Source organism: Pseudomonas sp. IT-P2, assembly GCF_949767575.1.
Taxonomy (GTDB): Bacteria; Pseudomonadota; Gammaproteobacteria; order Pseudomonadales; family Pseudomonadaceae; genus Aquipseudomonas; species Aquipseudomonas pharyngis.
The window spans coordinates 566,113-622,535 of sequence record NZ_CATKQA010000022.1; the positions used below are offsets into that span (position 1 = coordinate 566,113).

Below are 56,423 nucleotides of genomic sequence, written 5' to 3' on the forward strand. Positions count from 1 at the left end.
CAACGTCGATCAAGTGCAATACATCAACGCCCACGGCACTTCGACCCCGGCCGGCGACCTCGCTGAAGCCAACGCGATCAAGTCGGTGTTCGGTGATCACGCCTACAAGCTGGCTGTCAGCTCCACCAAGTCCATGACCGGTCACCTGCTGGGTGCGGCGGGCGCGGTCGAGGCGATCTTCAGCGTGCTGGCGATCAACAGCCAGGTGGCGCCGCCAACCATCAACCTTGATGAGCCGGACGAAGGCTGCGACCTCGATTTCGTGCCGCATACCGCGCGCAACATGGACATCGATGTCGTGCTGTCCAACTCGTTCGGATTTGGCGGCACCAACGGCACGTTGGCGTTCCGTCGGTTCGCCGGCTGATGGACTGCTGGGTCGACGGTCTGCCGGCTGACGCTCTGTCGCTGAAAGATCGCGGCCTGGCTTACGGCGACGGTCTGTTCGAGACCATCGCCGTGCGAGGCGGCCAGCCGTTGCTGCTGGATCGGCATCTGACGCGTCTGGCCGACGGCTGTACACGTCTGGCCATTGCGACGGACGTCGAGCTGATTCGCCATGAGCTGCAATCCTATGCTGCCGCGATGGGCGAGGGCGTGCTCAAGCTCATCCTCACCCGTGGCGACGGATTGCGCGGTTATGCGCCGGATCCTTCGGCGCAGGGCCGACGTATTCTGCAAGGCAATCCTCCCGCCGCTTATCCAGCGGCCCACGCCGAGCAGGGCGTTCGCCTGTTTCCGTGCAGCACGCGTTTGTCCAAACAACCGTTGCTCGCCGGGCTCAAACACCTCAATCGACTGGAACAGGTCATTGCCCGCGCCGAATGGCGGGACAGTGAGCACGCCGAAGGTTTGATGCTCGACCAGGCCGGTCGGGTGATCGAAGGCGTGTTCAGCAATCTGTTCCTGGTACGTGACGGTGTGCTGATTACGGCGGACCTGAAACGCTGCGGTGTGGCCGGGGTGATGCGCGCAGAAATATTGTTTCAGGCCGAGTCCCTGGGCATTCCCGTGCAAATCACCGACATCCCCCTCGAACAGCTGCAATGGGCTGATGAAGTCTTTGTCTGCAACAGCGTGTATGGCGTCTGGCCGGTACGCGCCTGTGCTGCTCTGAGCTGGCCGGTTGGCCCGCTCACCCGTAAACTGCAAACCATTGCCCGCGCGCTACTGGATGCCTGATTCGTGAGACGTAAACTTTTGCTGCTGCTGGAAACCGGACTGGTTCTGGCAGGGCTGCTGTTGGGCGCCAGCGCCTGGAAGATTCATTCGGCACTGGAACAGCCCCTGAACATTACGCAGGAAGAACTGCTGGATGTGCCCAAGGGATCCACCCCGACCCGCACTTTTCTTGGACTCGAAGCCGATGGCGTCATCAAGGACGCGTTCTGGCTGCGGGTCTATTGGCGGTTCAATCTCGCTGGCACGCCGATTCATACGGGCGAGTACCGTATGCAACCGGGCATGACCGTCAACGGCCTGATCGACCTGTGGAAGCGTGGCGATGTGGTTCAGTACAGCCTGACGCTGGTCGAAGGCTGGAATTTCCATCAAGTGCGCGCCGCGCTGGCCAAGGATGAAAAGATCGAACAGACTCTCAATGGTCTGAGTGATAGCGAGGTCATGGCCAAAATCGGTCACAAGGGTCTGTTCCCTGAAGGCCGCTTCTTCCCCGACACCTACCGCTTCGTGCGCGGTGTGACTGATACCGAACTGCTGAAAAAGGCCTTCGACCGCCTCGACGAAGTGCTGGCCAAGGAGTGGGAAAAGCGCTCCGCCGAGGTGCCTTACACCGAGCCCTATCAGGCGCTGATCATGGCGTCGCTGGTGGAAAAGGAAACGGGCGTGCCTCAGGAACGTGGCCAGATTGCTGGCGTCTTCGTACGTCGCATGGCGCTGGGCATGCAGTTGCAGACCGATCCGACGGTGATCTACGGCCTGGGCGACCGCTACAACGGCAAGCTGACCCGTGCTCATCTCAAGGAAGCCACGCCGTATAACACCTACATGATTCCCGGCCTGCCGCCGACGCCGATCGCCATGGTCGGACGTGAAGCCATTCACGCGGCTCTCAATCCGGTGGATGGCACCAGCCTCTACTTCGTTGCCCGTGGCGATGGCAGCCACGTGTTCTCCGATGATCTGGACGCGCACAACAACGCGGTGCGCGAGTACCAGCTCAAGCGGCGCGCGGATTACCGCTCGAGCCCGGCGCCTGCAACAGCGCCCGAGGCCGCTCCGGAAGCCGAGGAGGCGATACCTGCCGCCTCACCCGATACTGCACCGGAATCGTTGCCGCAGCCGCCCGCTCAAGCGCCTGCACCGACGCCGGAACCGGAAGCCTCCGCTCCCCAAAACACGCAATGACTTTGATTAAGGACTGCCTGTGACTGGCTTGTTTATTACCCTGGAAGGCCCGGAAGGCGCCGGCAAAAGCACCAACCGCGAATACCTCGCCGAGCGCCTGCGCGCCGCCGGTATCGAAGTGGTGCTGACCCGCGAGCCCGGCGGTACGCCGCTGGCCGAGCGCATTCGTGAGGTGTTGCTGGCCCCGGTCGACGAAGTGATGAACCCGGACACCGAGCTGTTGCTGGTGTTCGCCGCCCGTGCCCAGCATCTGGCTGAAGTCATTCGCCCGGCGCTGGCCCGTGGTGCGGTGGTGCTGTGTGACCGTTTCACCGATTCGACTTACGCCTATCAGGGCGGTGGTCGCGGCTTGTCGCTGGAGCGCATCGCGGCGCTGGAGACTTTCGTGCAGGGCGACCTGCGTCCCGACCTGACGCTGATTTTCGATCTGCCGGTGGAAATCGGCCTCGCTCGCGCCAGCGCTCGGGGTCGTCTGGATCGTTTCGAGCTGGAAGGCCGTGAGTTTTTCGAGGCCGTGCGCAGTGCATTCCTCAAGCGCGCGGAAGCCGATCCGGCGCGCTACGTGCGGATCGATGCCGGTCAGCCGTTGGCCAAGGTTCAACAATCGCTGGATACCCTGATTCCGAACTTGCTGGAGCTGAGCCGTGGCTGAGGCCTATCCGTGGCAGGACAGCCTCTGGCAGCAACTGGCCGGGCGCACTCAGCACGCTCACGCGTATCTGCTGCACGGGCCGGCCGGGATCGGCAAGCGCGCGCTGGCCGAACGACTGATGGCCAGTCTGCTGTGCCAGCGTCCGACGCCTGAAGCCTGCGGTGAGTGCAAATCCTGCCTGCTGCTCAAGGCCGGCAGCCACCCGGACAATTACATTCTCGAACCGGAAGAAGCGGACAAGGCGATCAAGGTCGATCAGGTGCGCGATCTGGTCAGTTTCGTGGTGCAGACCGCGCAACTGGGCGGGCGCAAGGTGGTGCTGATCGAGCCGGTGGAGTCGATGAACATCAACGCCGCCAACGCCTTGCTCAAGAGCCTTGAAGAGCCGTCCGGCGATACCGTGCTGTTATTGGTCAGCCACCAGCCGAGCCGGTTGTTGCCGACCATCAAAAGCCGCTGCGTGCAGCAGGCCTGCCCGCTGCCGAGCGAATCCATGAGTCTGCAGTGGCTGGCTCAGGCACTGCCGGAATGCTCCGAAGACGAACGTGTCGAACTGTTGACCCTGGCCGCCGGTTCGCCGTTGGCCGCCGTCACGTTGCAGGGGCAGGGCGTGCGTGAACAGCGCGCGCAGGTGGTGGAAGGCGTGAAGAAGCTGCTCAAGCAGCAACAATCGCCGACGCAACTGGCCGAGGAGTGGAAAAACATTCCGATGCTGCGTCTGTTCGACTGGTTCTGCGACTGGTCGAGCCTGATCCTGCGCTATCAGTTGACCCAGGATGAATCGGGTCTCGGCCTGACCGACATGCGCAAGGTCGTGCAGTATCTGGCGCAGAAAAGTGCCCAGGCTAAAGTGCTGGATATTCAGGACTGGATTCTCGCCCAGCGCCAGAAAGTCCTGAGCAAGGCCAACCTCAATGCGGCGTTGCTGCTGGAAGCGTTGTTGGTGCAATGGGCGAGCTTGCCTGGTCAAAGATAAGAATGTGTACCTAGACTCTGAGCATCAGCAGTGGAGGTCAACATGAATGAACCTGTCAGCCCGGGGCCGCGCAACGGCATCTTGTCCCTGACCATCAAGGACAAGTCGGTCCTCTACGCCGCCTACATGCCGTTCATCAAGAACGGCGGCCTGTTCATCCCGACCAACAAGAACTACAAGTTGGGCGACGAGGTGTTCATGCTGCTGAACCTGATGGACGAGGCGGAGAAGATTCCGGTGGCCGGCAAAGTCGCCTGGATCACCCCCAAAGGCGCGCAGGGCAACCGCGCGGCCGGCGTCGGCGTGCAATTCAACGATGGCGACAACACCGCCCGCAGTCGCATCGAAACTCATCTGGCCGGAGCCCTGAAATCCGACCGTCCCACTCATACGATGTAAGTTGCAGTCCTTTTTATGCTCGTAGATTCCCATTGTCACCTTGATCGCCTCGACCTCGCCGCTCACGACGGTTCCCTGGATGCCGCGCTGGATGCGGCCCGCGAACGCGGCGTCGGGCATTTCCTGTGCATCGGCGTCAGCGCCGACAACGCGGCCGACGTCAAAGCCCTGGCCGAGCGTTACGACGATGTCGATTGTTCGGTCGGCGTGCATCCGTTGGATGTGCAGCCGGGCGCGGCGCCGGCGCTGGACTGGCTGCTGCATGAGCTCAATCACCCGAAAGTGGTGGCGATCGGTGAAACCGGTCTGGACTATCACTACGAGCCGGAAGCCGCCGAGTTACAGCAGGAATCGTTCCGTCTGCACCTGCAAGCCGCGCAGCAGACCGGCAAACCGGTGATCATCCACACCCGTGGCGCCCGTGCCGACACGCTCGAGTTGTTGCGCGAAGCCGCGTTGCCCCAGGCCGGTGTGCTGCATTGCTTCACCGAAGACTGGGACATGGCCAAGGCAGCGCTGGACATGGGTTATTACATTTCCCTGTCGGGCATCGTCACCTTCCGCAATGCCGATGCGTTGCGCGATGTAGCGAGCAAGGTTCCGGTCGATCGCCTGCTGGTGGAAACCGATTCACCGTACCTGGCGCCGATCCCGTATCGCGGCAAGCCGAACCTGCCGCAATACGTGCGGGAAGTGGCAGAGTTTCTGGCGATGCTGCGCGGCGAGAACTACGAGCGTTTTGCCGAGCAGACTACCGAGAACTTCAAGCGATTGTTTCCAATGGCGAATGTAAAAGCCTGAATCGCAGGCAAAAAAAACCCGGGTTCTGGGGGGTGAATCCGGGTTAAGACCATTAGGAGTAAAACAAAGGCACGCGGTCCTTTGGTACCTTTACCGGCGCGACACTTGGGGGAGATGTCGCCCGACAGTTCAAGTATTGATCAGTCTGGCGCCGAGTCCAGTTGGCTGGCCGGGGTTTTTAAACAAATTTGGAATACGTTCGCTTCGGTTATGTTCTCATTCCCCCCGAAACGTTCGTGAAATGAACAAGAAACACAGATATGGTCGGATGATCCGTGCATTTTTGTGCAAGTTAGGCATAATACGCGGCTTCGAATTTTGACCCCTACAGACCTTTTCTTATGCACAAAGAACCTCGTAAGGTCCGTGAGTTTCGTCGCCGCGAGCAAGAAATTCTCGATACCGCGCTCAAGCTGTTCCTCGAACAAGGTGAAGACAGTGTCACCGTCGAGATGATTGCTGATGCCGTGGGTATCGGCAAAGGCACGATCTACAAGCACTTCAAGTCCAAGGCCGAAATCTATCTGCGCCTGATGCTCGATTACGAGCGCGACTTGAACGAGCTGTTGCACTCGGCCGATGTCGACAAGGACAAGGAAGCGCTGTCCCGTGCCTACTTTGAATTCCGCATGCGCGACCCGCAGCGCTATCGCCTGTTCGATCGCCTGGAAGAGAAGGTGGTCAAGGGCAATCAGGTGCCTGAGATGGTCGAGGAGCTGCACAAGATCCGTGCCTCGAACTTCGAACGCCTGACACTGCTCATCAAGGGCCGCATCAGCGAAGGCAAGCTCGAAGACGTGCCGCCGTACTTCCACTACTGCGCATCCTGGGCGCTGGTGCACGGCGCGGTGGCGCTGTATCACTCGCCGTTCTGGAGCAATGTGCTGGAAGATCAGGAAGGTTTCTTCCAGTTCCTGATGGATATCGGCGTGCGCATGGGCAACAAGCGCAAGCGCGACCCTGAAACGCCAAGCAGCTGAATCATTCAGTTGCCTTATGCGCCGTGTTTTTCGCTACATGGCGCAGTACCGCAGGAATATACTCAGGCATAGGGCTTGCTAAAACTTGAATTGTGAGTCAAGTTTTAGCCGCTCGATTTTCCATCGCCGGAGTGCTTCATGATCGTTGACCGTCAAGGCAGGCGTTTTCGCAATTTGCGGATCAGTCTGACTTCAGCCTGCAATTACGCCTGTACCTACTGCGTGCCCAACGGCAAGCGGCTGGTGGCTGCGCAGGATGAACTGTCGGCCGAGGCCATGGCGCGTGGCGTAGCCTATCTGATCGAAGCCGCGGGCATCGAGCGTCTGCGCATCACCGGCGGCGAGCCGCTGGTCAGCCCCAAACTCGAATCTTTCATGAGCGCCGTCGGCAAGATGGGCCTGGAAGACATCAGCCTGACCACCAACGGTCAGCTCCTGGCGAAAAAACTCCCGTTGCTGGTCGATGCCGGCCTGCGGCGCATCAACGTTTCCCTCGATACCCTGGACGCCGGCGCGTTCCGCAGCATCGCCCGTGGCGGCGATCTGGCCACCGTGCTGGACGGCATGGATCAGGCGGCAGCGGCGGGGATGAAGATCAAGGTCAACATGGTGCCGTTACGCGGGCAGAACCTCGACCAGGTGCTGCCGCTGCTCGATTACTGCCTTGAACGCGGCTTTGAGCTGCGCTTCATCGAGCTGATGCGCATGGGCCACCTGGCCACTGATTCCAACGCCTTTCTGCAGCAGTTCGTCAGTCTGCAACAGCTGCTGAGCCTGATCGGCGAACATTACGAGTACGCGCAAACCGACGCTCCGGTGGATGCCACGGCAGTTCGCTATGCGATTCCCGGTCTGGGCAATTTCGGCGTGATCGCCAACGAAAGCGTGCCGTTCTGCCGAACCTGTTCGCGCCTGCGCCTGTCGTCCACCGGATGGCTGCATGGCTGCCTGTCGTCGAGCAACCGCCACTACGTCGGAGACCTGCTCGACAAACCACGTCATGAGGCGCTGCCGGCGTTGCAGCGACTGCTGGTCAAGGCGCTGGGCGACAAGCAGGAGGTCGCGTTCTCCGGCGGCGCGACCGTCATGAAGATCATCGGCGGCTAAGCATCCCGCCACAAAAAGTCCTGTTTCAAAGCGGATACCTGCACATTTCCAAGGACTGGCGCAAAAGCTGCATCCTACGGCCATTCGCCGGTTTTCCGTCACCGGCTTCTGGAGGATTAGGATGCGTAGCCTGGTTTTGCTGCTGGCCGTTTTGGCGCTGGGCGGCTGTATGACTGTCAGTGACATGGCCGAAGGGACTCGCTACCAGATGAGCGACGCGGGGCTGCTGGAACACAGCGACAGCCGTCGCGTAAACAATTTCCGCATTCAGCCGGATTCGTTCATCTACATCGCGCAAGGCTCGTTCGCGCCGCCGGGTGGTTCTTACCCGCGTCCCAATGTCGTCGCCGAAGAGGCCTTCAAGGGTTTCGTCGAATATTTCCCGATGGTCCGCCGCGCCCGCGCGCCTGAAGGCCTCGACCAGGCAATGGGCGAAGCGCGCGACGCCGGTGCCCACTACCTGCTGTACACCCGTTTCGCCAAGGCCGACGACCGCATCGGCAACTCCGATGAATGGCTGGATCAGGAAGCTGTGGATCGTCTCGGTATCGACGGTGGCGTGATTCAGATCATGTTGATCGAGACCAGCACCCAGTATTTGATTGATACTGCACGGATCAAGAGTCGTGGCGGTTTACTGACGTTCCACGACAACAAGCCCGAAGACCTGATCGGCCCACCGCTTGCGCAGTACGCGCGCAGCCTGCTGGGCGTCGGGGACCAGTAATTCAAGGAGTACGCCATGAGTGGCCCGCAAAAAGCCAATGACCTGCTGGGGCAAATCCCCAAAACCAAAGGCTTGCCGCCGGTGCACTTGTGGAACCCGGATTTCTGCGGCGACATCGACATGCGCATCGCCCGCGACGGCACCTGGTACTACTTGGGTACGCCGATCGGGCGCAAGCCGATGGTCAAGCTGTTCTCCACCATCATCCGCCGCGATGGCGATGACTATTTCCTGATTACCCCGGTTGAGAAGGTCGGGATCAAAGTGGATGACGCGCCTTTCGTGGCGATTGCCGTCGAGGTGGAAGGCGAGGGTGAAACGCAAGTGCTGCGCTTTACCACCAACGTCGATGAAACAACGGAAGCCGGCCTGGAGCATCCGATCCGGGTCGAGATCGATCCAGCGACGCAGGAACCTGCGCCTTACGTGCATGTACGCACCAATCTCGAAGCGCTGATCCATCGCAATGTTTTCTACCAATTGGTCGAGATGGCAGTCAGCCGTGAAATCGATGGTCAGCGCTGGCTGGGCGTCTGGAGCGGCGGCGAGTTCTTCCGCATCGGCCTCGAACCTTAAAAAAACCGCAGTCTGTTAAAGCAGGCTGCGGTTTTTTGTCGTTGACTCTCAATCATATGATGATTAGCGTAGGCACCCACAGCGAATGGCTTCGGGGTGTCCATGTCGAGCAGTTTTCACGCATCAACGGTTGACTGGCTGGGCGCCTGGATTGCTGCCGGCCAGGTGAAACCGGGGCAGGCGATCAAGGTCGAGGCCGATCTGGGCGAGCAGCTCGGGGTCAGCCGCACCGTGATCCGCGAAGCCATCAAGACCCTGGTCGCCAAAGGCATGCTCGAAGTCGGGCCGAAAGTCGGCACGCGGGTGCTGCCGATCAAGCGCTGGAACCTGTTCGATCCGCAAGTCGTGGGCTGGCTGTCGCGCAGCGGCCTGCCGGAAAACTTCGTCGATGACCTGCTCGACCTGCGCCGCACCATCGAACCGATGGCGGTGCGCTGGGCCTGCGAGCGGGCGACCGTTGAACAGGTGCAAGCCGTGCAGCAGGCCTACAACGCGCTGGAACGGGCGGTCGACAGCGGCATCGATTACAACCGCGCCGACCAGTTCTTCCACGAATGCATTCTCGCCGCCAGCCACAATCAATTCATCGAGCAAATGGTGCCGGCCCTCGGTGCGCTGCTCGCCGTGTCCTTCGAAGTCTCGGCGGCTGATCCCGACGAATTGCGCCGCACACTGCCCATTCACAAAGACATGGCCGACGCCATTGCCGCCCGGGATGCCGCGCGCGGGGTGTGGGCCTGCATGACCCTGATCGACAATGCCGACCTGGCCATCAAGCGGTTCTACCCGCAGGTGATGGCCGACAAGAAAGCCAGCTGACAAAAACAACAAGACAGGAGGTTGCATGACGTGGACTGCGGTGACAGAGCATCGGGCGCAACTGGGCGAGAGCCCGTTCTGGGACGCACCGACCCAGGCACTGTACTGGGTCGACATTGCCGGCAGGCAGGCGCTGCGGCTGATCGGGCAGAACGTGCAGATCTGGCAGATGCCGGAGCACGTCTCGGCGTTCATTCCCTGCGCCAGCGGCGACGCACTGGTGACCCTGAGCAGCGGCGTCTACCGGCTCGATCTCGATTCCCCCGGACTCGAGCCGCGACTGACGCTGTTCTGCGTCGCCGATCCGCAACCGGGCAATCGCGCCAACGAAGCACGTTGTGATGGCCAGGGCCGTTTGTGGCTCGGCACCATGCAAAACAACATTGGCGAGCAGGGCGAGGATCTGCCGATCATCCGTCGTTCCGGCGGGCTGTTCCGGATTGATCCGGATAAAAGGGTCACACCCTTGTTACGGGGGCTGGGCATTCCCAACACGCTGCTCTGGAGCGACGACGGCACCACGCTGCTGTTCGGCGACAGCCTCGACAGCACCTTGTACCGCTATTTCATTCACACCGACGGCAACCTCGACACTGCCCAGCCCTGGTACAGCGCCGATCAGCACGGTGGCCCGGACGGTTCGGCGATGGACGCCGAAGGCTACGTGTGGAACGCCCGCTGGGACGGCAGCTGCCTGCTGCGCCTTACACCGGATGGCCAGATCGACCGCAGGATCGAACTGCCGATCAGCCGCCCGACCAGTTGCGTGTTCGGCGGCGCCGACCTGAAAACCCTGTACATCACCAGCGCCAAAAGTCCGCTGAACCACCCGCTGGACGGCGCCGTGCTGTCTTTGCGAGTGGACGTCGCCGGAAAGCTCTGTACGCGATTCGCTGATTAAATCCCAAAATATGGGATGCAAAATTATATATTGAGATTGTTTGGCGGTCGGGTTTATAGTCGGCTCCATCAGTAACACGCACTCACACTTAAAAAGAACAAAACAGGTGAAGTGATGCAGCGAATTTTCATCGCACTCCACAGCGGAGTCAGCGCTTCGGGCCGTTTCGGTACCGCGGCGCGCGCGCGCCTGTTTTGTTCCATAAGCCTTCCAGACCGGACATCGTCAGATGCCCGGTTTTTTTATGCTTTCGAACAGGAGTCCTGATTCATGGCTGAACCTCTGTCCCTGCCACCGGTGCCCGAGCCACCGAAAGGTGAGCGCCTGAAAAACAAGGTTGTGCTGCTGACCGGTGCCGCTCAAGGCATCGGCGAAGCAATCGTCGCGACCTTCGCCTCGCAGCAGGCCAAACTGGTGATCAGCGATATCCAGGCCGAAAAGGTCGAGAAAGTCGCCGCCCACTGGCGCGAGCAGGGCGCCGATGTGCAAGCGATCAAGGCCGATGTATCGCGTCAGCAGGATCTGCACGCCATGGCCAAACTGGCCATCGAGCTGCACGGTCGCATCGATGTGCTGGTCAACTGCGCCGGTGTCAACGTGTTCCGCGATCCGCTGGAAATGACCGAAGAAGACTGGAAACGCTGCTTCGCCATCGACCTCGACGGCGCCTGGTATGGCTGCAAGGCCGTGCTGCCGCAGATGATCGAACAGGGTATCGGCAGCATCATCAACATTGCCTCGACCCATTCCACAAACATCATTCCCGGCTGCTTCCCGTACCCGGTGGCCAAGCATGGCCTGCTCGGTCTGACCCGCGCGCTGGGCATCGAGTACGCGCCGAAGGGTATTCGGGTCAATGCGATTGCACCGGGCTACATCGAAACCCAGCTCAACGTCGATTACTGGAACGGCTTTGCCGACCCGCACGCCGAACGTCAGCGCGCCTTCGATCTGCACCCACCGAAACGCATCGGCCAACCGATCGAAGTGGCAATGACTGCTGTATTCCTGGCCAGTGATGAAGCGCCGTTCATCAACGCCTCGTGCATCACTATCGATGGTGGTCGCTCGGTCATGTACCACGACTGACAAAAGCGGGTTTCAGGTGGAAAGGTACGCCTGAAATCCAATCATCATACGATATGACTATTGTCGTCATGATTAGCAGGAAACGCTTCGACCGCTTTAACGTTTTTCAAATAACGCTCAAGAAAAATAACAAGGAGTCTGCTTATGAAACGTCGTTTCGGGATTCGTACCCTGTGCAGTACCGCGCTGGCGGTCACTGCGTTCAGCCTGAGCAGTGCCCTGCTGGCCGCCGATCCGGTGAAGATCGGCTTCCTGGTCAAGCAGGCCGAAGAGCCGTGGTTCCAGACTGAATGGGCCTTCGCCGAGAAAGCTGCCAAGGACAAAGGCTTCGAGCTGATCAAGATCGCCGTGCCGGACGGCGAGAAAACCCTCTCCGCTATCGACAGCCTTGCGGCCAACGGCGCCAAGGGCTTCGTCATCTGCCCGCCGGACGTATCGCTCGGCCCGGCGATCATGGCCAAGGCCAAGCTCAATGACCTGAAAGTGATCGCCGTCGACGACCGCTTCGTCGATGCCAATGGCAAATTCATGGAAGACGTGCCGTACCTCGGCATGGCTGCCTTCGAAGTCGGCCAGAAGCAGGGCGCCGCCATGGCCGCCGAGGCGAAAAAGCGTAACTGGGACTGGAAAGACACCTACGCGGTGGTCAACACCTACAACGAACTCGACACCGGCAAGAAGCGCACCGACGGCTCGATGAAGGCGCTGGAAGATGCGGGCATGCCGAAAGATCACATTCTGACTGCCGCTCTGAAAACCCTCGACGTACCGGGCAGCATGGACGCCACCAACTCGGCGCTGGTCAAGCTGCCGGGCGCGGCGAAGAACCTGATCATCGGCGGCATGAACGACAACACCGTGCTCGGCGGCGTGCGCGCCACCGAAGCCGCCGGGTTTGCCGCGACCAACGTGATCGGTATCGGTATCAACGGCACCGACGCCATCGGCGAACTGAAAAAGCCCAACAGTGGCTTCTACGGTTCGATGCTGCCGAGCCCGCACATCGAAGGCTACAAGACCGCCGAGATGATGTACGAGTGGGTCACCACCGGCAAGGAACCGCCGAAGTACACCGCGATGGACGACGTCACCCTGATCACCCGCGACAACTTCAAGCAGGAGCTGGAGAAGATCGGCCTGTGGAACTGACGGCAGCGGCGGCCCGGGCAGCCGGGCCGCTTGAACGGTGTGATGAGGTGGCTTAAATGCACGCGCAAGTACAGACACAAGAACACAGCGCCAGCGGCAGCCTGCGTTTCAACGGGATCGGCAAGACCTTCCCGGGCGTGAAGGCGCTGGACGGCATCAGTTTCGTCGCTCACCCCGGACAGGTTCACGCCTTGATGGGCGAGAACGGCGCCGGCAAATCGACCCTGCTGAAAATCCTCGGCGGCGCCTACATTCCGAGCAGCGGCGAGCTGCAGATCGGCGAGCGGACGATGGCGTTCAAGTCCACCGCCGACAGCATCGGCAGCGGCGTGGCGGTGATTCACCAGGAGTTGCATCTGGTGCCGGAAATGACCGTGGCCGAGAACCTGTTCCTCGGTCACCTGCCGGCCAGCTTCGGCCTGATCAATCGCGGCGCGCTGCGCCAGCAGGCATTGGCATGCCTCAAAGGCCTGGCCGATGAAATCGACCCGCAGACCAAGGTCGGACGCCTGTCCCTCGGTCAGCGGCAACTGGTGGAAATCGCCAAGGCGCTGTCCCGTGGCGCCCATGTGATTGCTTTTGACGAACCGACCAGCAGCCTCTCGGCGCGGGAAATCGACCGCTTGATGGCGATCATCGGTCGGCTGCGCGACGAGGGCAAAGTGGTGCTCTACGTCTCCCACCGCATGGAAGAAGTGTTCCGCATCTGCGACGCGGTGACGGTGTTCAAGGATGGTCGCTACGTGCGCACCTTCGACGACATGAGCCAGCTGACCCACGATCAACTGGTGACCTGCATGGTCGGGCGCGACATTCAGGACATCTACGATTATCGCGGTCGCCCGCGCGGTGCCGTGGCGCTGAGAGTCGATGGCTTGCTCGGCCCGGGCCTGCGTGAGCCGATCAGTTTCGATGCGCACAAAGGCGAGATTCTGGGCCTGTTCGGACTGGTCGGGGCCGGGCGCACCGAGCTGTTCCGGCTGCTCAGCGGTCTGGAGCGCAACACCGCCGGACGCCTGGAATTGCGCGGCCATGAACTGAAACTGCGTTCGCCCCGCGATGCGATTGCTGCCGGGATTCTGTTGTGCCCGGAAGACCGCAAGAAGGAAGGCATCATCCCGCTCGCCAGCGTCGCCGAGAACATCAACATCAGTGCGCGCGGTGCGCATTCCGGGCTCGGCTGCCTGCTGCGCGGGATCTGGGAAAAGGGCAACGCCGAGAAACAGATCAAGGCCCTGAAAGTGAAAACGCCCCACGCCGGGCAACAGATCAAGTTCCTGTCCGGCGGCAATCAGCAGAAGGCAATTCTCGGCCGCTGGCTGTCGATGCCGATGAAAGTCCTGCTGCTCGACGAGCCGACCCGGGGCATCGACATCGGTGCCAAGGCCGAGATCTACCAGATCATCCATAACCTGGCCGCCGACGGTATTTCGGTGATCGTGGTGTCCAGCGATCTGATGGAAGTGATGGGCATTTCCGACCGCATTCTGGTGCTGTGCGAGGGCGCCCTGCGTGGCGAAGTCAGCCGCGACCAGGCCAACGAATCCAACCTGCTGCAACTGGCTTTGCCGCGCCAACGCGCTGACGGCGTGGCGAACTGAGAGGTGACTATGATGACAACCCAAAACGAAACCCTGCCGACCGAGCGCAAACCTCTGGATATGCGGCGCTTCCTCGATGACTGGGTGATGCTGCTGGCGGCGGTGGGCATTTTTGTCGCCTGCACCTTGCTGATCGACAACTTCCTCTCGCCGCTGAACATGCGTGGCCTGGGTCTGGCGATTTCCACCACCGGGATCGCCGCGTGCACCATGTTGTATTGCCTGGCGTCGGGGCATTTCGACTTGTCGGTGGGCTCGGTAATCGCCTGCGCCGGGGTAGTGGCGGCGGTGGTCATGCGCGACACCAACAGCGTGTTTCTCGGTGTCAGCGCGGCGCTGGTGATGGGCCTGATCGTCGGCTTAATCAACGGCATCGTGATCGCCAAGTTGCGGGTCAACGCGTTGATCACGACGCTGGCGACCATGCAGATCGTCCGTGGCCTGGCTTACATCTTTGCCAACGGCAAAGCGGTGGGCGTCTCGCAGGAGTCGTTTTTCGTCTTTGGTAATGGTCAGTTGTTCGGCGTACCGGTGCCGATCCTGATCACCATCGTCTGCTTCCTGTTTTTCGGCTGGCTGCTGAATTACACGACCTACGGGCGCAACACCATGGCAATCGGCGGCAACCAGGAAGCAGCGTTGCTGGCGGGGGTGAATGTTGATCGAACCAAGATCATCATCTTCGCGGTGCATGGGGTGATTGGTGCACTGGCAGGGGTGATTCTGGCATCGCGGATGACTTCGGGTCAGCCGATGATTGGCCAAGGTTTTGAGCTGACGGTGATTTCGGCCTGCGTGCTGGGCGGGGTGTCGCTGAGTGGTGGGATCGGGATGATCCGGCATGTGATTGCCGGGGTCTTGATTCTGGCGATTATCGAGAATGCGATGAATCTGAAGAATATCGACACGTTTTATCAGTATGTGATTCGTGGGTCGATTTTGTTGTTGGCTGTTGTCATTGACCGTCTGAAACAGCGCTGAGATCAAAAGCTCCCTCATCGGAACGCCGCCCGCCCAGCCCTCTCCCGGAGGGAGAGGGAGCTGACCGAGGTGTCTTGCGCTCTACATTGACCTGAAGAATTCAGTCGATTATGGATTCAGCGAGCGGGCTCAGGTCGGCGTATCTCCCAAATATCCCCCATTCAGTTCCCTCTCCCTCCGGGAGAGGGCTAGGCGGGCGGCGTTCCGATGAGGGCGCTCTTGATCTTCCCGCCTTCCGTCACCCCACCCAAAATTTCCCTTGCCCGTCTCAACCCGTTTCGGTTATCACTTTGTACATGATTAGACAGGTACGATTTGACAAGAAACAACGGGTGGTCGACGAGCTCGTCCGACGCATCGAAAGCGGCCTCATGGAGGACGGCTTTCTGTTGCCCGGCGAGCATCAGTTGGCTCAGGAATTCAACGTCAGCCGTGGCACGTTGCGCGAAGCGCTGGCCGAACTGAAACGGCGCAAATACATCGCTACGCAAAGCGGAGTCGGTTCCATCGTCACGTTTGACGGGGTAGTGCTCGACCAGCGCAGCGGCTGGGCCCAGGCCCTGGCTGACAGCGGGGCGATGATCAATACCGACGTGCTGCGTCTGGAGGCCGTGACCCGTGCGGATCTGCTTGCACGTTTCGGCTCCGATCAATTCATTCTTCTCGAACGTCGCCGCCGTTCCAACGATGGCACGGCGGTGTCCCTTGAACGCTCTCTGATGCCCGCCAGCGGAGGCCTGGAAAGCCTGCCGCGGGTCGGCCTGATCGACAACTCCCTGACCATCACCCTGGCCGCCTACGGTTACATCGGCGAGCGCGGCGATCAGTGGATCGGTGCCGAGCCGCTCAACGCCGTGGACGCCGAACTGCTCGGCCGTCCGGAGGGCACGGTGTTCCTCAAGGCATTGCGCACCACCTACGACCGGCAAAACCGTTTCATGGAACAGGTCGAAAGCCTGCTCGACCCGGTGCATTTCCGTCTGCACCTGCAATTTGGAGAATCGAAATGACCGCCCTCGACCGTGCCCTGGGCGCGTTTTACGGCCTGGCACTGGGCGACGCGCTGGGCATGCCGACCCAATCCCTGAACCGCGAAACCATTAAGCAGCGCTTCGGCCAGATCACCGATCTGCAGGACGCCGGCCCCTTGCAGCCGATTGCCGCGAACATGCCCAAGGGCTCGATCACCGATGACACCGAACAGGCGATTCTGGTCGGCGAATTGCTGCTCGAAGGGCGCGGCCGGATCGAACCGGCGGTGCTCGCGCAACGGCTGATCGAATGGGAAGCCGAGATGCAGGCCAAGGGCTCGCAGGACTTGCTCGGCCCGTCGACCAAACGTGCGATCGAAATGATCCTCGCCGGCCATTCGCCGGAGGAGGCCGGGCGCTACGGCACCACCAACGGCGCTGCGATGCGCATCACCCCGGTGGGCATCGCGGCGGATGTCGCCGACCCCGGGCGCTTCATTGCGGCGGTGGTGCAGGCCTGTCAGGTCACTCACAACACCACGCTGGGGATTTCCAGCGCGGCGGCGGTGGCGGCGGTGGTCTCGGCCGGCATCAACGGTCTGGATCTGGGTGAGGCGCTGAACCTCGGCCAGCAAATCGCCCAGCAAGCGGAGTCTCACGGGCACTGGGTGGCCGGCGGGCGCATCGCCTCGCGGATCAGTTGGGCGCGCAGCATCAGTGTCGAGAGCGACCCGGTGTTGCTCGCGGATCTGCTGTACGACGTGATCGGCACCTCGGTGGCCTCGCAGGAGTCGGTAGTGGTGTCATTCGCCCTCGCGCAGCAAGTCGCGGTCGGTGAAATGACGCCGTTCGATGCGCTGTGCATGGCCGCGAGCCTGGGTGGCGACACCGACACCATCGCCGCGATTCTCGGCGCCATGCTCGGGGCCTGCCTGGGCCTGCAGAGCTGGCCGGCGCCGATGATCGAGACGGTGAAGGCCGTCAATGGTCTGGAGCTGGAACCGTTGGTGACAGGGCTGTTGGCCTTGCGCTGATTGGACTGACGCCATCGCAAACCCTGAATATTCACCCGCAATGGATCGCGCAGACAGGCCCAGGAAGGGCGGGATGTCTTTTCGTTCTGCGTCATTGCCACAATCACAATAAAGGCAAACAGGAGCATTTCTCATGAGTTCATCGACCGCCGGACAAAGCGCCGGGCAACTGGAAACCCGGGGCATCGAACCGGTGCCGGAAGGTGAGTGCAACGGCCATCCGCTGCAACTGTTCTGGGTCTGGTTCGCTGCCAACATTTCCATCCTCGGCCTGCCGCTGGGCGCCACGCTGGTGGCGTTTCGCGGCCTGGCGATCTGGCAGGCAATCATCGTCGCCATTCTCGGCGCTGCCGGTTCGTTCGCGGTGGTGGGGATCATCTCGATTGCTGGCCGTCGCGGTCGTGCGCCGAGTCTGACTTTGTCGCGGGCAATCTTCGGTGTACGCGGCAATATCGGCCCGACGCTGGTGTCGCTGATGTCGCGCCTGGGCTGGGAAACCGTCAACACCACCACGGCGGCGTTTGTGCTGCTGTCGTTGTGCTCGATCCTGTTCGGCTCGCCGGTGGAAGCCAAAAGCGCGCCGGTGCTGACCCTGATCTTCATCGCGATTTTCGTGCTGCTGACCTTGTCGGTATCCGGCCTCGGCCACGCCACGTTGCTGGTGATCCAGAAGTGGGCCACCTACGTGTTCGGCGCGCTGAACATTCTGGTCGGCGGCTTCCTCTGCGCGACCATCGACTGGAGCGCGGTGTTCAACGCCACGCCGGCGCCGATCAGCGCGATGATCATCGGCATCGGCACCATGGCCGCCGGCACCGGGATCGGCTGGGCGAATGCCGGCGCCGACATGTCGCGCTATCAGCATCGCAGCGTCAAAGCCGTGCGTCTGGTGGCTTCGGCGGCGTTCGGCGCGGGAATTCCGCTGGTGCTGCTGATCACCCTCGGCGGCCTGCTCTCGGTGGGCAACAACGACCTGGCATCGGCGACTGATCCGATCGTGGCGATCCGCGACATGCTGCCGACCTGGATGGCCGTGCCGTACCTGATCACTGCATTCGGTGGCCTGCTGCTGTCGAACAACCTGTCGGTGTACTCCGCCGGTCTGACCACGCTGACCCTCGGCCTGAAGGTCAAGCGCGTATACGCGGTGGTGGTCGACATCGTGGCGATCTTCGCCGGTTCGATCTACTTCATGCTGATCGCCGACAGTTTCTACGGCCCGTTCATTACCTTCATTTCCCTGCTGGCAGTGCCGATCACTGCGTGGGTCGGGATCTTCGTGGTCGACCTGATTCACCGTCACTACTACAGCTCGAAAGACCTGCTCGACGTCAGCCCGAGCAGCGCCTACTGGTACAGCGGCGGCATCGAGTGGCGCGCATTCGGCGCGTGGGCGATCGCCATCGTGCTGGGCTTCAGTTTCACCACCATCGGCACCACGGCTGAAAATGTCTGGTTCAAGGGTTTCCTGTCCGACTCCTGGCTGGGCCACAACGGCCTCGGTTGGATCGTGACGTTCGTGGTCGCCGGCGGCATTTACTTTGTACTCGGCGGGGCAAGAGATCGCCGCGCTGCGCAATCCGAGAATGCTCATGCCTAAGATGTTGCACACCGGCCAGGTCATCATCGACCTGGTCATGGCCGTGGATGCGCTGCCGCAGATCGGCGGCGACGTGCTGGCGCAGTCCGCCAGTTTCGAAGCCGGCGGCGGCTTCAATGTGATGGCTGCCGCCGCGCGCAACGGCTTGCCGGTGGTCTATCTGGGTCGCCACGGCAATGGTCGTTTCGGTGATCTGGCGCGGCAGGCGATGAATGCCGAAGGCATCCGTATCGGCATCGAACAGCCTGCAGAACGCGACACCGGGATCTGCGTGGCGCTGACCGATGCGTCGGCGGAACGCAGCTTCATTTCCTACATCGGCGCCGAAGGTGAAGTCACGGCGGCGGAACTGAACAGCGTTGCCGCCGAGGCGGGGGACTACGTCTACGTCAGCGGCTACAGCCTGCTGCACAGCGGCAAGGCCCAGGCGTTGCTGGACTGGACGCTGGCGCTGCCGAAGACGATCAATGTGGTGTTCGATCCGGGCCCGCTGGTGGAATCGCCGGACTCACCGATGATGCAGGCGTTGCTGCCGCGCATCGATGTGTGGACCAGCAACAGCGTCGAGGCGCTGCGTTTCACTGGCGCGGCGGACATCGAAACCGCGCTGGACCGCTTGGCCGTGCACCTGCCGCCGGAGGTGCTGATGGTCGTGCGCGACGGTCCGCATGGTTGCTGGATTCATCAGCGCGGTGAACGTCAGCATGTGCCGGGTTTCAAAGTGCAGGCAGTGGACAGCAACGGCGCGGGCGATGCGCATGCCGGGGTGTTCGTCGCCGGGCTGGCGCAAGGACTGGCCGCTCACGAAGCCGCAAGGCGCGCCAACGCTGCGGCTGCGTTAGCGGTCACTCGCTGGGGCCCGGCGACCGCTCCTGGCACTGCGGAGGTTGATGTGCTGATCAGCAAAAAATGCACTGACTGAACGATCGCAATCGCTGGCTTGCCAGCGATAAGGCCTTCAGCCGTTACATCCAGTCTGGACCTAGCCGGCTCTGCGCAACGCCGCAATCAACTCATCTTTACGCATCGACGAACGCCCGGGGATTTTCCGCTCCCGGGCCTCCTTGCGCAGGCTGTCGACCGTCTGTACTTCGCGTGAAGCCTTGCTGTCGCGCGAATGTCCATCACGGCTCACAGCCGCGCGCCGCGCTGATTCCTTGCGATCCTCGGCCTTGGCACTGGCCGGTTTCCGACGCCCGGAACCTCCGGCCTTCTCGCCGCCGCCGGACTGTTTGTTGACTGTCGCCCAGGCGCGGGCTTCAGCTTCGTCCTTGGACATCCCTTTGTTCTGATAGCTGTCTTCGATGTGTTCGGCTTTGCGCTTCTGTTCTTCAGTGTATTTGGCTTTACTTCCACGAGGCATGGCGAGTCTCCTGGTGGCTGGATGAATCTCTGCATGAGGTCTGGCGCAGGCGGCGCATTCAACCACTGCCTGCGCCAGTGACCGCAAGCGTCAGGTATCGAGTTTACGCGCCGCTTCCACACCCGCAGCGCTGAGCTTGATCGGCAGATTCAGCGAATGCTCTCCCGCTTCATTGCAAGTGATGTGTCCGTGGTGAATCAGTCCACGCTCCTGCAGGGCGGCGAGGGCACTGGCCACGACTTTCTCGCCGCGATAATTGTCCAGAACCTCTTTGCCGAGGCCACTTGGGTGGGCATGCAACAGGCGGGTGAGGACTTCTTTTTCCAGGTTTTTATCGACGTTCATGGTTACCTCTTCAAGGAAGTGGATAAGACACGTTGCGTGGATGAAGCACGGATCACTGTCCTGCGCCTTCAGAACCCGAACCACCCGTGGTGGTTTTCGAGCCGACGCCGGGACCGGCGTTGTCGGGGGCAGCCGGAGCGTCGGGGGTGTTCATGCCGCCCTGGCGTCCGGGATCGCTCCCCTGGGTGCGAGGATCTGTTCCCGTGGCGGGTGGCTGATTGATCAGCGGTACACCGGAACCGTCGGTATTCATACCGGGGGCACTGTTGATGGCGGGAGCTCTTGGCTGGGTAACCGGATCGGTCGGCCCGGTACCGGCAGCGGTGGTCGAGGCGGCGAATACCGCCGGGCTGAGGAGGGTAGCGAATACAAGTGCAGTCAACCTTGACGAGATCATAGGGTGTCTCCAGTGATTGAAATCCTTACCTCCTTTTGGTCTGCCCTCGTGAAAGATTGGTGCCTGATGATCGACGAACGGTTCAGAAGGGCTGAGTGCTTTCGAGGCCGATCTCTTCCTTGAATTGCTCCATGAAACCTTTCAAGCGTCGATGACGGAGCTGTGCCAGACGTTGACCGGCAGCGGTGTGGAAACCGTCGGCGAGGTGCAGCAGTTTGGTCTGGAAATGGTCGAGGCAGAATCGCTTGTCGTCGTAGTCCCTTTCCCGGGCCTCGGGATCTTGCGGGTCGTACAGCGCGCTGCCCATGCGTCCGGCGGTGTAAAAGGTGCGGGCGACGCCGAGCATGCCGAGGGAGTCGAGACGGTCGGCGTCCTGCACCAGTTGCGCTTCGAGGGTGAGCGGGGCGATGTTGGCGGAAAAGCTGTGGGCCTCGATGGCGTGGGTGACAGCGTCGATATTGGCTTCGGACCAATGCATGTTCGCCAGCACCTTCGAGGCTTTTTCCGCGGCCAGACGCGATGCCTGTGAGCGCAGCGGCGAGTTCTTTTCCACCGCCACACAATCGTGCAGCAGCACGGCCGCGAGCAGCACTTCAAGGTCGCCGCCTTCGTCGGCCTGCAAGGTGCGCGCGTTGTGCCAGACCCGTTGCAGATGCGACAGATCATGAGCGCCGTCTTCCGACGGTTCCAGCGCGTGGGGCAGCAGTTCGCCGGCGAGTGAGGCCAGTGGTTCGAATGCGTTCATGAATATCCTTCAGACCAGTCAGAAATCCCTGTGGGAGGGTAGTGTTTGCTTTGCCATGTGACGAGCGCCGCGCGCCGCCTTAGTATGGCGTTTTCCTTTTTCCGACAAGGCCCGTCCATGACGATCGAAATCCGCCCGGCGACCCCCAGCGATGCACCGCAAATCCTCGCGTTCATCACTGAACTTGCAGACTTCGAAAAGGCCCGTCACGAAGTCATCGCCAGTGTTGCCGACATCGAACGCAGCCTGTTCAGCGAAGGCGCCACGGCCCATGGCCTGATCTGCCTGCGCGACGGCTTGCCAATCGGTTTTGCGGTGTTCTTCTTCAGCTATTCGACCTGGCTGGGCAGCAACTGCCTGTACCTCGAAGACCTCTACATCACCCCGGAACAACGGGGCGGTGGCGCCGGTAAAACCCTGCTGCGCCACCTCGCGAAAATCGCCTGCGCCAACGACTGCGGCCGCTTCGAATGGAGTGTGCTGGATTGGAACACCCCGGCCATCGAATTCTACAAATCCCTCGGCGCACAGCCGCAGGAAGAGTGGGTGCGTTACCGCATGGATGGCAAGGTATTGCGCGAGTTTGCCGAGGGCAACTGAGCCGACGTAAACGATCGCAGCCTTCGGCAGCTACTGCAGAGAAAGTCGATATCCCTGCAGGAGCTGTCGAAGGCTGCGATCTTTTTTTGTCTTCGTCCCACAATATGGGAGTGATATTTATATATTGAGATTTATCCGCGCTCAGGTTTATAGTCCAGCTTACTCACTGCCAATAACAAAACAGGTGAAGCGATGCTGGCGCAATTGATCGCGCTCGATTGGGGGACGACCTCACTACGTGCTTACAAACTCGCGGCGGGCGGGCAGGTGCTGGCGCAGCGTTCGCTGTCGTTCGGGATCATGCAGTTGCCGAAGACGCCACGGGTCATCAACGGTCGCGAATGCGCCGAGGGTTTTGAACTGGCGTTCGACGAGGCGTGCGGCGACTGGCTCGACGCGCAACCCGGCTTGCCGGTGATTGCCTGCGGCATGGTTGGCAGCGCCCAGGGCTGGCGCGAAGCGTCTTACCGCGATACGCCGGCCAACGTCGCCGATCTCGGAAAATCCCTGCAAACCGTCCGCAGTATTCGCGGTGTCGATGTGCACATCGTGCCGGGTGTGATTCAGCGCTCGACGCTGCCGAACGTGATGCGCGGCGAGGAAACCCAAGTCCTCGGCGTCCTGCAGAATCTGCCGGTCGAGGCGGGCAATGATCTGCTGATCGGCCTGCCCGGCAGTCATTCGAAATGGGTGGAAGTGGCCGATGGCTGCATCACCCGCTTCGACACCTTCATGACCGGCGAAGTGTTCGCCGTGCTCAGCGAGCACAGCATTCTCGGCCGTACCCAACAGCACAGCGCGACGTTCGACGCCGATGCCTTCGAGCGCGGCGTGCAGGTGGCGTTATCGGCGGAGGGCGAGATCGGCGTGCTGTCGACCCTGTTCAGCGCCCGCAGCCTGGGCCTGACCGGTGAACTCGGCGCCACCGCGCAACCGGACTATCTGTCCGGCCTGCTGATCGGCCACGAGCTGACAGCATTGGCCGCCGTGCAACGACGCCGGCGCAACAGCAAACATCTTCCTTCGATCATCCTCATCGGCAACGCGCAGTTGTGCGCCCGTTACAGCCGGGCCCTCGACGCCTGCGGTTTCGCCCAGGTGACCCTGGCCGAGCAAGCCACCGAGCGTGGTCTGTGGCAACTGGCGCTCGCCGCCGGACTGATCGATTCCTCATCCCGTTAACCCTGACTGGAGGCCTGACATGCTCAAGCAAGCACTGGCGCAAAACGGTCTGATCGCGATCCTGCGCGGCCTGCATCCGCAGGAAGCCGCATCTGTCGGAGAAGTCCTGTACGCGGCCGGATTTCGCGTCATCGAAGTACCGCTCAATTCCCCCGCGCCGTACGAAAGCATTCGTATCCTGCGTAAGACCTTGCCTGCCGATTGCCTGATCGGTGCCGGCACGGTGCTGACCCCGGAACAGGTCGAACGGGTGAAAGAGGCCGGCGGCCAGGTGATCGTCATGCCCCACAGCGATGCCAAGGTGTTGCGGGCCGCGAAAGCGGCGGGGCTGTACTTGTCGCCGGGCGTCGCCACGCCGACCGAAGCCTTTGCGGCGCTGGAGGAGGGGGCGGACATTCTCAAGCTGTTCCCGGCCGAACAGATGGGCCCGGCAGTGGTGAAAGCCTGGCTGGCGGTGTTGCCGGTCGGGACGATTCTGGCCCCGGTCGGCGGCATTACCCCGGAGAACATGCAGGCATTCATCGACGCTGGCGTCAAAGGCTTCGGCCTCGGTTCCGGACTGTTCAAACCGGGCATGACGACTGAGCAAGTGGCGGCCAATGCCAAGGCCTACGTGGCGGCCTGGAAAGCCCTTCGCTAAGACTTTTCCGGCGCTGCGTGCGCTGCATCTAACAAGAGAGACAAGCAGATGAAAATCACCAAACTCACCACCTTCATCGTCCCGCCGCGCTGGTGCTTCCTGAAAGTCGAAACCGACGAGGGCGTGACCGGTTGGGGCGAGCCCGTGGTCGAGGGCCGGGCCCACACGGTTGCTGCAGCGGTCGAGGAATTGTCCGACTACCTGATCGGCAAAGACCCACGCAATATCGAAGACATCTGGACCGTGCTGTACCGCGGCGGCTTCTACCGGGGCGGCGCGATCCATATGAGCGCGCTGGCCGGCATCGATCAGGCGCTGTGGGATATCAAGGGCAAGGCGCTGGGCGTGTCGGTCAGCGATCTGCTCGGCGGTCAGGTGCGGGACAAGATCCGTGTGTATTCGTGGATCGGCGGCGACCGTCCGGCGGACACTGCGCGGGCGGCGAAAGAAGCGGTGGGTCGTGGTTTTACAGCGGTGAAAATGAACGGCACCGAGGAGCTGCAGTTTCTCGATACCTTCGAAAAAGTCGATCTGGCGCTGGCCAACGTTGCCGCCGTGCGCGATGCGGTGGGGCCGAACGTCGGCATCGGTGTCGACTTCCATGGCCGGGTGCACAAACCGATGGCCAAGGTCCTGATGAAGGAACTCGACCCGTACAAACTGATGTTCATCGAAGAGCCGGTGCTCAGCGAAAACTATGAAGCGCTGAAGGAACTGGCTCCGCTGACCAGCACCCCGATTGCCCTCGGCGAGCGGCTGTTTTCGCGGTGGGACTTTAAACGTGTGTTGAGCGAAGGTTACGTCGACATCATCCAGCCGGATGCGTCCCACGCCGGTGGCATCACCGAGACTCGCAAAATCGCCAACATGGCCGAAGCCTACGACGTGGCGCTGGCACTGCACTGCCCGCTGGGGCCGATTGCACTGGCGGCGTGTCTGCAACTGGACGCCGCTTGTTACAACGCGTTTATCCAGGAGCAGAGCCTGGGCATCCATTACAACGAGAGCAATGACCTGCTCGACTATGTGAAGGATCCACGGGTGTTCGATTACGACAAAGGCTTCGTGAAGATCCCCAACGGCCCGGGCCTGGGGATCGAGATCAACGAGGAATACGTGATCGAACGCGCGGCGGTTGGCCACCGCTGGCGCAACCCGATCTGGCGTCATGCCGATGGCAGTTTTGCCGAGTGGTGAGTCGCTGATTTCCTTCTAAGCGATCGTTCCCACGCTCCGCGTGGGAATGCCTCAATGGACGCTCTGCGTCCGCTCTTGGGACGCAGAGCGTCCCGGGCTGCATTCCCACGCGGAGCGTGGGAACGATCTCGCCAACAACCCTCGACCTCAATAAACATAAGAAGAGGCGCTCCCCATGCCACCGCAAACCCTCACCGGGCAAGCGACGTTAGTCACGCCCAGCCGCAAGCGATTTTTCATCATGGTGTTGCTGTTCATCACCGTGGTCATCAACTACCTCGACCGCAGCAACCTGTCGATTGCCGCCCCTGCACTGACGACGGATCTGGGCATCGATCCGGTGCACGTCGGGCTGATCTTCTCGGCGTTCGGCTGGACCTACGCCGCCATGCAGATCCCCGGCGGCTGGCTGGTGGACCGGGTGCCGCCGCGCATCCTTTATAGCGTCGCACTGTTGCTGTGGTCGCTGGCCACGGTGATGCTCGGTTTCGCCGCCAGTTTCATCGCGCTGTTCGTGCTGCGCATGGCGGTCGGTGCGCTGGAAGCGCCGGCGTACCCGATCAACAGCCGCGTGGTGACGACCTGGTTCCCCGAGCGTGAGCGGGCCACGGCCATCGGGTTCTACACCTCCGGGCAGTTTGTCGGGCTGGCGTTCCTGACCCCGGTGCTGGCGTGGCTGCAACATGAATTCGGCTGGCACATGGTATTTGTCGCGACCGGCGCGGTGGGCATCATCTGGGCGGCGATCTGGTACGCGGTGTATCGCGAACCGCGTGATTTCAAAGGCGCCAACCAAGGCGAAATCGACCTGATCCGCGAGGGCGGCGGGTTGGTGGACATCGCCGCCGAAACCGCCGGGGTGAAGGCGAAATTCAGCTGGACCGATCTCGGCATTGTCCTCAGCAAACGCAAGCTGTGGGGGATCTACCTCGGCCAGTTCTGCCTGAACTCGACGCTGTGGTTTTTCCTGACGTGGTTCCCGACCTACCTGGTGAAATACCGCGGCATGGACTTCATCAAGTCCGGTCTGCTGGCGTCGCTGCCGTTTCTCGCCGCGTTCATCGGCGTGCTGTGTTCCGGGTTCTTTTCCGACTTCCTGATCCGTCGCGGCTGCACCGTCGGGTTTGCGCGCAAGTTGCCAATCATTGGCGGGTTGCTGATTTCCACCTCGATCATCGGTGCCAACTTCGTCGAATCGACACCATTGGTGATTGCCTTCCTGGCGCTGGCGTTTTTCGGCAACGGATTGGCGTCGATTACCTGGTCGCTGGTCTCGACACTGGCGCCGGCGCGATTGCTGGGTTTGACCGGCGGGGTGTTCAACTTCATCGGCAACCTGTCGGCGATTGCCACGCCGATTGTCATCGGCTTCCTCGCCAGCGGTGATTCGTTCGCCCCGGCGATCACCTACATCGCGGTTCTGGCATTGATCGGTGCTTTGTCCTACGTGCTGCTGGTAGGCAAGGTCGAGCGCATCAAGTTGTAGTCGGCTATGTCGGGCTACCATAATGCCGCCCGTTCCCTCGCTCAACGCTAAAGGCTGGATATGCAGGAAGACGCCCCAAAAACCGCCAAGGACGCCGCGCCGACCGGCACCCAGACCCTGCTTCGCGGGTTGGGTGTGGTGCAGGCCGTCGCCAGTGGCGCCCGTGATCTCAAAGAGATTGCCCGCCTGATCGGTACCACGCGCAGCACCACCCATCGTCTGGCCAGTTGTCTGGTGGATGAGCGCTACCTGCGCGTCGTGCCGCAAGTCGGTTATCTGCTGGGGCCGAAGTTGATCGAACTGGGTTTTCAGGCGCGTGAAGAATTGCCGCTGGTGACCCTGGCCGGGCCGTATCTGGACGAGTTGTCGGCGCTGACCGGCGACACCGTTCACCTGGGGATTCGCGAAGGCGACGAGGTGCTGTACCTGTTGAAGAATCCGGGGCGCAACGGTCCGGAAATGCGTTCGCGGGTCGGCCATCGCATGCCGTTGGCGCGGACCGGGATCGGCAAAGCCTTGATGCTGGATGACGCGCCGCAGGACTGGCAGCGCCTGTACGACATCAGCCTGCCGGCGGGTGGGAAAAGTCAGTTCTGGCCGCAGCATCCCCAGCAGTCGTGGGAGCAGATGGAGCAGCGGATGACCGAGTACGTGGCCGGCGGCTACGCGTTCGATCTGGAAGACAACGAACCGTCGATCCGCTGCGTGGCGGCGCCGATCCGCGACGCGAGCAAGCGCATCGTCGCAGCGATCAGCATCGCCAGCACCGTGCCGTACATGCCGCTGGAAAAAATGGCCGAGCTGATTCCCCTGATCAAAGGGGTCACGGCCCGGCTCTCGGCAGAACTTGGCTTGAAGGTCTGAGGAATCAGAGCTTCAGAGTCGCCATGTCGATGACGAAGCGATACTTCACATCACCGGCGATCATGCGGGCGTAGGCTTCGTTGATCTGGCGGATGTCGAGCATTTCGATGTCGCAGCTGATGTTGTGCTCAGCGCAGAAATCCAGGACTTCCTGGGTTTCGGCAACGCCACCGATCAACGAGCCGGCCAGTACCCGGCGACCCAATACCAACTTGGCGGCGTGGACCGGCGGATCGATCGGTTCGATCAGCCCCACCAGTATGTGCACACCGTCGAAGCGCAGGGTGTCGAGGTACGGATTCAGATCGTGCTGCACCGGAATCGTGTCGAGCAGGAAGTCGAAACGACCGGCAGCGGCTTTCATCTGCTCTTCGTCGGTGGAGACGATCACGTGATCGGCGCCCTGACGACGACCTTCCTCGGCCTTGCTTGCCGAACGGGTGAACAGCGTCACTTCGGCGCCCATGGCCTTGGCGAACTTGATGCCCATGTGGCCGAGGCCGCCCATGCCGAGAATCCCGACCTTGTCGCCGGCCTTCACGCCGTAGTGCTTGAGCGGCGAGTAGGTGGTGATGCCGGCGCAGAGAATCGGTGCAGCGGCCGCCAGGTTCAGCTTCTCGGGAATGCGCACCACGAAGTGTTCGCTGACCACGATGCTGTCCGAATAACCGCCCATGGTGTTTGTTCCATCGACCCGGTCCGGGGTGGCATAGGTCATGGTCGGGCCTTCGAGGCAGTATTGCTCGAGGTTCGACTGGCAGGCTTCGCAGGTGCGGCAGGAGTCGACCATGCAACCGACGCCAACCAGATCGCCTACCTTGTGTTTAGTGACATTCGCACCAACGGCGGTGACTTTTCCGACGATCTCGTGGCCGGGCATCAACGGGTAAACGGCGATGCCCCATTCGTTGCGCGCCTGGTGGATGTCGGAGTGGCAGACGCCGCAGTACAGGATTTCGATGGCGACGTCGTCGGCCCGAGGGCTGCGGCGTTCGAACTTCATCGGGGCGAGGGGCGTGGTGGCCGTTTGAGCGGCATAGCCGATGGCGGTGTACATGTGAAACCTCGCAAAAGCAGTGACAAGTGAGGCGGCGCATTCTGGGCGCCGTACGCTTGTCCGGCCATGGCGATTCCTCCGGGTGTCATGCCTAATCCTCCGGCATGCGGGGTTGATCGGTCGCATTGGCAAAAGGATCTGCGATGATGCTTTCATCCCTTTTTTCGTGATTTTTTTTGAAGAGCCACCCGATGCAATTGACCCGTCACCTTGATGCCAACGCCACCCTGGTTTCGCTGATCGAACCGCTGGCGCTGCGCGATGGTTACAGCCAGACCGGGCTGCCGGGCGTGCAGGTGTTGCGCGCCAGTTGCGACGTCGCCCGTGGCCCGCACATTTATGAGCCGAGCCTGATGATCATCGCCCAGGGCAGCAAACTGGCGTATCTGGGGCCGCGCACCATGGAGTACGGCGCCGGGCATTACCTGATCCAGGCCTTGCCGGTGCCGTTCGAGTGCGAAACCTATGCGTTGCCGGACGCGCCGTTGCTCGGCGTATCGGTGGCGATCGACCGGGTGCTGCTCGGCGAACTGGTGCTGGCCATGGGGCTGGCGCCGGGGCGGCATATTCCGGCGCAGACCCCAGAGTCGATGACGTCGGTGGTGCTCGACGATGACATGCGTGGTTGTGTCGAACGCTTGCTACGTTGTCTGCACGATCCGCTGGAATGCCAGATTCTCGGCCCGGCGCGGGTGCGGGAGTTGTTGTTCGTCGCGTTGCGCGGACCTCAGGCTGATGTGCTGCGCGCGCTGGTCGAGCAGCAGGGGCAATTTGCGAGGGTGGCGGCTTCGATCAGTCATCTGCATGCGCATTACACCGAGCCGTTGAATGTCGAGACATTGGCCGGTTGCGCGAACATGAGCGTGTCGACCTTTCATGAGCATTTCAAACGCAGCACGTTGCTGTCGCCGGTGCAGTATCTGAAGCGTTTGCGTTTGTTGAAGGCGCAGACGTTGTTGATCGCCGAAGGACTGGGAGTGGCGCAGGTGGCGCATCGGGTGGGGTATCAGAGCACGTCGCAGTTCAGTCGAGAGTACAAACGTTATTTCGAACGCAGTCCGGGGGATGAGCGCGCGGCTTGATCCTGTACAAATCGCGGGCAACAAAAAGGCCCCCATAAAGGGAGCCTTGATGTTCAGCGGATCGACTTACATGTTCGGGTAGGTCGGGCCGCCGGCGCCTTCCGGCGCAACCCAGGTGATGTTCTGCGAAGGGTCCTTGATATCACAGGTCTTGCAGTGCACGCAGTTCTGGGCGTTGATCTGGAAGCGCTTCTCGCCGTCTTCCTTGGTGATCACTTCATATACACCGGCCGGGCAATAGCGCTGTGCAGGTTCGTCGTACAGCGGCAGGTTCTTGCTCAGCGGGATGGTCGGGTCGGTCAGTTTCAGGTGGCACGGTTGTTCTTCTTCATGGTTGGTACCGGAGATGAACACCGAGCTCAGCTTGTCGAAGCTGATCTTGCCGTCGGGTTTCGGGTAGTCGATCTTCTTGCAGTCGGCCGCGAGCTTGAGGCAGGCGTAGTCCGGCTTGGTGTCGTGCAGGGTGAACGGCAGTTTGCCGCCGAAGATGTTCTGGTCCAGCCAGTTGAAACCGCCGCCGACGATGGCGCCGAACTTGTGGATCGCCGGGCCGAAGTTGCGGCTGGCGAACAGCTCCTCGTAGAGCCAGCTCTTCTTGAAGGCGTCGACGTAGGTGGTCAGTTCTTCGGTGCCGTCCTTTTCTGCGAACAGCGCGTCAGCCACGGATTCAGCGGCGAGCATGCCGGACTTCATCGCGGTGTGGCTGCCCTTGATCTTGGCGAAGTTCAGGGTGCCAAGGTCACAACCGATCAACGCGCCGCCCTTGAAGACCATTTTCGGCAGCGAGTTCAGGCCGCCTTTGCAGATCGCGCGCGCGCCGTAGCTGATGCGCTTGCCGCCTTCCAGATATTGCTTGAGCACCGGGTGATGCTTGAGGCGCTGGAATTCGTCGAACGGCGACAGGTAGGTGTTGCTGTAGGAAAGATCGACGATCAGACCGACCACCACCTGGTTGTTTTCCAGGTGATAGAGGAAGGAGCCGCCGGTGTTCTCGGTGCCCATGATGTCCATCGGCCAACCGGCGGTGTGGACCACCAGGCCTGGCTGGTGTTTGGCCGGGTCGATTTCCCAGATTTCCTTCAGGCCGATGCCGTAGTGCTGGGCGTCGGCTTCGCTGTCCAGGTTATAGCGCTTGATCAGTTGCTTGCCGATATGGCCACGGCAACCTTCGGCGAACAGCGTGTATTTGCCACGCAGTTCCATGCCCGGAGTGTACAGGCCTTCTTTCGGATGACCTTCGCGGTCGACACCGAGGTCGCCGGTGATGATCCCGCGTACCACGCCGTTTTCATCGATCAGCGCTTCCTGAGCGGCGAAGCCCGGGTAGATTTCCACGCCCAGGTTCTCGGCCTGCTGAGCGAGCCAGCGGCACAGGTTGCCGAGGGAAATAATGTAGTTGCCTTCGTTGTGCATGGTCTTGGGCACAAAGAAATCAGGGATTTTTTGCGCGCTTTCGGCGTTTTTCAGCACGAAGATGTCATCGCGGGTGACGGGCGTGTTCAGCGGGGCGCCGAGTTCTTTCCAGTCCGGGAACAGTTCGTTCAGGGCCCGTGGTTCGAATACGGCACCGGACAGGATGTGTGCGCCGACTTCGGAGCCTTTTTCGACCACGCAGACGCTGATTTCCTTACCGGCTTCGGCGGCCTTCTGCTTCAGACGGCAGGCGGCGGACAGGCCAGCGGGGCCGGCACCGACGATGACCACGTCGAATTCCATGTATTCGCGTTCCACAGGCTATCTCCTACTCAAGGCTCAACAGTTTTTTTTCTAATTTGGAGGTTCGGTGTCGTATCCGTTATTGCCTTTACGTTAACGTCAAGGGTAATAATGGGCAAACCACCTTTCTCTCTAGGCGGCGCATTATATCTACACCACTCTTAGCGTCCAATACAAACGTTTGTTTGAATCGGCTCCAGCCCAGAGAAATCAAAGAAGCGCGGCTTATGACAGGGCATTTTGGCGTATTGACCAGAATGGGCGTTCCGGTCAAGATACGGGCGGTTTTGCGCTCGCCGTAGGCTGAATGGTGGTTTCAAGAGCACCTCTAAAGACAGGGCGTAGGCGGTAACCGGTGATGCGCAGCGCAGGTTCGGCGCGCAGTTTACACACCGCGAAGCGGCATGACTCGTCGGTCACGACTGACGAACGGTCATCCCGCTCAGCCGGCGTTTTTAGAGGTGCCCTTGTGCCCGATGAGCATCAACCGCCAGGTTCGCCTAGGCGACTTTCTTTTCACCGGAGAGTAACGAGGAATCCATGAAGGTTCTTGTAGCTGTCAAACGCGTTGTGGATTACAACGTCAAGGTTCGCGTCAAGGCGGACAATTCCGGCGTAGACCTCGCCAACGTCAAGATGTCGATGAACCCGTTCTGCGAAATCGCAGTGGAAGAAGCCGTACGCCTGAAAGAAAAAGGCGTTGCGACTGAAATCGTCGTCGTCTCCATCGGCCCGTCCACCGCTCAGGAACAGCTGCGTACCGCACTGGCTCTGGGTGCCGACCGCGCCATCCTCGTCGAATCCGCTGAAGACCTGACTTCCCTGGCCGTGGCCAAGCTGCTCAAGGCCGTGGTCGACAAGGAACAGCCTCAGCTGGTGATCCTGGGCAAACAGGCCATCGACAGCGACAACAACCAGACCGGCCAGATGCTCGCTGCACTGAGCGGCTACGGTCAGGGCACTTTCGCCTCGAAAGTCGAAGTCTCCGGCGACAGCGTTGCCGTGACCCGCGAAATCGACGGCGGCGCGCAGACCGTTTCGCTGAAACTGCCGGCGATCGTCACCACCGACCTGCGTTTGAACGAGCCGCGCTACGCGTCCCTGCCAAACATCATGAAAGCCAAGAAGAAGCCTCTCGAGACGCTGACTCCGGACGCTTTGGGCGTTTCCACCGCCTCCACCAACAAGACCCTGAAAGTCGAAGCGCCGGCTGCACGCAGCGCGGGCATCAAGGTCAAGTCGGTGGCTGAACTGGTCGAGAAACTGAAAAACGAAGCGAAGGTAATCTAAATGACTATCTTGGTTATTGCTGAACACGACAACAAAGTGCTGGCTCCGGCCACCCTGAACACCGTGGCTGCCGCCGCCAAAATCGGCGGCGACATCCACGTTCTGGTTGCCGGCCAGGGCGCTGGCGCCGTGGCTGAAGCCGCTGCGAAAATCGCGGGCGTGAGCAAAGTCCTGAATGCTGATACTGCCGCTTACGCGCATCAGTTGCCGGAAAACGTTGCTCCGCTGGTGGCCGAACTGGGAGCTGGCTACAGCCACATCCTGGCTGCCGCTACTTCCAACGGCAAAAACATCCTGCCGCGCGTTGCTGCCCAGCTGGACGTTGACCAGATCTCCGAGATCATCTCGGTAGAAAGCGCTGACACCTTCAAGCGCCCGATCTACGCCGGTAACGCCATCGCTACCGTTCAATCGACCGCTGCGATCAAAGTGATCACCGTGCGTGCCACCGGTTTCGACCCGGTCGCCGCTGAAGGAGGTTCGGCTACCGTTGAATCGGTTGCCGCTGCTCACAACGCCGGCACTTCCAGCTTCGTCAGCGAAGAGCTGGCCAAGTCCGATCGTCCTGAGCTGACCGCTGCCAAGATCGTCGTTTCCGGCGGCCGCGGCATGCAGAACGGCGACAACTTCAAACACCTGTACGCCCTGGCCGACAAGCTGGGCGCTGCCGTCGGTGCTTCCCGCGCCGCGGTCGACGCAGGTTTCGTACCGAACGACATGCAGGTCGGTCAGACCGGCAAGATCGTTGCGCCACAGCTGTACATCGCGGTCGGTATCTCCGGCGCGATCCAGCACCTGGCCGGCATGAAAGACTCCAAAGTGATCGTTGCGATCAATAAGGACGAAGAAGCGCCGATCTTCCAGGTGGCCGATTACGGCCTGGTGGCGGATCTGTTCGAAGCCGTACCCGAGCTGGAGAAGCTGGTCTAATCCGGCTGCTTCACTTATAAAGAGCCCGACCTTTTGGTCGGGCTTTTTTTTTGTCCGGGATTTGAGTGGGAGCGTTTCGCCATGGATCTGCATCGTCGGTTGAGCTGCTCGTGGTTGCTGGGGCTGGCATTGTTGCCGGGCTTGTCAGTGGCGGCGGGCAAGTGCGAGCGGCTGGTTGTCACCGGCAGCCCGGATGCGCCGCCATACCTCTGGCAGGATCCGCAGAACCCCAAACAACTGATGGGTGCCAGTGCCGATCTGCTGAAGCAAGTGGCCCAGGAGCTGGGGATCAAAGTCGATCTGCTGTACGCCGGCAAGCGTTCCCAGGCCCTCGACGAAGTGCGCAGCGGACGTATGGACATGCTGGCCGACGCGCCGCTGACCTTCAATGAGCTGGAAAACCTCGACTACATTCACCCGCCGTTGCTGGAAAACGATTACCTGGTGTGGACACGCAAGGGCTCGACGCTGGTTTACAGCGAAGCCAAGGACCTGCACGGGCATACCGGAGGCTTGTCGGAAAAGTCTCGAATGACCCCGGCATTCGGCACTTTCGCCGAGCAGCAATTGACCCTGATCCGTACGGCAAACCTGACACAGGCGTTTCAGAAACTTCTGCTGGGCGAGGTGGAATATGTACTCGCCGGTCGCTACTCAGGCATGGCGGCCGCGCAGGCACTGGGCATGGCCAATGATCTGCTGGCTTTTGAACAACCCATCGACCGCCCCGGTCTGTTCCTGGCGGTTTCGCACAACTCGGCCTGCAACGATCCGTGGTTGCGCGGACAGCTGGCCAAAAAGATGACAGAATTGCCCGCGTCCGGCCTGACGGAAGCCGCGCTGCAACGCAACATCGAGCGCTGGAAGGCGCAGCAGCAACAGCCGCCGCAACCACCTGTCAGCGCCCCAAAACAGTAGGGATTCTTAGTGAGTAATCGACTTCTTTTCGCGGCCATGGCCGTTCTGGTCCTGGCCGGTTGCGCCAGCGATCCGGCACCCAACGAACAAATGCGCCTGACCGAGCAGGCCCTTGAGCAAGCCAAAGCCGTGGGCGCCACCGCCGAAGACGTGCCGGAAATGAAACTGGCCGAGGACAAGTTCAACCGGGCCAAAGGCAGCATGGCGGGTGAGTCTTACAAGAATGCGCGGATGCGCTTCGAACAGGCCGAACTCGACGCGCGCCTGGCGGAAGCCAAAGTCCTGACTCAGAAGAGCGAAGAACAAGTGAACGTGCTCAACACCCGCATCGTCCGACTGCGCAAGCAACTGGGGGATGCCCAATGAGCCTGAAGTCCAAAGCCCTGGGCACTTTGATCCTCGCCGGTTGCGCCAGCCTTTACGGCTGCGCCGGTCAGCACAGCGAATCGGCATTGCAGCAGGCCAGCGCCGACTTCCAGAAGGTCAAGGAAGATTCCAACGTGCTGCGTATCGCGCCGAAAGACGTGATCCGCGCCGGTGAATCCCTGGCCCGTGCCGATCGTCTGTCGACGTACTGGGGCAGCGGCTCGGACGTGGTGCATTACGCCTACCTGAGTCAGCGCTACAGCGAAATCGCCCGTGAGCACACCAACCAGGTCCTCAACGAAGAGCGGGCAGCGAAACTGGAACTTGAACGCCAGCGCCTGCAACTGGCCCTGCGCGAGTCCAAGCTGCTGAGTGTGCAACAGCAGGGCAAATGGCTGGAAGAACAGATCGTTGCACTGGCCACTACCCAAACCGACCGTGGTCTGGTGATGACCCTGGGTGACGTGCTGTTCGACACCGGTGAGGCCGAACTGAAAAACTCGGCGAACCGCGTGGTACTGAAGATCGTACAGTTTCTGCAACTGAACCCGAAACGCGTCGTGCGCATCGAGGGCTACACCGACAGCACCGGCGGCAAGCAGGAAAACCTCAAGTTGTCCCGCGATCGCGCGCAGTCGGTGGCCGACGTGTTGACGGACCTGGGCATCGACGAAAAACGCATTCAGGTCGAAGGTTACGGCGACGAATACCCGGTGGACGCCAATGCTTCCGAACGTGGGCGTGCGCAGAACCGTCGAGTGGAAATCGTGTTCTCCGACGAAAAAGGCCAGCTCGGCGCCGCCCGCTGAGGGTGGCGTTACTGGAAAGCCCGGGCTGTCAGGCAGCACCGGGCTTTTTTACGTCTGTCGATTACCTCACAAAGCAGTACAGATTTAACCGACACAGCACTGTATGGTTGACTAATATGGCAACTGTCCCAGTACACTTCCAAACTGTTCCGGTATTGTTTCACACAAGAATAAAACGCCCGTGAAATCGAGTGCTGCGTCATGACCAATCTCTTGCTCTACCAACGTATTGCTCAACAGCTGGCCGAAGATATCCGCCGTGGCGTCTATCAACCGGGCGAGCGCGTGCCTTCGGTGCGCAAGATGAGTTCGCAGCTCAACGTCAGCCATGCCACGGTGTTGCAGGCTTACGCCAATCTCGAGGATCAGGGCCTGATCCGCGCGCGACCGCAGTCCGGCTACTACGTGCACCAGACTCCCGCACTGACCGCGCCCACACCGGACATTGCCCGGGTGGAACGGCCAGGCCTTGTCACCCGCAGCAGCATCATTCAGCAAGTATTGGTCGAATCCCGTCGTGAAGGCGTGTTCCCGCTGGGTGCGGCGGTGCCGAGTGTCGATTATTTGCCGGTGCGCGCCCTGCATCAGCAGTTGGCCAAGGTCACCCGGTTTCACAGTCCCAGGGCGTTCAGCTACATGTTCAGCCCCGGTTTCGAGCCGCTGCGCCGGCAGGTGGCGATCCGCATGCGCGATGCAGGCGTGGTGGTTGATCCCTCGGAAGTGGTGATCACCCACGGTTGCGTCGATGCATTGCAGATGTCGTTGCGGGTGCTGACTCGCCCCGGCGACCTGATCGCCGCCGAGTCACCGACCTATTACGGCCTGTTGCAATTGGCGGATCTGCTGGGCCTGAAAGTCATCGAGATCCCCAGCGACCCCGCCACCGGCATGAGCCTCGAAGCCCTGCAACTGGCGGCGAACCAATGGTCGATCAAGGCGCTGGTGCTGACCACGCGCCTGAGCAATCCACTCGGCGGCACCATGCCCGAAGAGCGGCAGAAACAACTGCTGCGCCTGGCTTCGGACTTCGATATCCAGATCGTCGAAGACGACATCTACGGCGAGTTGATGTTCGAGCAGGGCCGCACCAAGTCGCTCAAGGCCTACGACCGGCTCGACCGGGTGATCTATTGCTCGAGTTTCTCCAAGACGTTATCGCCCGGTGTGCGCATCGGCTGGATGATCGCCGGCAAGTACCAGCAGGAAATCCAGCGCTTGCAGACTTTCAGCACCCATTCCGCGTGCAGCGTCACCCAAATGGCTATCGCGGCCTACCTGGAAAACGGCGGCTATGACCGGCATTTACGGTACATCCGCCAGGAATACCGGAAAAATCTCAGCGCATTCCAGCTGGCGGTTCAGCAGCACTTTCCCGAAGGCACACAGATGACCCGGCCGACCGGCGGATTCATTCTGTGGGTCAGCCTGCCAGGACGGGTCAACACCCAGGAATTGCACGTGCGGGCGCTGCAACAGGGCATCAGCATTGCGCCGGGGTTGATCTTCAGCAACACCGAGCAGTTCAACCACTGCATCCGGTTGAACTGCGGCATCCCGTGGAATCGCGAGGCGGAACGGGCTCTGATGACCCTCGGCATGTTGGCCACCCAGCTCTGCCAGGAGATGGCCGGCGGATTTTGAAACAATGGCGGAGCTTGTCATGTGGCGCCCAACAGGCGAGCATATGGCCCTCTGCCGTTAGCTTCGTTGGGTTCATGAAAGCGAAATTTTCTGCCGCCTGGGTTGTGCTCTGCCTGCTGATGATGGGTCAGGTCCCTGGCGCCATGGCGGCGGCTCAGGAAAAGACGCCGGCGACTGCCACGGCAAAAAAACCGGTCACGGCCAAGAAAACCGTTCCAGCGAAAAAAACACCGCAGAAAAAGGCTGCTCCCGCCAAGAAGCGCGCCCCGGTAGCCTCCAAGTCGAAATCGGCGAAGGAGGTGGCCAAGACGCCGCTGCCGCCTGCGAAGCTCGATTTGAGCCTGCCGAAAGACATGGTTCAGGAATTGAAGCCTCCCGGTTCCGTGACGCTGCCCAAGCGTGAGCCGATCCTGCCGCAGATGTTCGGCGACAAGAACAGCGGGTTCCAGCTCAACGGCCGTTTGCTCAGCAACGAAATGCAGTTGCAGCTGCGTAACGAAGAGCGCCGCGAAGTCGAGGGCGCGGCGCTGGATTTCGAGTTCAAGCAATAAATCGTCCCCGTCGGTGACCCGCAGACCAGACGCTTTGTCGGAGACTGGTCAGTCACTTTCGTTTCTGCGTAAAAACCCCGGTTCAGGCAATTTAAAACAGCCGTTTAAGCGGTTACCCTGTTCGGCGTCCCTTTAACACATTGCCCGCTGCGAGGAACGCGTCGTCATGAAATGCCGTGAAGGCTGTGGCGCCTGCTGCATTGCCCCTTCCATCAGTTCGCCGATTCCAGGCATGCCCGATGGCAAACCTGCCGGTGAACGCTGCGTGCAGTTGTCGGTCGATAACTTGTGCAACATTTTCGGCCGACCGGAACGCCCGGCGGTCTGTTCAGGATTCAAGGCAGATCCCGAAGTCTGCGGCAGCAGCCAGGAAGACGCGATCAGACTGCTCGGCTGGTGGGAGCAGATGACGGCGGCGTGATGTGTCAAACGAACGGAACTTCAACAATAAGGAATAAGACTATGGGTTCGCTGCATCGTATCGCTGTGTTGTGTGGTTTGACTGCCGTGCTGGCCACCTCGGCCGCCCAGGCTGAAGACTGGAAAGTCGCCAAGAACGAGGACGGCATCAAGGTCTCCCTGAGCGAAGTCCCGGGTTCGGACTACAAGTCTTATCAGGGTGTGACCGTGATGAAGACCACCATCGCCAAACTGCGCGCCTTGCAGGAAGACGTCTCCGGGGCCTGCGCATGGATTCACGAGTGCAAGACCCAGAAACTGCTCAAGCACGAAGGCGACCAGAGCTGGACCTACACCCAGTTCAACACCCCATGGCCGGTGACTCCGCGCGATTCGATCCTGCATGTCACCACCGTTGAAGGTGCCGATGGCAGCCTGACCCGTAATCTGGAAGGCGTGCCGAAATACCTGCCTGAAGAAAAGGGCTTTGTGCGGGTCGCTCAGGTCAAAGGCTTCTGGAAGTTCGTGCCAAAGGGCGATCAGGTTGAAGTGACCTATCAGGTTCACACCGAGCCGGGCGGCAGCGTGCCTTCCATGATTGCCAACAAGTTTGTGGTCGACGCACCGTTCAATACCCTGAAAGCCTTGAAAGAACGCGCCGAGAAGTAAACATCGCGTTCATCTGTAAACGCCCCGAAGAACTCGGGGCGTTTTGTTTTCCAGGTTTATTGTGTTTCCGGATATGCGTTGAACGAAATTTTCACAAAGTCTCCAAGACAATTCGCCCGCGCTGTTTGTACCTGTCCCGCCGCGCTGTGCCTTGAATGAAAGTGTCCGGCAGCGGGTACTAATCAATGGCAATGCCGCCGGTGATCGTGCAACATTTGCGCTCCGCGCAAGCCCCGGGGCCTGGAATGGCCAACAGAGGGCAGGGCGCAGCTGAATTTTTGCAACTTCAACTTCCAATGGGTCCTAAAACGACATGGCAAACCCGGACGCCCTGAGTCAGCAGCGATCTTCCAGTCGCCTGCTGCAACCGACCGTCAAATCGCATCTAGCCTACACGCTTCTGTGCGCGCTGGTCATGATGGTGATGTTTTCCGTGCTGCGCCTCGCGCTGCTGGTCTACAACCGCGAGATGATCCTCGACACCCCGGCCTCGACTTTCCTCGAAGCCTTCGCCAACGGCCTGCGCTTCGATATTCGGCTGGTGGTGTATGTCTGCATTCCGCTGGTGCTGGCGCTGTTCAGTGCCCGGGCCATGGCAGCGCGCGGGTTCTTCCGTCTGTGGCTGACCGTTGCTTCGAGCATTGCGCTGTTCCTCGGCCTGATGGAGATGGACTTCTATCGCGAGTTCCACCAGCGCCTCAACGGCCTGGTGTTCCAGTACGTGAAAGAAGACCCGAAAACCGTGATGAGCATGCTCTGGTACGGTTTCCCGGTGGTGCGTTACCTGCTGGCGTGGGTCGTGGGCACGCTGATCCTGACCTTGGCGTTCAAGGGCGCCGATCGTCTGACCCGTCCGCGTGGCCCGTTCAGCGGTGGCAACGTCGGCACCCGTCAAGTGGCGCCATGGTATGCGCGTCTGGCGGTATTCGTGGTGTGCCTGCTGATCTGCGTGGTCGCCGCTCGCGGCACCCTGCGTCAAGGCCCGCCGCTGCGCTGGGGTGACGTTTACACCACCGATTCGAACTTCGCCAACCAGCTCGGCCTCAACGGCACGCTGTCGCTGATCGCGGCCGCCAAGGACCGGATGGGCGAGGATCGCGACAACATCTGGAAAGCCACGCTGCCGCAGGATCAGGCGCAGAAAGTGGTGCGCGAGATGCTGGTGATGCCGGACGACAAACTGGTGGATGCCGATATCGCCGCCGTGCGTCGTGAATACACGCCGCCTGCCGACAAGACCCTGCCGATCAAGAACGTCGTCGTGATCCTGATGGAAAGCATGGCCGGTCACTCGGTGGGCGCACTGGGCGCGCCGGGCAACATCACGCCGTACCTCGACAAGCTGTCGAAGGAAGGCCTGCTGTTCGACCGTTTCTTCTCCAACGGCACCCACACCCACCAGGGCATGTTCGCCACCATGGCGTGCTTCCCGAACCTGCCGGGTTTCGAATACCTGATGCAGACCCCGGAAGGCAGCCACAAGCTGTCCGGCCTGCCGCAGTTGCTCAGCGCTCGCGACTATGACGACGTGTACGTCTACAACGGTGACTTTGCCTGGGACAACCAGTCCGGTTTCTTCAGCAACCAGGGCATGACCAACTTCGTCGGCCGCAACGACTTCGTCAACCCGGTGTTCTCCGATCCGACCTGGGGCGTGTCCGACCAGGACATGTTCGACCGTGGTCTGGTGGAGCTCAAGGCGCGGGAAAACGGCAAGCCGTTCTATGCGCTGCTGCAGACCCTGTCCAACCACACGCCGTACGCCTTGCCGACGCCGTTGCCGGTCGAGCGCGTCACCGACCGTGGCCCGCTCAACGAGCACCTGACCGCCATGCGTTACGCGGACTGGGCGCTGGGCCAGTTCTTCGAGAAGGCCCGCAAGGAGCCGTACTTCAAGGAAACCCTGTTCGTCATCGTCGGCGACCACGGCTTCGGCAACGAGCGTCAGATCACCGAAATGGATCTGGGCCGCTTCAACGTTCCGATGCTGATGATCGCACCGGGCATCCAGGAAAAATTCGGTACCCGTGACCACACCGTGGGCACTCAGATCGACATCGTACCGACCATCATGGGTCGCCTCGGTGGGGAAGTGCGCCATCAGTGCTGGGGCCGCGATCTGCTGAACCTGCCGCAGGGTGACACCGGTTTCGGTGTGATCAAGCCGTCGGGCAGCGAGCAGACCACTGCCATCGTCACCGCTGATCAGATCCTGGTGCTGCCGAAAGAGAAGGAAATGGCGCCGAAGATCTATCAATACGAACTGGGTGCAAACCCGCACGCCGAAGTGGTACCGGATGCACCGCGCACTGCCGAGCTGAAACTCAAGCTCGAAGCGTTCCTGCAAACGGCGACCAAGAGCCTGATCGACAACACCGCCGGTGTGGTTAACGGCAAGCCGGACTGATCAGTCGGCACAATAAAAAAGAGGCCCTTCACAGGGCCTCTTTTTTTTGTCGGTCAAACAGTCATATCCGACCGAGTAACAACAGCACCAACAGGACTACCAGCACTACACCGATAATGCCCGAAGGGCCATAACCCCAACTTCTGGAGTGCGGGAAGACCGGCAGACCACCGATCAGCAACAGGATCAGGATGATGATTAGAATTGTGCCCATGTCTATTTCCTTGTTGATAGTGTCTGTGAAGTCTTGGTGTTCAAGGGCAGCTGGAAGTTGAACTAAATCCAGCCGGCTTACAAATTCCGACTGATGCGCATGAAAGAAAATTCAATGTTTTTTTAAGGTATTTGGCTCGCTCGCTTATTTCGTTTGTTGTCGCGGTTTGCCCTCGCCATTCAGCAATCTGATGGAGCGTGGGTCGCTGCGTATCCTTCGCTACACTCCGCGCATCTTCCCCGGAACAACAAGGCTGTCTGCTATGCAAAATCGCATGATGATCACTGGCGCGGGCTCTGGCCTGGGTCGCGAAATCGCGCTGCGCTGGGCGCGTGAAGGCTGGCAACTGGCCTTGTCCGACGTCAGCGAGCCCGGTTTGCAAGAGACCCTGAAATTGGTTCGCGAGGCCGGTGGCGACGGCTTCATCCAGCGCTGCGACGTGCGCGATTACAGCCAGCTGACGGCGTTCGCCCAGGCCTGCGAAGTGAAACTTGGCGGCATCGACATCATCGTCAACAACGCCGGTGTGGCCTCGGGCGGTTTCTTCAGCGAGCTGTCGCTGGAAGACTGGGACTGGCAGATCGCGATCAACCTGATGGGCGTGGTCAAGGGCTGCAAGGCGTTCCTGCCGCTGTTGGAGCAGAGCAAGGGCAAGATCATCAACATCGCCTCGATGGCCGCGCTGATGCAGGGCCCGGCGATGAGCAACTACAACGTGGCCAAGGCCGGAGTGGTGGCGCTGTCGGAAAGCCTGTTGATCGAACTGGCCCAGCAGGAAATCGGTGTGCATGTGGTCTGCCCGTCGTTCTTCCAGACCAATCTGCTGGATTCTTTCCGTGGCCCGACACCGGCGATGAAAGCCCAGGTCGGCAAGTTGCTGGAAAGTTCGCCAATTACCGCCAGTGACATTGCCGATTACATCTACAAGCAGGTCGCAGCCGGCGAGTTCATGATCCTGCCCCACGAACAAGGGCGCATGGCCTGGGCGCTCAAACAGAAGAATCCGCAGTTGCTGTACAACGAAATGACCGCGATGGCGGAAAAGATGCGCGCCAAGGCCAAACAGAACAACGGCTGAACTTGCCCGGGGTTCGCCGCATCGTTAGGGTGGCCGCAACAGTCACCCTGACGAGATGTCTTGCATGCTCAATTACCTGTGGTTCTTCCTCGCCGCGCTTTTCGAAATCGCCGGCTGTTTCGCGTTCTGGATGTGGCTGCGCCAGGGCAAGAGCGCCTTGTGGGTGATCCCGGCACTGATCAGTCTGACTCTCTTTGCGCTGCTGTTGACGCGCGTCGAAGCGACCTACGCCGGTCGCGCCTACGCCGCTTATGGCGGCATCTACATCATTGCTTCGATTGGCTGGCTGGCGGTGGTCGAGCGCATCCGCCCGTTGGGATCGGACTGGATCGGTGTGGCGCTGTGTGTGATCGGGGCCAGTGTGATTCTGTTCGGGCCGCGGTTTTCCGCGAGCTGAATCTTGCAGGCCTGAAGGAAACGTCTGAAGGCTTGCGCGCCTTGGCGCGTAGGGAATGACTGAATTGCCCGGCATGCATTGTAGGGCGCTCGAAACCCGCGCATCTTCAAGGCTCGCAAACCTTGAAGGACACCTCCCATGCTTGTACTCAGCCGTGTTGTCGGTGAACTGATTTCCATCGGCGACAACATCACTCTGCGCGTTCTGGCGGTCAACGGCTCCAGCGTGCGGTTCGGCGTCGAAGCGCCGGAGCAGATCGGCGTGCATCGCGCCGAGGTCTACGAACGGATCCAGCGCAAGCAGGCCAGCGGCAAGGGCCGCTGACCGTTTTCAGTCGAACAGGTGCTTGGGCACGTCGTGCTTGAGCATCAACTGGCATTGCTCGCTTTCCGGATCGAAAACAATCAACGCCTGGCCTTTGGTCAGCGCCTGGCGAACCCGCAGTACGCGGGTTTCCAGCGGCGTGTCGTCACCGTTGTCGGTACCGTCACGGGTGACGAAATCCTCGATCAGGCGGGTGAGGGTGTCGACTTCAAGCGCGTCGTGGGGAATCAGCATGGGCACCTCGGCTAAATCAATGTCGGGATGCTACGGCGAATGACCGCCGAGGGCCAGACTCAACTGTCCGAGCGTTGCCCCACCAGGCTGTCCACCGACGGCACACGGGTGTCGCTCTCCATCTGCGTTTCGTGTTCGATCTGGTGACTGAAGCGGTCCAGTGATCCGGTGGCCGGTTGTGCATCGCTGGCGAACACCGGCGGACTCAGAATGTACGCCCCCAGCAAACGACTGAGCGCCGCAAGGCTGTCGATGTGCGTGCGCTCGTAGCCGTGGGTTGCGTCGCAGCCGAAGGCGAGCAGGGCGGTGCGGATGTCGTGGCCGGCAGTCACTGCCGAATGGGCATCGCTGAAGTAATAGCGAAACAGGTCGCGGCGCACTGGCAGTTCGTGCTCGCCTGCCAGACGCAGCAGGTGCCGCGACAGGTGATAGTCGTACGGCCCGCCGGAATCCTGCATCGCCACGCTCACCGCATGTTCACTGGAGTGCTGGCCCGGCGCGACCGGGGCGATGTCGATGCCGACGAATTCGCTGACGTCCCACGGCAAGGCTGCCGCCGCGCCGCTGCCGGTTTCCTCGGTGATGGTGAACAGCGGATGACAGTCGATCATCAGCTCCTGACCGCTGTTGACGATGGCTTTCAGCGCTGCCAGCAGCGCGGCGACACCGGCCTTGTCGTCCAGATGTCGGGCGCTGATGTGGCCGCTTTCGGTGAACTCCGGCAATGGATCGAAGGCCACCACATCGCCGACACTGATGCCCAGCGAATCGCAATCGGCGCGGGTCGCGCAGTAGGCGTCCAGACGCAGCTCGACGTGATCCCAGCTGATCGGCATCTCATCCACGGCCGTGTTGAACGCATGCCCGGACGCCATCAGCGGCAACACGCTGCCGCGAATCACACCGTTGTCGGTGAACAGGCTGACGCGGCTGCCTTCGGCGAAGCGGCTTGACCAGCAGCCTACCGGCGCCAGGGTCAGACGCCCGTTGTCTTTCACCGCGCGCACGGCGGCACCGATGGTGTCCAGGTGCGCCGACACTGCACGGTCGGGGCTGTTTTTCTTGCCCTTGAGGGTGGCGCGGATCGTGCCGCGACGGGTCATCTCGAAGGGAATGCCGAGTTCTTCCAGACGTTCGGCGACATAACGCACGATGGTGTCGGTGAACCCGGTAGGGCTGGGAATGGCGAGCATTTCCAGCAGGACTTTCTGCAGGTAATTCAGATCCGGTTCGGGAATTTGGGTGGTCATGGAAACTCCTGTTGCGGGGCGTCATTCGCGCGTTGAACGCGGGAATGACGCTGAAGAGAGATCAAACGGCCGGCTGACTGTGCGGAAACAACAGATCGACAAACCGCTCGGCCGTCGGTTGCGGCTCATGGTTGGCAAGACCCGCCCGCTCGTTGGCTTCGATGAACACGTACTCTGGTTGATCCGCCGCCGGTACCATCAGGTCGAGGCCGACCATGGGTATTTCCAGGGCGCGGGCCGCACGCACGGCGGCCTCGGCCAAGGTCGGATGCAGAATCGCCGTGACGTCTTCCAGCGTGCCGCCGGTGTGCAGATTCGCCGTGCGCCGCACGAACAGATGCTCACCCGCCGGCAGGATGCTGCTGTAGTCGTAACCGGCTGCGTGCAGGGTGCGCTGGGTTTCGTGATCCAGCGGAATCTTGCTTTCCCCGCTGGTCGCCGCCTGCCGGCGCCGACTCTGGGCTTCGATCAGGGCGCCGATGGAATGATGGCCGTCGCCGACCACTTCCGCCGGCCGGCGGATCGCCGCTGCAACCACCTCGAAACCGATCACCAGAATCCGCAGGTCGAAGCCTTCATGGAAGCTTTCGAGCAATACGCGAGTGTCGAACTGTCTGGCCGCTTCGATGGCCTGCTGCACTTCCTCGATGGTCTGCAGATCCACCGCCACGCCTTGGCCCTGTTCGCCATCCAGCGGTTTGACCACCACTCGCTGGTGTTCATCGAGGAACGCCAGATTGTCGTCCGCGTTCCCTGCCAACTGCTGCGACGGCACATTCAACCCGGCGGCTTTCAACACTTTGTGGGTCAGGCTTTTGTCCTGGCACAGGTTCATGCTGATGGCGCTGGTCAGGTCGCTCAGTGATTCGCGGCAACGCACCCGGCGCCCGCCGTGACTGAGGGTGAACAGCCCGGCATCGGCGTCATCCACTTGCACGTCGATGCCACGTCGATGGGCTTCCTCGACGATGATCCGCGCGTAAGGGTTGAACTGCGCCTCCGGGCCGGGGCCGAGAAACAGCGGCTGATTGATGCCGTTCTTGCGCTTGATGGCGAACGTCGGCAGGTTGCGAAAACCGAGTTTGGCGTAGAGGTTTTTAGCCTGGCGGTTATCGTGCAGCACCGACAGATCGAGATAGCTCAGGCCGCGGCTCATGAAGTGTTCGATCAGATGACGCACCAGCACTTCGCCGACCCCGGGGCGCGAACACTGCGGATCGACCGCCAGGCACCACAGGCTGCTGCCGTTTTCCGGGTCGTTGTAAGCCTTCTGGTGATTGAGGCCCATGACGCTGCCGATCACCGCGCCGCTGTCGTCGTCTTCCGCCAGCCAGTACACCGGGCCGCCCTGATGGTGCGGGGTGAGCAAGGTGGCGTCGATCGGCAGCATGCCGCGCGCCTGATACAGCTGATTGATACCCTGCCAGTCCGCGTCACTTTGCGCACGACGGATGCGGAAGCCGCGAAACACGCGGGTGGACTGACGATAATCGCTGAACCACAAGCGCAGGGTATCGGACGGGTCGAGAAACAATTGGGTCGGTTCCAGCCCGAGAATCTGCTGCGGCGCGGCAACGTACAAAGCAATGTCGCGCTCGCCCGGCTGCTCGTTGAGCAGTTCCCGGGCAAGGCTGGCCGGATCGGGGAAGGTGTGACCGATGAGCAATCGGCCCCAGCCGCAATGCACCGCGATCGGTTCGGCGGCAGGCTCGCTGCCATCTTCGGCCAGGCGCGCCTGCAAGCGTTCGTAGGACGGCGTCTGACCGCGCAGCAGGCGTTGGCTGTAAGCCGTGGCGTGAGGTTTCATCGATCAGATTCCTTGTTCGCTGAGCCACAGGTTCAGGGCTGCCAGTTGCCACAGTTTGGAACCGCGCAGAGGCGTGAGTTGACCTTGTGGATCAGTGAGTAATTTGTCGAGCATCGCCGGGTTGAACAGGCCGCGATCCTGACTCGGGTCGAGCAGCAGTTCGCGCACCCAGTTCAGAGTGTCGCCCTGCAAATGCTTGAGTCCCGGCACCGGGAAGTAACCTTTCTTGCGGTCGATCACTTCGCTCGGGATGACCAGACGCGCGGCTTCTTTCAGCACCTGCTTGCCGCCGTCCGGCAGTTTGAACTGGCCCGGAATGCGGGCCGACAATTCCACCAGTCGATAGTCGAGAAACGGCGTGCGCGCCTCCAGGCCCCAGGCCATGGTCATGTTATCGACGCGTTTGACCGGATCGTCCACCAGCATCACCGTGCTGTCCAGACGCAGGGCCTTATCGACCGCCGCATCGGCGCCGGGCTGTGCGAAATGTTCCTTCACGAAGTCGCCGGCGGCGTCATTGGCAGTCAGCCATTTCGGCTGCACGGTCGCGGCGTAATCGTCGTAGCTGCGGTCGAAAAACGCTTCGCGATAAGCCGCATACGGATCGGCCGCGCCGTCCACCTGCGGATACCAGTGATAACCGGCGAACAACTCGTCGGCGCCCTGGCCGCTTTGCACAACCTTGCAGTGCTTGGCCACTTCGCGGGACAGCAGATAGAAGGCGATGCAGTCGTGACTGACCATCGGCTCGCTCATGGCGCGGAACGCCGCGGGCAGTTGCTCGATGATCTCTTTTTCGTCGATGCGCAGTTGATGGTGCTGGGTGCCGTAGTGTTTTGCGATCAGGTCTGAGTACTGAAACTCGTCACCGCGCTCGCCACCGGCATCCTGAAAACCGATGGAAAAGGTCGACAGGTTTTCCACACCGACTTCGCGCAGCAGACCGACGAGCATGCTCGAATCGACACCGCCGGAAAGCAGCACGCCGACATCCACCGCCGCCCGTTGGCGGATCGCCACGGCTTCGCGGGTGCTGTCGAGCACGCGGTCACGCCAGTCTTCCAGGGTCAGATTTTTTTCGTCGTCGTGTGGGCCGTAGGGTAGGGTCCACCAGGTTTTCTGCTCGGTGGTGCCGTCCGCTTCAATGCGCATCCAGCTCGCGGGTGGCAGCTTTTCGATGCCTGCCAGCAAGGTGCGCGGCGCTGGCACCACGGCGTGGAAATTCAGGTAATGGTTGAGCGCCACCGGATCGAGGATCGGGTTGATGTCGCCGCCCTTGAGCAACGCCGGCAGGGCCGAGGCAAAGCGCAGGCGCTGACTGGTGCGCGACAGGTACAGCGGCTTCACACCGAGACGGTCGCGGGCGATGAACAGGCGCTGGGCATCGCGCTCCCAGATGGCGAAGGCAAACATGCCGTTGAGTTTCGGCAGCAGCGCCTCGCCCCAGGCGTGATAACCCTTGAGCAGCACTTCGGTGTCGCCGCCGGAATAGAACGCATAACCCAGCGCTTCGAGTTCGGCACGCAATTCAGGGAAGTTGTAGATCGCGCCGTTGAAGGCCAGGGACAGGCCCAATTGGCTGTCGATCATCGGCTGCGCCGAGCCGTCCGACAGGTCCATGATTTTCAGGCGTCGATGGCCCAGGGCAATCGGCCCCTGGGCATGAAAGCCCCACGCGTCGGGGCCGCGAGGCGCCAGGTGATGGGTGATTCGCTCGATGGCTGCAAGGTCTGCAGGTTGTTGATCAAAACGTAACTCGCCAGCTAATCCGCACATAAGGTCCTTACCGGTTTTTCCGTTGGGGAAGGTGTCGCAGTACCGCGCCGAAATGGCCGGTACTCAGAAACTGACCCGGCTGGGATGTGGGAGTTTTAGAACGATCAGTTATAAGTGCATCGGCCTGACCGATGGGCCATTAGCTTCCCGTTTGAGTTGATGGGTAGTAGATAAATATTGAAAACATGCAGATGTCTGCTTGTTTGCCGGCTTGATCACGTAGTTTTTCGTGTTTTTTTTCCAAGGGCCGGACCGGTAGGGTAAGTGTTCCGAAGCGCAATAAAGGAATATTGCCCATGTCGAGTACGAAGTCGGACACCCCGACACCGTTGACCCAGAAACAGATACTGAGTTTTTTGCTGGAAGCTACCGGCGATCTGGATACTGCCCAGGCCTTGCAGAAAATCCTGCCCCCCAGCCTTCTCAAAGGTTCCAGCTCTACACTTGCCGCGCTGGACCAGACCGCGCGTGAGTTACACGCCGCTCAGGCGAAGATCGAAGCCGATCTTGGCCGCTTGCAACCTTTGAACAGCTTTTGCGCCGCGCTGTTGACCAGCGCCCTGAAAGCGCGCTGGCCAGTGGCGTTCGATGTTGAAAAAGACTATCTGGAGTTGCCGGGGGACTACTGCGGTTGTGAGCCCGTCACCCCGCCCGGCGGAGGACCACCGGTCACGCCGCCGGCAACCCCGACGCTGCTGGAAGCGGCGATGCAGAACTTCACCAAGCGTGAGGCGCAGGACGATTTCTTCCCCGCAGCCAGTGCGGTGCGCATCTCTGTACAGCCTGCAGGAATTGCGGGACTGACACCGACAGCGTTCGCCGCACTCTGTCGCGAGCTCGATCTGGGGAAAAAATACCAACAGCATTTTCAGAAGGTTTTCGGCATCAGTGAGGTTGATGGCAAAGCGGTTGCCACCGGTCCCATGGTCCGCGACATCACTGCCCTGAAAAAACAGTTGCTGCAACTGGATCTGCATCTGGCGCTGTTGAAAGAGCACATCAGCCAGGACGCGTACGAAAGTCTGGAGCGCCTGCTCGCGGCCGGCGGTATCGCTGATGCAAAAAGCCTGAACTACAAGGGCCGGCCGTTGATCATGCAAGGCATCGAACTGCTCGACTGTTGCATCTGGGGTGTCGTGGTATTTTCCGAGGGTTCGGTCGAGTCGGACCCGGATCAATGGTGTCTGGTGTACATGCCCGGCGAGCCCTCTCAACCGTTGTACGAGTATGCGAGTTTCTCGGCGTTCCTCGTGTACCTGGAATACCAATTGGGGATGGCCAGTTACAGGAGCTACTTCACTCATTGCATCGGCGAGGTGGACAAGGCGGATTTCTTCAAAAAATTCGCGGACGCTCGCAGCCTGGATCGCGCCAAATATTTGCCGATCAACGTTTCGCTGCTCGACTTCATGTACCAGAGCCATATCGGCAAACTGCAGATCGATGCTCGCGCGCTCGCTGTACCGACTGCCGATGTGGATGAGGAGGCACGCAAGAAGCGCCTGCTCGAGTATCTGGAAATCGGCCTGACGGTCGCCAATGTGGCCGGGATTTTCATACCGGTCGTAGGGCAACTGATGATGGGTGTTGCCGTGGGGCAAATGCTTGCGGAAGTTTATGAGGGCGTTGAGGACTGGTCGCGGGGAGATCGTGAGGAGGCGTTTTCGCACCTGCTCAGCGTGGCTGAAAACATCGTGCTGATGGTCAGCGTGGGGGCCGGTATCAGGGGATTGAAAACACTGGCGATCAAGACGGTGCGCAAGCATCCGGATTTCTTCCAGCCGTTCATGGCCATATTGGACCGTGACGGTCAGCCTCGATTGTGGAAACCGCAGTTACTCGGTTATGAACAGCCGCTTCCGACAGGTGCCGAACCAGAACCCGATACTGCAGGCTTGTTCCGGGCGAACGACAAGCAGTTTGCCCATTTCGACAATCGGGCTTACGAGGTGGCGCTGGAGCCTGCATCCAATACCTGGGAAGTCCGACACCCTGTGCGTGCACAGGCTTATCAGCCGGTATTGAAGCGCAATGATCGCGGAGGCTGGCGTCATGACTTCGAACAGACCGAGCGCTGGAGCGGGGCGTACACGCTCAAACGCATTGATCCTGGTCTTGAGGGTTGGGAAGACAGTCGTCTGGAGATGGCCCGTCGGTTGACCGACACCCGGATCGATGAGCTGCATCGCCTGAGCGATGACAACCGACCGCTGCCGCCTCGCTTGCTGGACATGATCGAGCGTTTTGGAATCGAACGCAGAGTGCGCGACTACATTGCCGCCATGGAGCGTGGCGAGGCGAGCGATCGGCGTTACGTCAACGAACAGCTGCATGCATTACCCCGGCTTGCCAACTGGCCGGCCGATCGCTACGTCAAAGTCGTGGATGAACAAGGGCGGATCACCGCGACCTACCCGCCCGGATCGATTGACGACGATACCGTGAGCGTCATTGTGAAGCATGCGCGACTGGAGAAGGGCGAGCTGCTGCAAGCGGTCATCGATGTTCTGCATCCCAAAGAAGTGGATGCCTTGGTGGGGGCTGACGTAGCCCCGGCCGATGCCAGTCAGCAGTTGGCGAAAGTGATCGGGGCGGCGGTCAAGGCCGATCGAAGGTCGACTTTCGACCATCTCTACAGCCGATACGATCAAGACGTTACCGGAGAGTTTCTCAAGCTGCGCAGGGCCTTTCCCGATTTGCCGGTGCGCTCCGCCCGAGAGCTGCTCAAGCGGACGCCAAGCGTTGAACGGATGCACCTGCGCAGCACCGGGCGGGTGCCCATGGGGTTGGCACAACGGGCGCGTCAGGCTTTGAGCGATGGGCGAGTGGATCGGGCATTGGCAGGTTTTTACCTGGCCGACATTGCCAATGCCGATACCGGGAAACTGGCGATCGGTTTGCTACCCCGTCTTGCTGGTTGGGATCCTGAGTTCTATCTGGAACTGCGGGCGAAATCCTTGAGCGGTCAGGTCCTGGAAACGCTGGGCGAAAAACCGCTGGTTACGTCGAGTTCATGCACGCTGGTCAGACTCGACAATGGTTACGAGGTGTTTGGCAGCGACAGGAAGTCACTCGGCAAGATCGCGTCCGGACCGGAAGATTTCTATCAGGCGATTCTCAAAGGTCTTTCAGCGCAGCAGCGCAAGGCCATCGGATTTGTGCAACCGACGCCGGAAAATGGCGGGCGCCTGCGCGGCAAACTGTTGGAGAGTGCTCTGGATGAACGTGAGGCATGCGCCCGCGTGTTGGCAGGTGGTCAGTGGCAAACGGAGACCGCCGAGCCTGTGTGCACGCCTGCCGACTCTCCCGCCGGGTCGAACACTCATTCGCGTCGTTTATTGCGGCAGGTGAAAAAGCTCTATCCCTTGTTTACCGACGTACAAGCCAATGAGTTTCTTGACCAGTTGGGTAGCGACCATCTGACCAGGGCGATCCGGGTTCGGCAGTTGCGGGAGGATCTGAGCCGACTACAGGGCGTGATGGATACCTGGATCCAGGATGAGGCAGCCATGAAGGCCCTGGGCGGTGATCTGAACGAAATTCGTGAATGCCGGCAAATCGTTGCGTTTGAAATCGAAGACTGTTTTCGCCGTTTGATCTCCCTGCCCGATGACGCCGGGCGTCTCGTCTATGGTTTGAAGCTCGATGGCATGCGCTTCGGCAAGTTTCCGACCTTGCCGGTCGGTTTGACCTTTGATCATGTCAGGCAATTGTCTCTGCAAGACATGTTGCTGGACGACGATGCCGCTTATTTCCTCAAAGCGTTCACGAACGTCGAGTCCCTCGAACTGGATCGTAATCAGATCACCCGGTTGCCCGAGATCATTTCGCATATGCCGAACCTCAGGCGGCTGAGCCTGGCCGGCAATCGGCTGCAACTGACCGAGCACGCCCTGGTGAAGCTGGCCGGGTTGCGCACCTTGCAAAGACTGAATCTGAGCGGGAACCCCCTCGGCGCTACGGTGGATGTGGGCAACCTGTTCGATCTGACTTACCTCTCCTTGCGTAATACCCGCGCCACGGAGCTGCCAAAAGGCCTGCAGTTTCTACCCAATCTGGATCGGGTGGATCTGCGGGATAACGAAATCCGTGATCTGCCTGCCTGGCTTTTTGAAACGCCCAGACGCTTCAGTGAAACGATCAATTTGCGGCGTAACCCGATTTCCGAAGTCAGCAGAACTTACCTTGAAAACTACCGCACGACGGTCGGCGTCGGCATGGGTTACCTGGATAACGATATCGCGCGACTGGACGAAAACCAGGCACGTACGATCTGGCTGACCCAAACGGGAGGAGAAAAGGGCTCCCGGCATCTGCAGATGTGGAACGCACTCAAGGATCACCCAAGGGCCGAAGGCCTGTTCGCGCTGCTGGCGGAGTTGGGCAATTCCGCCGAGTCAGCCAATGTGCGCGAGGATATGCACCGGCGGGTCTGGACGGTTCTGGACGCAACGCAGACCGATGCCGAATTGCGGGAGCAGATTTTCGATCTGGCGGCCAACCCGATCAATTGCACGGACAATGCGGCGTTGAACTTCAGCCACCTGGAAGTTGCAGTGCACGTCCACCATGTGACCCGTGGTCCCAGGGGGCAACGCCCTTCGACGAAGGCGCTGATGAGGCTGGCGAGGGGACTGTTCCGGCTTGAGCAGATTGACCGGATCGCCGCGGAACATGCGCAGGTCCGTGCGGCACCTGACCCGCTGGAAGTGACCCTTGCCTACCGCTCCGGTCTGGCGCAGGCACTCGAATTGCCCGGGCAACCTTCGCACATGCATTACGCCTCACTCGCGGACGTGACAGGGGCGGATCTGGTGGAGGCCATCAATCGAATCCAGACTGCTGAACTGTCTCCCGAGTGGCTGGCGTTTCTCGTTCGCCAGCCCTGGTGGAACGAATACATGAAAAGCAGTTTTGCACAACAGTTCGACGATGCGCGCGCGCCTCACCAGGAAGAAGCCCTTGCGTTGTTCGAAAAAGCTGAAGAACTCAGCTCGGCCGACTATCTCAGCGAAATGAACCTGTGTGCCGCCCGGCAGGAACAGACGGAAAGCGCCTTGCTCGAGCGGTTGACCGAGCAAGTGCTACGACTGGTCGAGGGCAATATCTGCCTGTTGCCCGGTGGTTGATTGCGATCCCGGATTCGGTCATTTGCCCCGGATCAGCCACCGCAAGGCAAACCGGTTCGGATGACACGCCTCTGCGACACCTCTGGGCAGGGGCAGCGGTTCGTTGTCCAGCCAGGCCGCCAGCAGTTCACCGGACAGTGGCGCGGTGATCAGCCCCCGGGAACCGTGGCCACTGTTGACGTACAGACCGTCCAGCCATGGGCAGGCAATGTCCGGCACTTGCCGGGCATCCTTGCTCAAGGCTCGATAGGCCTCGGAGAAGGCTTCGCGATCGGCGAGCGGGCCGACGATCGGCAGGTAATCGGGGCTGGTGCAACGGAAGGCTGCCCGGCCCTGAAGACTTTCGGCGTCGAGCTCGCTGACGTGCAGGCGCGCGACCAGATCGGTGGAGATCTCTTCGAGCATCGCCAGATTGCCCAGGTGTTCGGCGGTGGTCGGAGTCAGGTCGTCGCTGTTGAAATCGAAACTGGCGCCGAGGGTGTGTTCGCCCAGGCGTGCCGGTGCGACATAGCCTTCGGCGCAGACCACCGTGGTCAGTGCCTGGCTGTGCGTGGTCTGCGCCAGTCGAGTGATCTGCCCGCGAATGCGCTTGAGGGGCAGGTCGGCGCTCTGGGGGAAACGCTTGATGTCGGCGGCGCCGGCCAGCACCACGACGGGCGCTGTTGCGATCAATCGTTCATTGTCGAAGGCTTGCCACTGACCGTCGATCTTGCGCAACTCCACGGCTTCCTGATGGGGCAGCAGCGTGACGCCCGGTTGTGTCGATTGCGCCTGACACAACGCCGGCGGATGCACCCAGCCGCCCTCGGGGTAATACAAACCGCCATGAGCCAGACCGATCCCGGCGCGGGCCTGTGCTTCGGGTTGATCGAGCCACTGCAGAAGATCCTCGGGAAACGCGGCCGCCAGCTGCGCCTGACGCTCGCGTTCCTTTTCATTGAACGCCAGTTGCAGCACGCCGCAGTCATCCCAGTCGGTGCCGCGCTGCAGGGTTTCCAGCAAACGTCGGGTGTAGCCAAAACCGCTGACGATCAACTGCGACAGTGCGGTGCCGTGGGCGGACAGTTTCAGGTACAGCACGCCTTGCGGATTGCCCGAGGCTTCCTGCGCCACCGCGTCATGCCGTTCCAGCAGACTGACCTGCCAGCCCCGCGCCGCGAGGCTGGCCGCCGTGGCGCAACCGGCCAGGCCGGCACCGATCACCAGCGCACGACGCTCTCCAGTGAAAGGCGCCGGGCGGGCGAACCACGGTTTTTCAGCTGCGGGCAATGGGACATCTTGTGGCCAGCCGAGAAATTCGCCGCGCAGGATCTCCCACTTGTGGCCGATGCCCGGCGTGCGTTTCATCTTGAAGCCGGCGGCATTCAGCAGACGCCGCACCCAACCGGTGCTGGTGAACGTGCTGATGGTCGAGCCGGGCGCCGCCAATCTCGCCAGCTCGGCGAACAGTTCGGCGGTCCACATTTCCGGGTTTTTTGCCGGGGCGAAACCATCGAGAAACCATGCGTCGATCTGCCCGTCCAGTTGCGGCAACTGCTCCAGCGCGTCACCGATCAGCAGCGTCAGGGTCACGCGACCGTTATCCAGAACAATGCGCTGAAAGCCTTGATGGATGGCGACGTAATGCTTGAGCAACTGATCCGAGAACGGCTTTAGTTCCGGCCACAGCGCCAGCGCCCGTTGCAGGTCGGCGGGGCTCAACGGAAATTTTTCGACGCTGACAAAATGCAGCCGCGCACCGGCCACTGCGTGCTGTTCGAACAACTGCCAGGCGCAGAGGAAATTCAGCCCGGTGCCGAAGCCGGTTTCACCGATCACCAGTCGCCCACCCGCCGGCAGTGCGGCGAAGCGCTCGGCCAGACGGTTCTGTTCGAGGAACACGTAGCGGGTTTCATCCAGCCCCGACTGGTCGGAAAAATACACATCGTCGAACACTCGCGAACGCGGGCGTCCCTGGTCATCCCAGTCGAGTTGGGCGTGGGGCAATACAGGTTTCATGGCAGGCTCGGCAACGACAAGGCGGCCATTCTAGCCGATCACGCAGGCGGCGCTTGATCCATGGCAAGCCTTGCCGACGATCACTCAAGGACAATCCGCCGCCGGCGGGAATTTCTGTGCCGCGTCCGAGCCCAATCCGCTAGTCTTGCTGAATCCTGGAAGGAGCCGTCCCATGTTCGAATCCGCTGAAATCGGTCACGCCATCGACAAAGACACCTACGAAGCCGCCGTGCCCGCCCTGCGTGAAGCCTTGCTTGAAGCCCAGTTCGAGTTGCAGCAGCAGAAGCGTTTCCCGGTGATCATTTTGATCAACGGCATCGAAGGCGCCGGCAAGGGCGAGACGGTGAAGTTGCTCAACGAGTGGATGGACCCGCGCCTGATCGAGGTGCGCACCTTCGATCAGCAGACCGATGAAGAGCTGGCGCGGCCACCGGCCTGGCGTTACTGGCGGATGCTGCCGGCCAAGGGGCGGATGGGGATATTCTTCGGCAACTGGTACAGCCAGATGCTGCAGGGCCGGGTGCATGGTTTGTTCAAGGATCCGCGACTGGATCAGGCGATTGCCGGCGCCGAGCGCATGGAAAAGATGTTCTGTGATGAAGGCGCGCTGATCTTCAAGTTCTGGTTCCACCTCTCCAAGAAACAGATGAAGGCGCGGCTCAAGGCCCTGGCTGACGACCCGCTGCACAGTTGGCGCATCAGCCCCCTGGACTGGCAGCAATCGCAGACCTACGACAAGTTCGTCAAATACGGCGAACGCGTGTTGCGCCGCACCAGTCGCGATTACGCACCGTGGCATGTCATCGAGGGGGTCGATCCGCACTACCGCAGC

General features: G+C 60.9%; 55 protein-coding genes (2 of these 55 only partly in view). 43 read left to right on the forward strand and 12 right to left on the reverse strand.

Annotated features, from left to right (window positions below; translation table 11 throughout):
- From fabF to ACM6JM_RS15370, 21 genes are all read left to right on the forward strand, one after another.
- Positions 1–367, forward strand: the 3' end of a protein-coding gene (gene fabF / locus ACM6JM_RS15270; protein WP_007908259.1) for a beta-ketoacyl-ACP synthase II. 878 nt of this gene lie to the left of the window's left edge; only the last 367 of its 1,245 coding nucleotides appear in the window; the start codon falls outside the window, past its left edge; it ends in the stop codon at positions 365–367.
- Positions 367–1,182, forward strand: coding sequence for an aminodeoxychorismate lyase (gene pabC / locus ACM6JM_RS15275; protein WP_103386987.1), 816 nt, complete (start codon positions 367–369; stop codon positions 1,180–1,182). Before fabF ends, pabC begins: the two co-directional genes overlap by 1 nt.
- A 3-nt stretch (positions 1,183–1,185) precedes the next feature.
- On the forward strand, positions 1,186–2,367 hold the full coding sequence (mltG, locus tag ACM6JM_RS15280) for an endolytic transglycosylase MltG (protein WP_074688101.1): 1,182 nt from the start codon (positions 1,186–1,188) through the stop codon (positions 2,365–2,367).
- A gap of 19 nt (positions 2,368–2,386) precedes the next feature.
- Positions 2,387–3,019 (forward strand): dTMP kinase, encoded by a 633-nt coding sequence (gene tmk, locus ACM6JM_RS15285; protein ID WP_007950797.1) that lies wholly within the window; start codon positions 2,387–2,389, stop codon positions 3,017–3,019.
- On the forward strand, positions 3,012–3,995 hold the full coding sequence (locus ACM6JM_RS15290) for a DNA polymerase III subunit delta' (RefSeq protein WP_039770660.1): 984 nt from the start codon (positions 3,012–3,014) through the stop codon (positions 3,993–3,995). The genes tmk and ACM6JM_RS15290 overlap by 8 nt, the downstream gene beginning before the upstream one ends.
- A 42-nt stretch (positions 3,996–4,037) precedes the next feature.
- A complete protein-coding gene (locus ACM6JM_RS15295) occupies positions 4,038–4,394 on the forward strand; it encodes a PilZ domain-containing protein (protein ID WP_039770657.1) in 357 nt (118 codons plus the stop codon).
- A 15-nt stretch (positions 4,395–4,409) separates the two neighbouring features.
- On the forward strand, positions 4,410–5,195 hold the full coding sequence (locus ACM6JM_RS15300) for a TatD family hydrolase (protein WP_039770654.1): 786 nt from the start codon (positions 4,410–4,412) through the stop codon (positions 5,193–5,195).
- A 341-nt stretch (positions 5,196–5,536) separates the two neighbouring features.
- The gene (locus ACM6JM_RS15305) at positions 5,537–6,175 is read left to right on the forward strand and encodes a TetR/AcrR family transcriptional regulator (protein ID WP_007950805.1); all 639 of its coding nucleotides are present in this window, start codon (positions 5,537–5,539) and stop codon (positions 6,173–6,175) included.
- A 138-nt stretch (positions 6,176–6,313) separates the two neighbouring features.
- The gene (locus ACM6JM_RS15310) at positions 6,314–7,282 is read left to right on the forward strand and encodes a GTP 3',8-cyclase MoaA (RefSeq protein WP_414882141.1); all 969 of its coding nucleotides are present in this window, start codon (positions 6,314–6,316) and stop codon (positions 7,280–7,282) included.
- 121 nt (positions 7,283–7,403) lie between these two features.
- Positions 7,404–8,009, forward strand: coding sequence for a DUF4823 domain-containing protein (locus ACM6JM_RS15315; protein WP_414882142.1), 606 nt, complete (start codon positions 7,404–7,406; stop codon positions 8,007–8,009).
- 15 nt (positions 8,010–8,024) lie between these two features.
- The gene (locus tag ACM6JM_RS15320) at positions 8,025–8,585 is read left to right on the forward strand and encodes a DUF1285 domain-containing protein (protein ID WP_039770650.1); all 561 of its coding nucleotides are present in this window, start codon (positions 8,025–8,027) and stop codon (positions 8,583–8,585) included.
- A 102-nt stretch (positions 8,586–8,687) separates the two neighbouring features.
- Positions 8,688–9,404, forward strand: a complete 717-nt coding sequence (locus ACM6JM_RS15325) for a FadR/GntR family transcriptional regulator (RefSeq protein WP_007950814.1) — start codon at positions 8,688–8,690, stop codon at positions 9,402–9,404.
- Positions 9,405–9,429: 25 nt separating this feature from the next.
- On the forward strand, positions 9,430–10,305 hold the full coding sequence (locus ACM6JM_RS15330; protein ID WP_414882143.1) for an SMP-30/gluconolactonase/LRE family protein: 876 nt from the start codon (positions 9,430–9,432) through the stop codon (positions 10,303–10,305).
- Positions 10,306–10,575: 270 nt separating this feature from the next.
- Positions 10,576–11,394, forward strand: a complete 819-nt coding sequence (locus tag ACM6JM_RS15335; RefSeq protein ID WP_011335425.1) for an SDR family oxidoreductase — start codon at positions 10,576–10,578, stop codon at positions 11,392–11,394.
- A 144-nt stretch (positions 11,395–11,538) separates the two neighbouring features.
- On the forward strand, positions 11,539–12,543 hold the full coding sequence (locus ACM6JM_RS15340; RefSeq protein WP_414882144.1) for a substrate-binding domain-containing protein: 1,005 nt from the start codon (positions 11,539–11,541) through the stop codon (positions 12,541–12,543).
- 56 nt (positions 12,544–12,599) lie between these two features.
- Positions 12,600–14,144 (forward strand): L-arabinose ABC transporter ATP-binding protein AraG, encoded by a 1,545-nt coding sequence (araG, locus tag ACM6JM_RS15345; RefSeq protein ID WP_039770641.1) that lies wholly within the window; start codon positions 12,600–12,602, stop codon positions 14,142–14,144.
- 12 nt (positions 14,145–14,156) lie between these two features.
- Entirely contained in the window at positions 14,157–15,125 is a 969-nt protein-coding gene (gene araH, locus ACM6JM_RS15350; RefSeq protein WP_011335422.1) for an L-arabinose ABC transporter permease AraH, read from the forward strand.
- 296 nt (positions 15,126–15,421) lie between these two features.
- The gene (locus ACM6JM_RS15355) at positions 15,422–16,135 is read left to right on the forward strand and encodes a GntR family transcriptional regulator (RefSeq protein WP_064598527.1); all 714 of its coding nucleotides are present in this window, start codon (positions 15,422–15,424) and stop codon (positions 16,133–16,135) included.
- On the forward strand, positions 16,132–17,130 hold the full coding sequence (locus ACM6JM_RS15360) for an ADP-ribosylglycohydrolase family protein (protein ID WP_414882145.1): 999 nt from the start codon (positions 16,132–16,134) through the stop codon (positions 17,128–17,130). The genes ACM6JM_RS15355 and ACM6JM_RS15360 overlap by 4 nt, the downstream gene beginning before the upstream one ends.
- Positions 17,131–17,263: 133 nt before the next feature.
- Positions 17,264–18,730: a purine-cytosine permease family protein gene (locus ACM6JM_RS15365; protein WP_163976113.1), complete on the forward strand. Its 1,467-nt coding sequence runs from the start codon at positions 17,264–17,266 to the stop codon at positions 18,728–18,730.
- Positions 18,723–19,652 carry a PfkB family carbohydrate kinase gene (locus ACM6JM_RS15370; protein ID WP_414882146.1) on the forward strand — a complete coding sequence of 310 codons (930 nt, stop codon included), beginning with the start codon at positions 18,723–18,725 and terminating at the stop codon, positions 19,650–19,652. The genes ACM6JM_RS15365 and ACM6JM_RS15370 overlap by 8 nt, the downstream gene beginning before the upstream one ends.
- Before the next feature lie 60 nt (positions 19,653–19,712).
- On the opposite strand, the gene ACM6JM_RS15375 is transcribed toward ACM6JM_RS15370, so the two are convergent.
- The 4 genes from ACM6JM_RS15375 to ACM6JM_RS15390 form a co-directional block, all read right to left on the reverse strand.
- Positions 19,713–20,093, reverse strand: a complete 381-nt coding sequence (locus tag ACM6JM_RS15375; RefSeq protein WP_201815868.1) for a Rho termination factor N-terminal domain-containing protein — start codon at positions 20,091–20,093, stop codon at positions 19,713–19,715.
- Between the two features lie 90 nt (positions 20,094–20,183).
- On the reverse strand, positions 20,184–20,438 hold the full coding sequence (locus ACM6JM_RS15380; protein WP_011335416.1) for a hypothetical protein: 255 nt from the start codon (positions 20,436–20,438) through the stop codon (positions 20,184–20,186).
- A gap of 52 nt (positions 20,439–20,490) precedes the next feature.
- Positions 20,491–20,835: a hypothetical protein gene (locus tag ACM6JM_RS15385; protein WP_039770633.1), complete on the reverse strand. Its 345-nt coding sequence runs from the start codon at positions 20,833–20,835 to the stop codon at positions 20,491–20,493.
- Between the two features lie 82 nt (positions 20,836–20,917).
- Complete coding sequence (locus tag ACM6JM_RS15390) at positions 20,918–21,580, reverse strand: HD domain-containing protein (protein ID WP_414882147.1); 663 nt, start codon at positions 21,578–21,580, stop codon at positions 20,918–20,920.
- 117 nt (positions 21,581–21,697) lie between these two features.
- Here ACM6JM_RS15390 and ACM6JM_RS15395 point away from each other — a divergent pair, with 117 nt between their 5' ends.
- The 6 genes from ACM6JM_RS15395 (at position 21,698) to ACM6JM_RS15420 (ending at position 27,549) form a co-directional block, all read left to right on the forward strand.
- Positions 21,698–22,180, forward strand: a complete 483-nt coding sequence (locus ACM6JM_RS15395; RefSeq protein ID WP_039770630.1) for a GNAT family N-acetyltransferase — start codon at positions 21,698–21,700, stop codon at positions 22,178–22,180.
- A 192-nt stretch (positions 22,181–22,372) separates the two neighbouring features.
- Positions 22,373–23,362: a 2-dehydro-3-deoxygalactonokinase gene (locus ACM6JM_RS15400; RefSeq protein ID WP_414882148.1), complete on the forward strand. Its 990-nt coding sequence runs from the start codon at positions 22,373–22,375 to the stop codon at positions 23,360–23,362.
- A 19-nt stretch (positions 23,363–23,381) separates the two neighbouring features.
- Positions 23,382–24,002 carry a 2-dehydro-3-deoxy-6-phosphogalactonate aldolase gene (locus ACM6JM_RS15405; protein ID WP_039770628.1) on the forward strand — a complete coding sequence of 207 codons (621 nt, stop codon included), beginning with the start codon at positions 23,382–23,384 and terminating at the stop codon, positions 24,000–24,002.
- Positions 24,003–24,050: 48 nt separating this feature from the next.
- Positions 24,051–25,199, forward strand: a complete 1,149-nt coding sequence (gene dgoD / locus ACM6JM_RS15410) for a galactonate dehydratase (protein WP_007950849.1) — start codon at positions 24,051–24,053, stop codon at positions 25,197–25,199.
- A gap of 175 nt (positions 25,200–25,374) precedes the next feature.
- Positions 25,375–26,685: an MFS transporter gene (locus ACM6JM_RS15415; RefSeq protein WP_414882149.1), complete on the forward strand. Its 1,311-nt coding sequence runs from the start codon at positions 25,375–25,377 to the stop codon at positions 26,683–26,685.
- A gap of 60 nt (positions 26,686–26,745) precedes the next feature.
- Positions 26,746–27,549 carry an IclR family transcriptional regulator gene (locus tag ACM6JM_RS15420; protein WP_039770626.1) on the forward strand — a complete coding sequence of 268 codons (804 nt, stop codon included), beginning with the start codon at positions 26,746–26,748 and terminating at the stop codon, positions 27,547–27,549.
- A 4-nt stretch (positions 27,550–27,553) separates the two neighbouring features.
- Here ACM6JM_RS15420 and ACM6JM_RS15425 read toward each other — a convergent pair whose 3' ends face one another.
- Positions 27,554–28,606, reverse strand: coding sequence for an NAD(P)-dependent alcohol dehydrogenase (locus ACM6JM_RS15425; protein WP_039770621.1), 1,053 nt, complete (start codon positions 28,604–28,606; stop codon positions 27,554–27,556).
- A gap of 191 nt (positions 28,607–28,797) precedes the next feature.
- Here ACM6JM_RS15425 and ACM6JM_RS15430 point away from each other — a divergent pair, with 191 nt between their 5' ends.
- A complete protein-coding gene (locus tag ACM6JM_RS15430; RefSeq protein ID WP_074688074.1) occupies positions 28,798–29,688 on the forward strand; it encodes an AraC family transcriptional regulator in 891 nt (296 codons plus the stop codon).
- Between the two features lie 66 nt (positions 29,689–29,754).
- On the opposite strand, the gene ACM6JM_RS15435 is transcribed toward ACM6JM_RS15430, so the two are convergent.
- On the reverse strand, positions 29,755–31,419 hold the full coding sequence (locus ACM6JM_RS15435) for an electron transfer flavoprotein-ubiquinone oxidoreductase (protein WP_039770620.1): 1,665 nt from the start codon (positions 31,417–31,419) through the stop codon (positions 29,755–29,757).
- Positions 31,420–31,944: 525 nt separating this feature from the next.
- On the opposite strand from ACM6JM_RS15435, the gene ACM6JM_RS15440 reads away from it, so the two are divergent.
- From ACM6JM_RS15440 to ACM6JM_RS15485, 10 genes are all read left to right on the forward strand, one after another.
- Positions 31,945–32,694, forward strand: coding sequence for an electron transfer flavoprotein subunit beta/FixA family protein (locus ACM6JM_RS15440; protein ID WP_007950859.1), 750 nt, complete (start codon positions 31,945–31,947; stop codon positions 32,692–32,694).
- Positions 32,695–33,624 (forward strand): electron transfer flavoprotein subunit alpha/FixB family protein, encoded by a 930-nt coding sequence (locus tag ACM6JM_RS15445; RefSeq protein ID WP_414882150.1) that lies wholly within the window; start codon positions 32,695–32,697, stop codon positions 33,622–33,624.
- Positions 33,625–33,705: 81 nt separating this feature from the next.
- The gene (locus tag ACM6JM_RS15450; protein ID WP_103387097.1) at positions 33,706–34,542 is read left to right on the forward strand and encodes a substrate-binding periplasmic protein; all 837 of its coding nucleotides are present in this window, start codon (positions 33,706–33,708) and stop codon (positions 34,540–34,542) included.
- Between the two features lie 9 nt (positions 34,543–34,551).
- Entirely contained in the window at positions 34,552–34,908 is a 357-nt protein-coding gene (locus ACM6JM_RS15455; protein ID WP_170844868.1) for a DUF4398 domain-containing protein, read from the forward strand.
- Positions 34,905–35,717 carry an OmpA family protein gene (locus ACM6JM_RS15460; RefSeq protein WP_039770613.1) on the forward strand — a complete coding sequence of 271 codons (813 nt, stop codon included), beginning with the start codon at positions 34,905–34,907 and terminating at the stop codon, positions 35,715–35,717. Before ACM6JM_RS15455 ends, ACM6JM_RS15460 begins: the two co-directional genes overlap by 4 nt.
- Positions 35,718–35,918: 201 nt before the next feature.
- On the forward strand, positions 35,919–37,358 hold the full coding sequence (locus tag ACM6JM_RS15465; RefSeq protein WP_039770612.1) for a PLP-dependent aminotransferase family protein: 1,440 nt from the start codon (positions 35,919–35,921) through the stop codon (positions 37,356–37,358).
- 74 nt (positions 37,359–37,432) lie between these two features.
- Entirely contained in the window at positions 37,433–37,909 is a 477-nt protein-coding gene (locus ACM6JM_RS15470) for a translation initiation factor 2 (RefSeq protein ID WP_074688066.1), read from the forward strand.
- Between the two features lie 166 nt (positions 37,910–38,075).
- Positions 38,076–38,330, forward strand: coding sequence for a YkgJ family cysteine cluster protein (locus ACM6JM_RS15475; RefSeq protein WP_007950870.1), 255 nt, complete (start codon positions 38,076–38,078; stop codon positions 38,328–38,330).
- A gap of 41 nt (positions 38,331–38,371) precedes the next feature.
- Entirely contained in the window at positions 38,372–38,977 is a 606-nt protein-coding gene (locus ACM6JM_RS15480) for an START domain-containing protein (protein WP_007950871.1), read from the forward strand.
- A gap of 313 nt (positions 38,978–39,290) precedes the next feature.
- Positions 39,291–41,384 (forward strand): LTA synthase family protein, encoded by a 2,094-nt coding sequence (locus tag ACM6JM_RS15485; RefSeq protein WP_039770607.1) that lies wholly within the window; start codon positions 39,291–39,293, stop codon positions 41,382–41,384.
- A 61-nt stretch (positions 41,385–41,445) separates the two neighbouring features.
- Here ACM6JM_RS15485 and ACM6JM_RS15490 read toward each other — a convergent pair whose 3' ends face one another.
- Positions 41,446–41,604: a DUF3309 family protein gene (locus ACM6JM_RS15490; RefSeq protein ID WP_169432680.1), complete on the reverse strand. Its 159-nt coding sequence runs from the start codon at positions 41,602–41,604 to the stop codon at positions 41,446–41,448.
- 256 nt (positions 41,605–41,860) lie between these two features.
- Here ACM6JM_RS15490 and ACM6JM_RS15495 point away from each other — a divergent pair, with 256 nt between their 5' ends.
- From ACM6JM_RS15495 to csrA, 3 genes are all read left to right on the forward strand, one after another.
- Entirely contained in the window at positions 41,861–42,676 is an 816-nt protein-coding gene (locus ACM6JM_RS15495; protein WP_039770605.1) for an SDR family oxidoreductase, read from the forward strand.
- A 64-nt stretch (positions 42,677–42,740) separates the two neighbouring features.
- The gene (locus ACM6JM_RS15500; protein ID WP_007950874.1) at positions 42,741–43,073 is read left to right on the forward strand and encodes a YnfA family protein; all 333 of its coding nucleotides are present in this window, start codon (positions 42,741–42,743) and stop codon (positions 43,071–43,073) included.
- Between the two features lie 138 nt (positions 43,074–43,211).
- Positions 43,212–43,397: a carbon storage regulator CsrA gene (gene csrA, locus ACM6JM_RS15505; RefSeq protein WP_039770603.1), complete on the forward strand. Its 186-nt coding sequence runs from the start codon at positions 43,212–43,214 to the stop codon at positions 43,395–43,397.
- A 6-nt stretch (positions 43,398–43,403) separates the two neighbouring features.
- Here the strand turns inward: csrA and ACM6JM_RS15510 are convergent, their stop codons facing one another.
- From ACM6JM_RS15510 to ACM6JM_RS15525, 4 genes are all read right to left on the reverse strand, one after another.
- Positions 43,404–43,631 (reverse strand): YheU family protein, encoded by a 228-nt coding sequence (locus tag ACM6JM_RS15510; RefSeq protein ID WP_003172962.1) that lies wholly within the window; start codon positions 43,629–43,631, stop codon positions 43,404–43,406.
- Between the two features lie 59 nt (positions 43,632–43,690).
- Complete coding sequence (locus ACM6JM_RS15515; protein ID WP_414882151.1) at positions 43,691–44,881, reverse strand: osmoprotectant NAGGN system M42 family peptidase; 1,191 nt, start codon at positions 44,879–44,881, stop codon at positions 43,691–43,693.
- 61 nt (positions 44,882–44,942) lie between these two features.
- Entirely contained in the window at positions 44,943–46,688 is a 1,746-nt protein-coding gene (gene ngg / locus ACM6JM_RS15520) for an N-acetylglutaminylglutamine synthetase (RefSeq protein WP_210709621.1), read from the reverse strand.
- A gap of 3 nt (positions 46,689–46,691) precedes the next feature.
- Complete coding sequence (locus ACM6JM_RS15525; RefSeq protein ID WP_414882152.1) at positions 46,692–48,464, reverse strand: N-acetylglutaminylglutamine amidotransferase; 1,773 nt, start codon at positions 48,462–48,464, stop codon at positions 46,692–46,694.
- A 296-nt stretch (positions 48,465–48,760) separates the two neighbouring features.
- Between ACM6JM_RS15525 and ACM6JM_RS15530 the strand changes: the two genes are divergently transcribed.
- Entirely contained in the window at positions 48,761–53,593 is a 4,833-nt protein-coding gene (locus ACM6JM_RS15530) for an NEL-type E3 ubiquitin ligase domain-containing protein (RefSeq protein ID WP_414882153.1), read from the forward strand.
- Between the two features lie 18 nt (positions 53,594–53,611).
- On the opposite strand, the gene mnmC is transcribed toward ACM6JM_RS15530, so the two are convergent.
- Positions 53,612–55,591 (reverse strand): bifunctional tRNA (5-methylaminomethyl-2-thiouridine)(34)-methyltransferase MnmD/FAD-dependent 5-carboxymethylaminomethyl-2-thiouridine(34) oxidoreductase MnmC, encoded by a 1,980-nt coding sequence (gene mnmC, locus ACM6JM_RS15535; RefSeq protein WP_414882155.1) that lies wholly within the window; start codon positions 55,589–55,591, stop codon positions 53,612–53,614.
- 172 nt (positions 55,592–55,763) lie between these two features.
- On the opposite strand from mnmC, the gene pap reads away from it, so the two are divergent.
- On the forward strand, positions 55,764–56,423 hold the 5' portion of the coding sequence (pap, locus tag ACM6JM_RS15540) for a polyphosphate:AMP phosphotransferase (protein WP_103387092.1). The gene runs 855 nt beyond the window's last position; 660 of the gene's 1,515 nt are visible here — the first part of the coding sequence; the start codon lies at positions 55,764–55,766; its stop codon lies off the right edge, out of view.

Coding starts and splice junctions, on each gene's coding strand:
- ACM6JM_RS15460 (WP_039770613.1), top strand. CDS start 34,905: ATGAGCCTGAAGTCCAAAGCCCTGGGCACTTTGATCCTCGCCGGTTGC.
- ACM6JM_RS15340 (WP_414882144.1), top strand. CDS start 11,539: ATGAAACGTCGTTTCGGGATTCGTACCCTGTGCAGTACCGCGCTGGCG.
- ACM6JM_RS15450 (WP_103387097.1), top strand. CDS start 33,706: ATGGATCTGCATCGTCGGTTGAGCTGCTCGTGGTTGCTGGGGCTGGCA.
- ACM6JM_RS15335 (WP_011335425.1), top strand. CDS start 10,576: ATGGCTGAACCTCTGTCCCTGCCACCGGTGCCCGAGCCACCGAAAGGT.
- ACM6JM_RS15465 (WP_039770612.1), top strand. CDS start 35,919: ATGACCAATCTCTTGCTCTACCAACGTATTGCTCAACAGCTGGCCGAA.
- ACM6JM_RS15475 (WP_007950870.1), top strand. CDS start 38,076: ATGAAATGCCGTGAAGGCTGTGGCGCCTGCTGCATTGCCCCTTCCATC.
- ACM6JM_RS15320 (WP_039770650.1), top strand. CDS start 8,025: ATGAGTGGCCCGCAAAAAGCCAATGACCTGCTGGGGCAAATCCCCAAA.
- ACM6JM_RS15370 (WP_414882146.1), top strand. CDS start 18,723: ATGCCTAAGATGTTGCACACCGGCCAGGTCATCATCGACCTGGTCATG.
- ACM6JM_RS15365 (WP_163976113.1), top strand. CDS start 17,264: ATGAGTTCATCGACCGCCGGACAAAGCGCCGGGCAACTGGAAACCCGG.
- ACM6JM_RS15380 (WP_011335416.1), bottom strand. CDS start 20,438: ATGAACGTCGATAAAAACCTGGAAAAAGAAGTCCTCACCCGCCTGTTG.
- ACM6JM_RS15500 (WP_007950874.1), top strand. CDS start 42,741: ATGCTCAATTACCTGTGGTTCTTCCTCGCCGCGCTTTTCGAAATCGCC.
- ACM6JM_RS15325 (WP_007950814.1), top strand. CDS start 8,688: ATGTCGAGCAGTTTTCACGCATCAACGGTTGACTGGCTGGGCGCCTGG.
- mnmC (WP_414882155.1), bottom strand. CDS start 55,591: ATGAAACCTGTATTGCCCCACGCCCAACTCGACTGGGATGACCAGGGA.
- ACM6JM_RS15425 (WP_039770621.1), bottom strand. CDS start 28,606: ATGTACACCGCCATCGGCTATGCCGCTCAAACGGCCACCACGCCCCTC.
- ACM6JM_RS15415 (WP_414882149.1), top strand. CDS start 25,375: ATGCCACCGCAAACCCTCACCGGGCAAGCGACGTTAGTCACGCCCAGC.
- dgoD (WP_007950849.1), top strand. CDS start 24,051: ATGAAAATCACCAAACTCACCACCTTCATCGTCCCGCCGCGCTGGTGC.
- ACM6JM_RS15515 (WP_414882151.1), bottom strand. CDS start 44,881: ATGACCACCCAAATTCCCGAACCGGATCTGAATTACCTGCAGAAAGTC.
- araG (WP_039770641.1), top strand. CDS start 12,600: ATGCACGCGCAAGTACAGACACAAGAACACAGCGCCAGCGGCAGCCTG.
- ACM6JM_RS15295 (WP_039770657.1), top strand. CDS start 4,038: ATGAATGAACCTGTCAGCCCGGGGCCGCGCAACGGCATCTTGTCCCTG.
- ACM6JM_RS15305 (WP_007950805.1), top strand. CDS start 5,537: ATGCACAAAGAACCTCGTAAGGTCCGTGAGTTTCGTCGCCGCGAGCAA.
- ACM6JM_RS15485 (WP_039770607.1), top strand. CDS start 39,291: ATGGCAAACCCGGACGCCCTGAGTCAGCAGCGATCTTCCAGTCGCCTG.
- araH (WP_011335422.1), top strand. CDS start 14,157: ATGACAACCCAAAACGAAACCCTGCCGACCGAGCGCAAACCTCTGGAT.
- ACM6JM_RS15445 (WP_414882150.1), top strand. CDS start 32,695: ATGACTATCTTGGTTATTGCTGAACACGACAACAAAGTGCTGGCTCCG.
- ACM6JM_RS15525 (WP_414882152.1), bottom strand. CDS start 48,464: ATGTGCGGATTAGCTGGCGAGTTACGTTTTGATCAACAACCTGCAGAC.
- ACM6JM_RS15390 (WP_414882147.1), bottom strand. CDS start 21,580: ATGAACGCATTCGAACCACTGGCCTCACTCGCCGGCGAACTGCTGCCC.
- ACM6JM_RS15385 (WP_039770633.1), bottom strand. CDS start 20,835: ATGATCTCGTCAAGGTTGACTGCACTTGTATTCGCTACCCTCCTCAGC.
- ACM6JM_RS15510 (WP_003172962.1), bottom strand. CDS start 43,631: ATGCTGATTCCCCACGACGCGCTTGAAGTCGACACCCTCACCCGCCTG.
- ACM6JM_RS15310 (WP_414882141.1), top strand. CDS start 6,314: ATGATCGTTGACCGTCAAGGCAGGCGTTTTCGCAATTTGCGGATCAGT.
- ACM6JM_RS15330 (WP_414882143.1), top strand. CDS start 9,430: ATGACGTGGACTGCGGTGACAGAGCATCGGGCGCAACTGGGCGAGAGC.
- ACM6JM_RS15355 (WP_064598527.1), top strand. CDS start 15,422: ATGATTAGACAGGTACGATTTGACAAGAAACAACGGGTGGTCGACGAG.
- ACM6JM_RS15530 (WP_414882153.1), top strand. CDS start 48,761: ATGTCGAGTACGAAGTCGGACACCCCGACACCGTTGACCCAGAAACAG.
- ACM6JM_RS15420 (WP_039770626.1), top strand. CDS start 26,746: ATGCAGGAAGACGCCCCAAAAACCGCCAAGGACGCCGCGCCGACCGGC.
- ACM6JM_RS15395 (WP_039770630.1), top strand. CDS start 21,698: ATGACGATCGAAATCCGCCCGGCGACCCCCAGCGATGCACCGCAAATC.
- ngg (WP_210709621.1), bottom strand. CDS start 46,688: ATGAAACCTCACGCCACGGCTTACAGCCAACGCCTGCTGCGCGGTCAG.
- ACM6JM_RS15400 (WP_414882148.1), top strand. CDS start 22,373: ATGCTGGCGCAATTGATCGCGCTCGATTGGGGGACGACCTCACTACGT.
- pabC (WP_103386987.1), top strand. CDS start 367: ATGGACTGCTGGGTCGACGGTCTGCCGGCTGACGCTCTGTCGCTGAAA.
- ACM6JM_RS15430 (WP_074688074.1), top strand. CDS start 28,798: ATGCAATTGACCCGTCACCTTGATGCCAACGCCACCCTGGTTTCGCTG.
- ACM6JM_RS15405 (WP_039770628.1), top strand. CDS start 23,382: ATGCTCAAGCAAGCACTGGCGCAAAACGGTCTGATCGCGATCCTGCGC.
- ACM6JM_RS15315 (WP_414882142.1), top strand. CDS start 7,404: ATGCGTAGCCTGGTTTTGCTGCTGGCCGTTTTGGCGCTGGGCGGCTGT.
- ACM6JM_RS15480 (WP_007950871.1), top strand. CDS start 38,372: ATGGGTTCGCTGCATCGTATCGCTGTGTTGTGTGGTTTGACTGCCGTG.
- ACM6JM_RS15440 (WP_007950859.1), top strand. CDS start 31,945: ATGAAGGTTCTTGTAGCTGTCAAACGCGTTGTGGATTACAACGTCAAG.
- ACM6JM_RS15375 (WP_201815868.1), bottom strand. CDS start 20,093: ATGCCTCGTGGAAGTAAAGCCAAATACACTGAAGAACAGAAGCGCAAA.
- csrA (WP_039770603.1), top strand. CDS start 43,212: ATGCTTGTACTCAGCCGTGTTGTCGGTGAACTGATTTCCATCGGCGAC.
- ACM6JM_RS15300 (WP_039770654.1), top strand. CDS start 4,410: ATGCTCGTAGATTCCCATTGTCACCTTGATCGCCTCGACCTCGCCGCT.
- ACM6JM_RS15360 (WP_414882145.1), top strand. CDS start 16,132: ATGACCGCCCTCGACCGTGCCCTGGGCGCGTTTTACGGCCTGGCACTG.
- ACM6JM_RS15470 (WP_074688066.1), top strand. CDS start 37,433: ATGAAAGCGAAATTTTCTGCCGCCTGGGTTGTGCTCTGCCTGCTGATG.
- ACM6JM_RS15495 (WP_039770605.1), top strand. CDS start 41,861: ATGCAAAATCGCATGATGATCACTGGCGCGGGCTCTGGCCTGGGTCGC.